Annotated in this window: 46 protein-coding genes and 1 rRNA gene (1 of these 47 running past the window's edge); 11 read left to right on the top strand and 36 right to left on the bottom strand. The window is 75.2% G+C overall.

The window, feature by feature from the left end:
* Positions 1-997, top strand: partial view of an APC family permease gene (locus ACIRS1_RS35870; RefSeq protein WP_360214409.1) — the 3' portion only. 407 nt of this gene lie to the left of the window's left edge; the window shows 997 of its 1,404 coding nt (coding positions 408-1,404); the start codon falls outside the window, past its left edge; it ends in the stop codon at positions 995-997.
* Between the two features lie 69 nt (positions 998-1,066).
* On the opposite strand, the gene ACIRS1_RS35865 is transcribed toward ACIRS1_RS35870, so the two are convergent.
* From ACIRS1_RS35865 to ACIRS1_RS35840, 6 genes are all read right to left on the bottom strand, one after another.
* Positions 1,067-2,359, bottom strand: coding sequence for a hypothetical protein (locus ACIRS1_RS35865; RefSeq protein ID WP_402846658.1), 1,293 nt, complete (start codon positions 2,357-2,359; stop codon positions 1,067-1,069).
* A gap of 96 nt (positions 2,360-2,455) precedes the next feature.
* Positions 2,456-2,998, bottom strand: a complete 543-nt coding sequence (locus ACIRS1_RS35860) for a SigE family RNA polymerase sigma factor (protein ID WP_402846656.1) — start codon at positions 2,996-2,998, stop codon at positions 2,456-2,458.
* Positions 2,999-3,140: 142 nt separating this feature from the next.
* Complete coding sequence (gene mycP, locus ACIRS1_RS35855) at positions 3,141-4,373, bottom strand: type VII secretion-associated serine protease mycosin (RefSeq protein ID WP_402846654.1); 1,233 nt, start codon at positions 4,371-4,373, stop codon at positions 3,141-3,143.
* 99 nt (positions 4,374-4,472) lie between these two features.
* Positions 4,473-4,763, bottom strand: a complete 291-nt coding sequence (locus ACIRS1_RS35850; protein WP_360214417.1) for a WXG100 family type VII secretion target — start codon at positions 4,761-4,763, stop codon at positions 4,473-4,475.
* Positions 4,764-4,864: 101 nt separating this feature from the next.
* Positions 4,865-5,170 carry a WXG100 family type VII secretion target gene (locus tag ACIRS1_RS35845; RefSeq protein ID WP_360214419.1) on the bottom strand — a complete coding sequence of 102 codons (306 nt, stop codon included), beginning with the start codon at positions 5,168-5,170 and terminating at the stop codon, positions 4,865-4,867.
* A 180-nt stretch (positions 5,171-5,350) separates the two neighbouring features.
* Complete coding sequence (locus ACIRS1_RS35840; RefSeq protein ID WP_402846651.1) at positions 5,351-7,057, bottom strand: type VII secretion protein EccB; 1,707 nt, start codon at positions 7,055-7,057, stop codon at positions 5,351-5,353.
* Positions 7,058-7,234: 177 nt separating this feature from the next.
* Between ACIRS1_RS35840 and eccE the strand changes: the two genes are divergently transcribed.
* The 3 genes from eccE to ACIRS1_RS35825 all read left to right on the top strand — a co-directional run bounded on the left by eccE (position 7,235) and on the right by ACIRS1_RS35825 (position 11,816).
* Positions 7,235-8,635 (top strand): type VII secretion protein EccE, encoded by a 1,401-nt coding sequence (gene eccE / locus ACIRS1_RS35835; protein WP_402846650.1) that lies wholly within the window; start codon positions 7,235-7,237, stop codon positions 8,633-8,635.
* Positions 8,635-9,402, top strand: a complete 768-nt coding sequence (locus tag ACIRS1_RS35830) for a hypothetical protein (protein ID WP_360214425.1) — start codon at positions 8,635-8,637, stop codon at positions 9,400-9,402. The genes eccE and ACIRS1_RS35830 overlap by 1 nt, the downstream gene beginning before the upstream one ends.
* Before the next feature lie 128 nt (positions 9,403-9,530).
* On the top strand, positions 9,531-11,816 hold the full coding sequence (locus ACIRS1_RS35825; RefSeq protein ID WP_402846648.1) for a MinD/ParA family protein: 2,286 nt from the start codon (positions 9,531-9,533) through the stop codon (positions 11,814-11,816).
* A 123-nt stretch (positions 11,817-11,939) separates the two neighbouring features.
* On the opposite strand, the gene ACIRS1_RS35820 is transcribed toward ACIRS1_RS35825, so the two are convergent.
* The 10 genes from ACIRS1_RS35820 to rimP form a co-directional block, all read right to left on the bottom strand.
* Positions 11,940-12,884 (bottom strand): bifunctional riboflavin kinase/FAD synthetase, encoded by a 945-nt coding sequence (locus ACIRS1_RS35820; protein WP_402846647.1) that lies wholly within the window; start codon positions 12,882-12,884, stop codon positions 11,940-11,942.
* 65 nt (positions 12,885-12,949) lie between these two features.
* On the bottom strand, positions 12,950-16,606 hold the full coding sequence (locus ACIRS1_RS35815) for a serine protease (RefSeq protein WP_402846645.1): 3,657 nt from the start codon (positions 16,604-16,606) through the stop codon (positions 12,950-12,952).
* Positions 16,607-16,916: 310 nt separating this feature from the next.
* Positions 16,917-17,846: a tRNA pseudouridine(55) synthase TruB gene (truB, locus tag ACIRS1_RS35810; RefSeq protein ID WP_387907383.1), complete on the bottom strand. Its 930-nt coding sequence runs from the start codon at positions 17,844-17,846 to the stop codon at positions 16,917-16,919.
* Positions 17,847-17,880: 34 nt separating this feature from the next.
* Positions 17,881-18,984, bottom strand: coding sequence for a bifunctional oligoribonuclease/PAP phosphatase NrnA (locus ACIRS1_RS35805; protein WP_402846643.1), 1,104 nt, complete (start codon positions 18,982-18,984; stop codon positions 17,881-17,883).
* 2 nt (positions 18,985-18,986) lie between these two features.
* Positions 18,987-19,427, bottom strand: coding sequence for a 30S ribosome-binding factor RbfA (gene rbfA / locus ACIRS1_RS35800; protein ID WP_360214437.1), 441 nt, complete (start codon positions 19,425-19,427; stop codon positions 18,987-18,989).
* A 153-nt stretch (positions 19,428-19,580) separates the two neighbouring features.
* The gene (locus ACIRS1_RS35795; protein ID WP_030289887.1) at positions 19,581-19,877 is read right to left on the bottom strand and encodes a DUF503 domain-containing protein; all 297 of its coding nucleotides are present in this window, start codon (positions 19,875-19,877) and stop codon (positions 19,581-19,583) included.
* A gap of 149 nt (positions 19,878-20,026) precedes the next feature.
* On the bottom strand, positions 20,027-23,158 hold the full coding sequence (infB, locus tag ACIRS1_RS35790) for a translation initiation factor IF-2 (protein ID WP_360214439.1): 3,132 nt from the start codon (positions 23,156-23,158) through the stop codon (positions 20,027-20,029).
* A gap of 241 nt (positions 23,159-23,399) precedes the next feature.
* The gene (locus ACIRS1_RS35785; protein WP_402846641.1) at positions 23,400-23,699 is read right to left on the bottom strand and encodes a YlxR family protein; all 300 of its coding nucleotides are present in this window, start codon (positions 23,697-23,699) and stop codon (positions 23,400-23,402) included.
* Positions 23,700-23,797: 98 nt separating this feature from the next.
* Positions 23,798-24,820: a transcription termination factor NusA gene (nusA, locus tag ACIRS1_RS35780; RefSeq protein ID WP_360214443.1), complete on the bottom strand. Its 1,023-nt coding sequence runs from the start codon at positions 24,818-24,820 to the stop codon at positions 23,798-23,800.
* Positions 24,821-24,874: 54 nt separating this feature from the next.
* Complete coding sequence (gene rimP, locus ACIRS1_RS35775) at positions 24,875-25,429, bottom strand: ribosome maturation factor RimP (protein WP_360214445.1); 555 nt, start codon at positions 25,427-25,429, stop codon at positions 24,875-24,877.
* Positions 25,430-25,734: 305 nt separating this feature from the next.
* Between rimP and ACIRS1_RS35770 the strand changes: the two genes are divergently transcribed.
* Complete coding sequence (locus tag ACIRS1_RS35770; protein WP_402846637.1) at positions 25,735-26,895, top strand: ferritin-like domain-containing protein; 1,161 nt, start codon at positions 25,735-25,737, stop codon at positions 26,893-26,895.
* Positions 26,896-27,013: 118 nt separating this feature from the next.
* Complete coding sequence (locus ACIRS1_RS35765) at positions 27,014-27,937, top strand: aminoglycoside phosphotransferase family protein (RefSeq protein WP_402846635.1); 924 nt, start codon at positions 27,014-27,016, stop codon at positions 27,935-27,937.
* 60 nt (positions 27,938-27,997) lie between these two features.
* Here the strand turns inward: ACIRS1_RS35765 and ACIRS1_RS35760 are convergent, their stop codons facing one another.
* From ACIRS1_RS35760 to dxr, 5 genes are all read right to left on the bottom strand, one after another.
* Positions 27,998-28,558 carry a GNAT family N-acetyltransferase gene (locus tag ACIRS1_RS35760; protein WP_360214449.1) on the bottom strand — a complete coding sequence of 187 codons (561 nt, stop codon included), beginning with the start codon at positions 28,556-28,558 and terminating at the stop codon, positions 27,998-28,000.
* Between the two features lie 95 nt (positions 28,559-28,653).
* Positions 28,654-29,529, bottom strand: a complete 876-nt coding sequence (locus tag ACIRS1_RS35755) for a GNAT family N-acetyltransferase (RefSeq protein WP_360214491.1) — start codon at positions 29,527-29,529, stop codon at positions 28,654-28,656.
* A gap of 159 nt (positions 29,530-29,688) precedes the next feature.
* Positions 29,689-30,849 (bottom strand): flavodoxin-dependent (E)-4-hydroxy-3-methylbut-2-enyl-diphosphate synthase, encoded by a 1,161-nt coding sequence (gene ispG / locus ACIRS1_RS35750; protein WP_360214451.1) that lies wholly within the window; start codon positions 30,847-30,849, stop codon positions 29,689-29,691.
* Between the two features lie 143 nt (positions 30,850-30,992).
* Positions 30,993-32,297: a site-2 protease family protein gene (locus tag ACIRS1_RS35745; RefSeq protein WP_360214453.1), complete on the bottom strand. Its 1,305-nt coding sequence runs from the start codon at positions 32,295-32,297 to the stop codon at positions 30,993-30,995.
* Positions 32,298-32,407: 110 nt separating this feature from the next.
* Positions 32,408-33,637: a 1-deoxy-D-xylulose-5-phosphate reductoisomerase gene (gene dxr / locus ACIRS1_RS35740; protein ID WP_360214455.1), complete on the bottom strand. Its 1,230-nt coding sequence runs from the start codon at positions 33,635-33,637 to the stop codon at positions 32,408-32,410.
* Positions 33,638-33,898: 261 nt separating this feature from the next.
* Here dxr and ACIRS1_RS35735 point away from each other — a divergent pair, with 261 nt between their 5' ends.
* Positions 33,899-34,567, top strand: coding sequence for an NAD(P)H-binding protein (locus tag ACIRS1_RS35735; RefSeq protein ID WP_360214457.1), 669 nt, complete (start codon positions 33,899-33,901; stop codon positions 34,565-34,567).
* A 116-nt stretch (positions 34,568-34,683) separates the two neighbouring features.
* Here ACIRS1_RS35735 and ACIRS1_RS35730 read toward each other — a convergent pair whose 3' ends face one another.
* The 3 genes from ACIRS1_RS35730 to ACIRS1_RS35720 all read right to left on the bottom strand — a co-directional run bounded on the left by ACIRS1_RS35730 (position 34,684) and on the right by ACIRS1_RS35720 (position 40,078).
* Complete coding sequence (locus tag ACIRS1_RS35730; RefSeq protein WP_360214459.1) at positions 34,684-36,126, bottom strand: aldehyde dehydrogenase family protein; 1,443 nt, start codon at positions 36,124-36,126, stop codon at positions 34,684-34,686.
* Between the two features lie 247 nt (positions 36,127-36,373).
* A complete protein-coding gene (locus ACIRS1_RS35725; RefSeq protein ID WP_360214461.1) occupies positions 36,374-37,939 on the bottom strand; it encodes a PucR family transcriptional regulator in 1,566 nt (521 codons plus the stop codon).
* A 153-nt stretch (positions 37,940-38,092) separates the two neighbouring features.
* On the bottom strand, positions 38,093-40,078 hold the full coding sequence (locus ACIRS1_RS35720) for an ATP-binding protein (protein WP_402846631.1): 1,986 nt from the start codon (positions 40,076-40,078) through the stop codon (positions 38,093-38,095).
* A 357-nt stretch (positions 40,079-40,435) separates the two neighbouring features.
* On the opposite strand from ACIRS1_RS35720, the gene gabT reads away from it, so the two are divergent.
* Positions 40,436-41,776 carry a 4-aminobutyrate--2-oxoglutarate transaminase gene (gene gabT / locus ACIRS1_RS35715; RefSeq protein WP_360214465.1) on the top strand — a complete coding sequence of 447 codons (1,341 nt, stop codon included), beginning with the start codon at positions 40,436-40,438 and terminating at the stop codon, positions 41,774-41,776.
* Positions 41,777-42,330: 554 nt separating this feature from the next.
* On the top strand, positions 42,331-43,005 hold the full coding sequence (locus ACIRS1_RS35710) for a phosphatase PAP2 family protein (RefSeq protein WP_360214467.1): 675 nt from the start codon (positions 42,331-42,333) through the stop codon (positions 43,003-43,005).
* Here the strand turns inward: ACIRS1_RS35710 and ACIRS1_RS35705 are convergent.
* Positions 42,975-43,310, bottom strand: coding sequence for a DUF2218 domain-containing protein (locus ACIRS1_RS35705; RefSeq protein WP_402846627.1), 336 nt, complete (start codon positions 43,308-43,310; stop codon positions 42,975-42,977). The two genes, ACIRS1_RS35710 and ACIRS1_RS35705, sit on opposite strands and share 31 nt — an antisense overlap.
* 166 nt (positions 43,311-43,476) lie before the next feature.
* Here ACIRS1_RS35705 and ACIRS1_RS35700 point away from each other — a divergent pair, with 166 nt between their 5' ends.
* Entirely contained in the window at positions 43,477-44,082 is a 606-nt protein-coding gene (locus ACIRS1_RS35700; RefSeq protein ID WP_402846625.1) for a MarR family winged helix-turn-helix transcriptional regulator, read from the top strand.
* Here ACIRS1_RS35700 and ACIRS1_RS35695 read toward each other — a convergent pair.
* Positions 43,973-44,962 carry an EamA family transporter gene (locus ACIRS1_RS35695; protein WP_402846622.1) on the bottom strand — a complete coding sequence of 330 codons (990 nt, stop codon included), beginning with the start codon at positions 44,960-44,962 and terminating at the stop codon, positions 43,973-43,975. The two genes, ACIRS1_RS35700 and ACIRS1_RS35695, sit on opposite strands and share 110 nt — an antisense overlap.
* A 73-nt stretch (positions 44,963-45,035) precedes the next feature.
* Here ACIRS1_RS35695 and ACIRS1_RS35690 point away from each other — a divergent pair, with 73 nt between their 5' ends.
* Entirely contained in the window at positions 45,036-45,956 is a 921-nt protein-coding gene (locus ACIRS1_RS35690) for a LysR family transcriptional regulator (RefSeq protein WP_402846620.1), read from the top strand.
* A 58-nt stretch (positions 45,957-46,014) separates the two neighbouring features.
* On the opposite strand, the gene ACIRS1_RS35685 is transcribed toward ACIRS1_RS35690, so the two are convergent.
* The 10 genes from ACIRS1_RS35685 to rrf form a co-directional block, all read right to left on the bottom strand.
* Positions 46,015-46,743 (bottom strand): ZIP family metal transporter, encoded by a 729-nt coding sequence (locus ACIRS1_RS35685; RefSeq protein ID WP_360214495.1) that lies wholly within the window; start codon positions 46,741-46,743, stop codon positions 46,015-46,017.
* Positions 46,744-47,053: 310 nt separating this feature from the next.
* Complete coding sequence (locus tag ACIRS1_RS35680; protein ID WP_402846618.1) at positions 47,054-48,700, bottom strand: restriction endonuclease; 1,647 nt, start codon at positions 48,698-48,700, stop codon at positions 47,054-47,056.
* A gap of 113 nt (positions 48,701-48,813) precedes the next feature.
* A complete protein-coding gene (locus ACIRS1_RS35675) occupies positions 48,814-50,655 on the bottom strand; it encodes a hypothetical protein (RefSeq protein WP_402846616.1) in 1,842 nt (613 codons plus the stop codon).
* A 155-nt stretch (positions 50,656-50,810) separates the two neighbouring features.
* Positions 50,811-51,206 carry a cupin domain-containing protein gene (locus ACIRS1_RS35670; protein ID WP_402846614.1) on the bottom strand — a complete coding sequence of 132 codons (396 nt, stop codon included), beginning with the start codon at positions 51,204-51,206 and terminating at the stop codon, positions 50,811-50,813.
* 167 nt (positions 51,207-51,373) lie between these two features.
* Positions 51,374-52,030 (bottom strand): YigZ family protein, encoded by a 657-nt coding sequence (locus ACIRS1_RS35665; protein WP_360214481.1) that lies wholly within the window; start codon positions 52,028-52,030, stop codon positions 51,374-51,376.
* 93 nt (positions 52,031-52,123) lie between these two features.
* Entirely contained in the window at positions 52,124-53,413 is a 1,290-nt protein-coding gene (locus ACIRS1_RS35660) for a DUF6986 family protein (RefSeq protein WP_402846612.1), read from the bottom strand.
* Positions 53,414-53,560: 147 nt separating this feature from the next.
* Positions 53,561-55,168 (bottom strand): DUF2637 domain-containing protein, encoded by a 1,608-nt coding sequence (locus ACIRS1_RS35655; protein WP_402846610.1) that lies wholly within the window; start codon positions 55,166-55,168, stop codon positions 53,561-53,563.
* Positions 55,169-55,360: 192 nt separating this feature from the next.
* On the bottom strand, positions 55,361-56,026 hold the full coding sequence (locus tag ACIRS1_RS35650; protein ID WP_360214487.1) for a response regulator transcription factor: 666 nt from the start codon (positions 56,024-56,026) through the stop codon (positions 55,361-55,363).
* The gene (locus tag ACIRS1_RS35645) at positions 55,978-57,387 is read right to left on the bottom strand and encodes a histidine kinase (RefSeq protein WP_360214489.1); all 1,410 of its coding nucleotides are present in this window, start codon (positions 57,385-57,387) and stop codon (positions 55,978-55,980) included. The genes ACIRS1_RS35650 and ACIRS1_RS35645 overlap by 49 nt, the downstream gene beginning before the upstream one ends.
* Before the next feature lie 209 nt (positions 57,388-57,596).
* Positions 57,597-57,671 (bottom strand): 5S ribosomal RNA (gene rrf, locus ACIRS1_RS35640); the annotation flags it as partial.

Raw genomic sequence — 57,671 nt, 5'->3', positions numbered from 1 at the left:
GCACGTCGACAAGGCCATCACCGGCGCCGCCGTGATGCTCGCCGCCACCCTGGCCGGCCTGCTCGACCTGCGCGCCAACGCCTGGATCACCGGCATCTTCCTGGTCCTGGAGGTCATCGCCGCCGGTGTCGTCTCGGTCCTCGGCTTCGCCCACGCCAACAGCGGCGCCCCCAGCCTGCTGCACGGCGTCGTCAGCGGGGACGACGGCACCGCCACCACGGTGAGCATCGGCGCCGTCGTCGGCGCGCTCGGCATCGCCCTGTTCATCACCCAGGGCTTCTCCACCGCCGTCTACCTCTCCGAGGAGCTGGAGAACCCCCGCCGCAACGTCTCGCGCACCGTGCTCTGGACGCTCGGCATCTCCGCCGCGGTCATCCTCGTCCCGGTCGTCGCCATCACCGTCGGCGCCCCCGACCTGCAGACCCTCACCTCCGGCGACATCTCCGGCATGGTCACCGCCTGGAGCAACTCCGCGGTCGGCACCTTCATCAGCCTCTGCGTCGCGCTGGCCATCATCAACGCCGGCATCGTCATGGTCATCCAGAACTCCCGGGTGCTGTTCGCCTCCGCCCGCGACAAGGCCTGGCCCGAGCCGGTCAACAAGGCCTTCGCCACCCTGGGCCGGTTCGGCTCCCCGTGGATCGCCACCCTGGCCGTCGGCCTCCCCGGCGCCGCGCTCTGCTTCGTCAAGGGCGAGCTGCTGAGCAACATCACCGGCGTCGCCGTCACCGGGATGTACCTGCTGGTCGCGATCGCCGCGCTGCTCTCCCGCCGCGCCCACCACAAGCACGCCCCCGCCTGGCGGATGCCGCTGTGGCCGGCCGTCCCGGTGGTGCTGATCGCCGTCCTGGTCTACGTGATGACCCAGCTCGACGCCGAGCCCCTGCTGTGGACCGGCGGCATCACGGCCGTCGCCACCCTCTACTGGCTGTTCTACCTGCGCCCCCGGCAGGACACCCGCTGGGTGATCAGCCTCCCCGAGGACCAGCAGTCCTGACCCCCACCTCCCCCACCCCCCACGGCAGTGCCCCGGGCTCCCCCGCCCGGGGCACTGCCGTGTCCGGCACTACTTCTTGAGCTTCCAGACCGCCGCGGTGGCGATCGCCTTCAGCTGGTCGTCGCTCAGCGCCGCGGTGCTGCGGGTCGCCTTGGTCCGCTGGCTGCCGCTGTTGTACGCGGCGACCACCACCCGCAGGCCGTCCGCGTGCAGGGTGTCGACGATCCAGCCCGCCGGGTTGCCGGCCTGCTTGCGGACGACCACCTTGGTGCCGTCCGGCTGGGGCGCGACGCCGTCGAAGATCTCCCCGGCCGGGCTCTTGCCGCCGCTCCAGTCCTGCACGTTGATCTCCACCAGGGACTCTCCCCTGCCGTCGTCGACCACGAAGTTCGCGTAGCCCGGCTGGCCCCCGGTCTTCGCCTCGGTCAACCCGGCGGGCAGCAGCTTCGCGGCGATCGCGAGGATCTCCTCCTGGCCGTACTCGTGGCTGGTGTCCCGCGGCTTGACCGGCGCGGGCACCGGGATCGCGGCGATCACCCGGTCCCAGGACGCGTCGGTGACGACCGCCTTGAGCTGCTCGGCCGACAGCGGGGGCTGCGGGCGGCTGTCCGGCGAGTCCTTCTCCGCCGGGGAGTTCCACTCGGACAGTTCGATCTGGCGGCCGTCCGCGCCGATCAGCTTGGCGTTCCACCACTTGGTGGTGGCCCGCTTGTCCGGGTACTCGTAGCCCTGCAGCACCGTCAGCGTGCCGCCGCCGGGCAGCGTGGTGGTGGTGCAGGCGTCGTACGGGACGAGCTTCCCGTCCGGGCAGGTGTTCTCCGCCCGGCCCGGGTCGCCCTCCCCCAGGCGGCCCAGCGAGATGCCCATCGCGGACCTGCCCCTGCCGTCGTCGAAGACCAGCGAGGCGCCGGCGGCGACGCCGCCTCCCCACGGCTTGCCGTCGGGGGGCTCGGTGCCGGTGCCCCGCCCGTCGGTGACCTGCCCCTTGGGCAGCAGGGCCTGGAAGGCGGCCAGCACCTCGTCGCCGCCGACCGGCTTGACCGCCGGGGAGGCGGCGGAGGTGGCGGGCGCGGAGGGGGCCGCCGAGGGGGCACCGGTGCCGCTGCCGGCCGCCGGGCTCGGGGCGGCGGCCGCGCGCACCGGCGCCGGGCCGGCGGAGCCGGTGAGGTACAGCGTGCCGGTGCCCACCAGGGCCAGCGCGGCCGCGCCGCCCAGCACCGCGGCGGTGGAGCGCCGGCGCCAGCGGCTCCGGCCGCGCCGGTAGCCCCCCGCGACCAGGTCGGCCGGCTCGGTGCGGAAGCCCTCACCGGTGCGGGTCATGGCGTAGAGAAGATCGTCCTCGAACTCTTCGGGTCGGGACATGCGTGGTCACCGTCTCCTTGCGTCGCGGTCTGCGGGACGTGGTGTGCGGGAAGTGGTCTGCGGGACGTGGTCTGCGGGAGGTGCGTGCGGGAGGTGTCAGCGCGCGGCGAGCTCGGCCAGCGAGTCGCCGAGCAGGGCGCGCAGCCGGGCCAGGGCCCGGGTGGTGCGGGTGCGGACCGCCCCGGAGGAGACGCGCATCGCCTCGGCGGTCTCCTCGACGCTGCGGTCCTCCCAGTAGCGCAGCACCAGGACGGCCCGGTCCTTGGCCGGCAGCCGGCCGAGGGCGTCCAGCAGGGTCAGCCGCAGGGTGCTGTCCGTCTCCCGCCCCTCCGGTTCGGGGAGCTCCCCGGTGGGGCGTTCGGAGCTGGAACGGCGGCGCTGCTGGGCCAGGAAGGTGCGCACCATCACGGTGTGGGTGTAGGCCGCCGGGTTGTCGATCCGGTCCCGGCCGCCCGTCCAGGCGCTGCGCCGCCACAGCACGTACATCCGGCTGAGGGCCTCCTGGACGAGGTCCTCCGCGTAGTGGGTGTCGCCGCTGGTGAGCAGGCAGGCCGAGCGGTACAGGTGGCCGGTGCGGACCGAGACGAGTTCCAGGAACTCGGCGTCCTTGGCCTCCCGGCCCGACCTGGTCCACCCCATGCGTACCGCCCCCGTTGCCCGCGCTCCCCGACACCTCTTGGATGCGCCGAGGGCCCCGCGGTGTTACAGGCGGCCCACGGGACTCCTCCGACCACCGGAGGGGTGCTGCGCACACGGACCGGTCGGCCGCCGTGCGCAGCGGTCAGTCGGCGGACCGGCGGCGGTGGTCCCGCAGCACCACGCCGCCGCCGATCAGCAGGGCGACCAGCAGCGCCCCGGCGGCGACCACGTACGTCGCGGTGCGGCCGTCGCGGTCGGCCTGGGTCTCGCCGAGGCCGACCGGCTGCGGCACGATCGGGGCCGCCGCCAGCTGGACGGGGGCGTCCGGGGCCGGGGTCGCCGGTGCGGCGTCGGGCGCCTTGGTGACGGCCCGGACCGGGTCCACCACGCCCCAGCCGATGAACCGGTTCGGGCCGCGTTCGGTGCGCTGCGCGGTCTGCTCGATCCAGGCCCGCACCTGGGCCGGCTTCCAGTCCGGGTGGGCGCCGACCAGCAGCGCGGCGAGCCCGGACACGTACGGCGCGGCGAAGCTGGTGCCGTTGTCCACGCACTGGCCTCCGCGCGGGACGGTGGAGAGCATGTCGACCCCGGGCGCGGCGACCTTCACGAAGGAGCCGTACTGGGAGAACGGGGCGCGCTCGTTGTTGCGGTCGGAGGCGCCGACGGCGAGCACGGTCGGGAAGGCGCCCGGATAGGTGTCGCCCTCCTTGCCGTCGTTGCCGGTGGAGGCGACCACCACGGCGCCGCCGTCCTCGGCGGCCTGGACCGCGGCCTTCAGCTCGTTGTAGCCGCCGAACGCCGCGGTGCCCGCGCCGCGGACGTCCTGGGAGATGTTGATGACCCTGGCCTTGGCCCGGACCGCCTCGTTGACGGCCTGGACGAGGGTGGAGACGTCCCCGTTGCCGTCGCTGTCGTTCTGCCGGATCGAGAGGATCCGGGCGTCGGGGGCGAGCCCGACGAAGCCCGTCCGGTCGCTGCGCCCGGCCGCGATGATGCCGGCCACCTTGGTGCCGTGGCCGACCGGATCGTCCTTGGAGCCGCCCGGGACCTTCTCCTTGGTCTCCCGGTTGACCAGCAGGCTGGGGCCCTCCAGGACCTTGCCGGCCAGCTGCGGGTTCTGGTCGTCCACGCCGGTGTCGATGACCGCGACCAGCACGTCCCTGCCGGTGGTCCGCCCGCCCTGCCACAGCTCGTCCAGGAGCAGCCGCTGCAGCGACCACGGCACGGTCGGCACGTCGGGCGCGTTCTTGGGGCAGTCGCCCGCGGCGGCCAGCCCGGGGCCGCCGTCCGCCGCCGCCGGGGCCGCGAGCGGGCCGCCCAGCACCGCGAGCGCGGCCAGCACCGCGGCCGCCTTCCGGTACCCGCGTCCGGACACCCTGCCACCCCTCATGTCGTCCACCCCTGCCGCGCACCGGGGGCGGGCACCCGGAACCCGGGTACCCGCCCCCTCACGTCCCCGTCCGGGGACGCGTCGTCACTGCCAGAGCTTGGCGTTGTTGTCCTCGGTGGTCTTGTAGCTGGTCGCCGCGTTGTCCAGCGAGGTGGCGATCTGCGCGCAGACCTTCTGCAGGTCCGCGGCACGGGTGTCCCACTGGGTCTGGTACGTCTGGTAGCCCTGCTGGGCCGCGCCCTGCCAGCTGCCGGAGACCTTCTGGACGTCGCTCTTGAGGTCGTTCAGCAGGTGGTCGATGCGGCCGGCCGAGGCGCGCACCTCCTCCGCCGCGTGGTGGACGGTCTCGAAGTTGACGAGGATGTTGTCGGACACGGTGACTCCTTGACGAGGAATGCGGGGCGCCGCACGATCGGCCGCGGGCGCCCCGCCGAGCGGAAGGTCGGAACAGGCGGGTGGTCAGCGCGGTGCGGTGATCAGCCCTGCGCGGAGGCGAACAGCGCCTTCTGCTCCTCTTCGGTGCTCGCGTAGTGCTTGGTGGTCAGCTCGATCGCGTGCTGGATCGCCGTCAGCGACTCCTTCAGCTTCGCGATGTCGGTGTTCACCTGCTCCTGCAGGGTCTTGTAGGCGGTGGCCGCCTGGCCCTGCCAGCCACCGGTGACGCCGTCGACCGTGCTGATCAGCTTCTGCCGCTCGGCCTCGATCTTGCCGACCGCTTCCTCGATCCGCTTGGCGAACGCCAGCATCTCCTGTGCCGTCATCGTGAACTGACCCTGAGCCATGTTCCACCATCCCCCATGAGACAAGCCGTGTGTACGGAGGGCCTCCCGGCCCGAGCCGCCGCATCACCCTGGTGATGCCCACGTGCACTGTAGTCGGCGGGCGCAACCCGCCCAACACCGAGCACAGAGTAGTTACCAGACCATGACACGGTGGCCGAATCCGTTGTCCGGCCCCGCCCGTCAGGCGTTCTGCGGCTGCACGGCGCCCTTCGCGGTCAGCGGCGGACCGGCCGGCACCAGGTTGGACCACTCGCGCGGCACCGGCAGCGGTTGCAGCCCCTGGTAGCCCAACCGGGCCTGGTTGGCGCCGGGTTCGTCCTGCTGCTGGGGCTGCTGGTCCGGCGTGGTGGCACCCGGCTGCGGGGTCGGCGGCTTCGTCGCACCGCCCCCGCCCGACTGCCCCCCGGGCGGCGCGGTGGCACCCGCGGACGGCGCGGCGGCGGCACCCCGGCCACCGTCGCCGTTCGCCGGAACGGAGTACCGCAGACCGGTCTCGGTGATCAGGAAGTCGGTGCCGGAGCCGCCCGCGGTGTTGTCCATCGCCCGGTAGAAGAGGCCGTGACCGGGGGTCACGTAGGCCGCGCCGGCACCGTTGTTGTACGGCGCCGGGTACGCCGGGCCGGCCCAGACGCTGCGCCTGGGCGTGCGGCCGTCCTCGCCGACGCCGTCGAAGGTGCTGCAGACCACCGGGCGCGGGTCCTGGCGGTCCTGCCAGTTGTTGGCCGGCGCGGCGGCCTTCAGCGGCCAGTCGTCCCCGGCGTTCGGCAGCCGGGTGTCGCCGCCGAACGCGGCGTGGTCGGCCGGGGTCATCTCGTCGCTGCGCGGCTTCCTGTCCGCGTCGTACTTGTAGAGGACCTGGTAGGCCGGGTTCTGCCGGATCAGCTCCGCCTGGAAGGCCGTCACCAGGTACAGCCGGTCCTTGCCGACCACGTAGTTCCGGTCCTGGTAGTGCACCAGCCGGCCGATCCGGCGGTCGGCCTGGTTGCCCAGCGCCACCGAGGAGTTCGGCCCCTGGCTGTCCGCCACCCCGTCGATCTGCGGGAAGACCACCGGGCTGCCCGGCACCAGGGTGTCCAGCCACTCGCGCTTGACCCGCTGCGGCACCGCGTTGGGCCCGAAGACCGCGGTGATCAGCGCCTTGCGCTCCTTGTCGTCCGCCTGCGGGGACCCGATCTCGTGCTTGCGCCCCTGCGCGTCGACCAGGAACACCTTCGCGTCTCCCGGCCGGGCGCCCGGCTGGCCCGGCGCCGGCTGCACCGAGACCTGCTGCTCGTCCGCCTGCTGCACCAGCAGCAGTTGGTCCGGGCCGAGCATCCGGTCCCTGGCCGAGAGGGCCGCCGCGTCCTGGCCCGCCGCCACGAACACGGCCTGGTTGACGGTCTCCTGCTTGTCGTCCGAACCCGGGCGGTCGCAGACCGACCACTTCATCGGTCGGCCCGCGTTGTCCTTGCTCGGCAGCTTGTCCGGCGCGTACGGGATGCCGATCGTCGGCCCGTGGTTGGGGTAGGCGTCGAGCACCCCGTCGTCCACCACGACCACCTTGGCGTCGGCCGGCAGCACCAGCCGCGCCGAGGACATGTTCAGCACCTGGTGCAGCCGCTTGGTCCGGCCGTCCGGATCCGTCAGCACCACGTACCGGGTGGTCGACTTCTTGCCCTGGATGACGCTCTTGCCGTCGTCCCAGTGCAGCGGCGCGCTCGGTTTGAACACCCCCCACAGGCCGAACCCGGCGACCACCAGCGCCCCGACCAGGACGCTCGGCAGCACCGCCTTGACCGGCCGCGGCGCGTCCTCGTCGCTGCCGCCGCCGGCGGGCTGCAGGAAGGCCCCCACCGTGCGCTTGCGCGCGAACGTGTACGCGTTCAGCTCGTCCCGGCGCGATGCCATCCTCGTCGTCCCCCTCGTCGGACATGGTCAGACCGGCCTGCCCCGCCGCCCGCACCCGCCGGGCGGCGACCCGCGCGAACCCTCTACGATGCGGCAGCAGCCGGTGAGTACCGTACGGGTAGGGTCCGCGAACCAGCCAGCCGGGCCGCGACAACCGATCAGAGAGGTCACCGGGGGATGCCAAGCCAGACCGCTCCAGGACGCCGCGACCCGGCAACGGGCGGGAGGTCGCGCCGCTCCGGCCGGGCGCAGCGCGGCACCGCGGCCGCCGGGGCCGCTCCCGAACCGCCGCGGCCCGGTGGCGGCGGGCCCGTCGCGGTCCGGGTCAACCCCCGGCCCGGCCTGCTCGGCGGCCGGCTGAAGCTCCAACAGCTCGTCCTGGTCGAGGTCGCGGCCGCGCTGGTCGCGGTCGGCTGGACGATCAGCCGGCCGGTCGCCGCCGGGTTCGGCGCGGTCGCCCTGGTCCTGGTCGTGTGCGCCGCGGTCCCGCTGCGCGGGCGCACCGTCGCCGAGCTGCTGCGGGTGCGCGCCGCCCTCAAGTCCCGCCGCCGGCAGGCCCGCAGCACGCTCCCCCCGGCCGGCACCGACCCGGCGCTCGCGCCGGCCCTGGAGCTCGAACCGGCGCTGCGCACCTGCACCCACGCCACCGAGGCCGACCTCGGCGGCCGCCCGGTGCGCCGCGAGACCGGCATGGTCGGCGACGGGACGTTCCTCAGCTCCGTCCTGCTCGTCCAGGCCAAGGACCAGCCGCTGCGCCCGGTGCGGACGGCACTGCCGCTGCCGCTGGACGTGGTCTGCTCCGCGCTGACGGTGGACGACATCACCCTGGAGTCGGTGCAGCTCGTCCAGCACACCCAGCCGGCCCCGGCCCCGCACCTGCCCGAGCAGTCCCTCGCCGCCCGCGCCTACCGCGAACTCCCGGACGGCACCGCCACTCCGGGCCTCCGGCTGACCTGGGTCGCCCTCAAGCTCGACCCCGAACGGGCCGCGGCCGCCGTCCGGGCCCGCGGCGGCGGCGAGGAAGGCGCCCGCAAGGCGTTGCAGCGGGTCACCGACCAGCTGGCCGGGCGGCTCAACAGCGCCGGGTTCAACGCCACCGTGCTGGACGAGCGCGAACTGATCGCCGCCCTGGCCATCTCCACCTGCGCCAATCCGATCGCGGTGGCCGGTCGCCAGGGCACCGGCAGCGGCGGCGGCACCACCCGCCGCACCCAGGAGGGCAACCGGTTCTGGCGGATCGACGACCGCTGGCACAGCACCTACTGGATCTCCCGCTGGCCGCAGCTCAGCCGCCCCGGCGGCGCCCCCGGCCGGATCGCCGCCCCCGACCTGGTCAACCTGATCACCGGCACCCCGGCGCTGGCCAGCACCTTCAGCCTGACCGCCGGGCACGGCACCGGCGGCTCGGTCACCGTCAGCGGCCACCTGCGGGTCACCGGGCGCAGCGAGAGCGAGGTGGTCCAGGTCGGCCGCCAGGTGGAGACCCGGGCCCAGGGCGCCGGGCTCGGCCTCGTCCGGCTCGACCTGGAACAGGCCCCCGGGGTGCTCGCCACCCTGCCGCTGGGAGGAGCGTCCTGATGGCGTACCAGACCTATCCGGCCCCCGGCCCGCAGCACGGCGCCGAACGGCCCCGGGTGCGGGCGCGGATACTGCCCGGCTTCGGGCTGCGCGGCCCCCGGCGGGAGAAGCACGTGCTCGACCCCGCGGACCTCGGGGCGCTGGCCTTCCCGGTCGGCGACGACGGCGTGGTGATCGGCGCCGACCCGCAGGGTCAGCCCGCGGTGCTCGGCCTGTTCCGGCCCAGCGCCTACGACCTGGTGCTGGTCGGCGGCGTGTGGACGGCCCAGGTCATCGCGCTGCGCGCGGCCGCGACCGGCGCCCGGGTCGCGGTGGAGACCGCCCGCGGGCAGCTCTGGGGCCCGCTGGCGCAGGCCGCCGGCGGGGGACAGCCGTGCGTGACGGTCCACCAGGTCGGCCGGCTCGGCCCGCAGGGCGCCTCGGTGACCTCGCCGGTCCTCGTCGTCCGCGACCTCGGTGCCCGCCCGCCGCGCAGCCGGCTCTCCGCCGCCCCCTGGCAGACCACCCTGACCCTGCTGCCCTACCTGGGCCCCAACGCGGCCCGGGTGCTCAACGCGGCCGACCTGGTGGGCCTGCAGCGGATCTCCCCGCAGGAGGCGGAACTGACCGGCCGGGTGCTCTCGCTCCCCCCGGAGGACGTCGCCGCCCTGCCCGCCCTCGGCGACGACCTCACCCTGTGGACCACCCGGATGCGCCGTCAGTACGTGCGGGCCGTCGCCGGGCCGGCCGAGCAGCAGGTTCTCGGCGGGCCGCGCCGGATGGACTGAGCCGCCGATCCCGGCCGGGGCCCCGGTCGGGATCGGACGCCGCCTTCAAGGGGGGTTGCCGCACGGCCTAGTCTGTGATGCGGCAACGGCACCGCTGAACAAGCGGCGGCGAACACGAGGGAGCCCTAGTGAGCAGCGATCGGGACGGCGTCTACGTCGGCGACAACGCGGCGGAGGACGACGACGACTGGTCGGACGCGCCTGACTACACTCCCCCGTCCTGGTACGTGCAGACGGACGCCGCGGCGGCCCCGGCGACCCCGGCCCCGAACCCCGCCGGGCCGACCGCCCCGGTGGCTCCGGCCGCTCCGGTGGCCCCCGTCCCCCCGTCGGCACCGACCGCCCCGGCCCCCGCAGGCCAGGCACCCGCCGCTCAGGCACCCGCCGCTCAGGCACCGACCGCCCCGGCCCCCACCGGCCCGGCTCCGGTGGGCCCCGCCGCCGGCCCCTACCCGGCCGCGCCGGCTCCGGTGCCCGCGCAGGCGCAGCCCCAGGCGCCCGTGGCCGTCCCACCCGTCCAGGCCGAGGCGCAGCACGTCCCGTTCCCGGTGGCCACCCCGGCGCCGGACCCGGCCGCCCCCGCCCCGGTCGCCCCGCAGCCGGTCACCCCGCAGCCGGTCCCCGCCCCGGTCGCCCCGCAGCCGCAGCCCGCCGCCGCCGAGTACCCGCAGGCCGTCGCCCCGGGCTGGCCGGCGGCCGAGGCCCCGGCACAGCCGCACCCGCAGCCCGCACCGCTGCAGCAGCCCGGCCCCGTCCCGGCCGCGCAGCAGCCGTACCCGGTCCCGGCCGCCCAGCTGGCCCCGGCCGCCCAACCGGTGGCGCCCGCCCAGCCGGTGGCGCCGCAGGCGTACCAGCAGCCGGTCCCCGCCCACCAGCCGCAGGACCCGCAGGCCGCCGCGTGGGGCGCCGCCCCGCAGGCCCCGTTCCAGCCGGACCCGGCCCAGCCGCAGCCCGCGGCCCCGCAGCCGGCGCCGGTGGACCCGCGCCAGGGAGGCTGGCCGCAGCCCGCCGCCTACCAGCAGCCGGCCCAGCCGCAGCAGCCCGGCCCGGGGCAGCCGTGGCCGCCGCAGGGCGGCCAGCCGCAGGCGCAGCCCGCCGCGTTCCAGCAGGCCGCCGCGCCGCAGCAGGTCGCGCACGGCGCTCCGCTGGGCTACACCGCCGCGGTCGAGCTGTCCTCGGACCGGCTGCTGCGCAGCCAGCCCAAGCAGCAGCGCCAGCAGCCGCGGTTCCAGTTCGGCGGCAAGGCGGCGGCCGCCGAGAAGTCCCGGAAGCTGGAGATCATCCGCACCCCGGTGCTGAGCTGCTACCGGATCGCCGTGATCAGCCTCAAGGGCGGCGTCGGCAAGACCACGACCACCACCGCGCTCGGCGCGACCCTGGCCAGCGAGCGCCAGGACAAGGTGATCGCGATCGACGCCAACCCGGACGCCGGCACCCTGGGCCGCCGGGTGAAGCGGCAGACCGGCGCGACCATCCGCGACCTGGTGACGGCCATCCCGCACCTGCGCAGCTACATGGACATCCGTCAGTTCACCTCGCAGGACCTCAACTCGGGCCTGGAGATCCTGGCGAACGACGTCGACCCGGCGGTCTCGACCACCTTCAACGACTCGGACTACCGCCAGGTCATCGACGTGCTGGGCCGCCAGTACCCGATCATCCTGACCGACTCCGGCACGGGTCTGCTGTACAGCGCGATGCGCGGGGTGCTCGACCTGGCCGACCAGCTGATCATCGTCTCCACCCCCAGCGTGGACGGTGCCTCCAGTGCCTCGACCACCCTGGACTGGCTCTCCGCGCACGGCTACGCGGACCTCGTGCAGCGCAGCATCACGGTGGTCTCCGGAGTGCGCGAGACCAGCAAGATGATCAAGGTCGAGGACATCGTCGCGCACTTCCAGACCCGCTGCCGCGGGGTGGTCGTGGTGCCCTTCGACGAGAGCCTGGCGGCCGGCGCCGAGGTCAACCTCGACATGATGCGGCCCAAGGTCCGCGAGGCCTACTTCGAGCTGGCCACCCTGGTCGGCGAGGACATCGCCCGGGCCCAGCAGGCCGCCGCCCAGCAGGCCGGGTGGCAGCAGCAGGCGCAGGCGGCCCCGTACCCGCCGCAGGGCGGCCAGCCGGCCCCGCAGCCGTACGCGGGACAGCAGGGACTGCCCGGCCAGGCCGCCCAGCCGGCCCCCGGGGCGCCCTGGGCGCCGCAGCCCGGCCAGACCCCGCCGCCGGCCGGGTACGGCTACCCGCCGCCGCAGCCCGCCCCGACGGCCTGGCCGCAGCCCGGCCAGCAGCCCCCCGCCCCGCAGCCGGGCCCGGGCTACGGCTACCCGCCCGCCCAGGGCCAGCCACCGGCCCAGCCGGAGGGCTACCCGCCGCCGCCCGGGTACGGCTACCCGCCGCCGCAGCCCCAGCAGTGACGCCGAAGGGCCCGCCGACCTCGTGGTCGGCGGGCCCTTCCGCGCGGGCGGTGCGGCGCTCGGCGGCCGGCACTCGACGGCCGGCGCTCAGCAGCCGGCGCTCAGCAGCCGGTCAGCGGCCGGTCAGCGGCCGTCGGTCAGCTCGCGGGCCTGCTTGACGTCGTCGGCCATCCGGTCGAGCAGCGCCTCGATGGAGTCGAACTTCTCCATCCCGCGCAGGTACGCCAGGAAGTCCACCGCCACGTGCAGCCCGTAGAGGTCCAGGCCGACCCGGTCGATGGCGTAGGCCTCGACGGTGCGGCTGGTGCCGTCGAAGGTCGGGTTGGTGCCCACCGAGATGGCCGCGGGCATCCGCTCGCCGTCGGCGGTCAGCCAGCCCGCGTACACGCCGTCGGCCGGGATGGCGCTGTGCGCCACCGTCTCCACGTTGGCGGTCGGGAACCCGAGCTCGCGGCCGCGCTGGGCGCCGCGCACCACCGTGCCCTCAACCCGGTGCGGGCGGCCGAGGACCTCTCCGGCGCCCGCCATGTCGCCGGACTCGACCAGGCTGCGGGTCAGCGTGGAGGAGAACGGCCGGCCGTCCCCGGCGCTGCCGCTCACCTGGAGGTCGACCACCTCGACGTCGAAGCCGGCCGCCCGGCCCAGTTCGGCGAGCAGCGCGACGTCCCCGGCGGCCCGGTGCCCGAAGCGGAAGTTGGGGCCCTCGATGACGGTCCGTGCGTGCAGCGCGTCCACCAGGACCTGCTGCACGAAGGTCTCCGGCGACTCCTGGGAGAGCTCCGGGGTGAACGGCAACACCAGCACCGCGTCCACGCCGAGGCCCGCGATCAGCTCGGCGCGGCGCGCCTGCGGGGCGAGCAGCGCCGGGTGGCTGCCCGGGCGGATGACCTCGCGGGGGTGCGGGTCGAAGGTCACCACGACCGCGGGGAGGCCGAGTTCGCGGGCGCGCTCGACGGCCCGGCCGATGATCAGCTGATGCCCGCGGTGCACCCCGTCGAACGAACCGATGGTGACGACGCTGCGTCCCCAGTCACCGGGGATCTCCTCCAGGCCACGCCAGCGCTGCACCCTGACCGCTCCTTGTTCCGTACGGCGCGTACCCTCTGTACGCTCAAACGCTCAAACCCGAACCCCTATAGCGTGCCATGCGCCTGCTCCTGCTCCGGCACCGGAATACGGGTTGACCGCACCTGCGCCCGTACGGCCCGCCCGGCGGCGGTCCGCTCCGCCTCCGCGGCGGCGCTGCGGGGATCCCGGCCGGCCGCCACCAGGCCCCGCATCCGGGCCAGCCGGGGGCCCTCCGGCGGAGCCGGGGCGGCGTCCTGCGGCCACTCGGCGAGCAGCCGGGCGAAGGCCGCCGAGCGTCCTGCGCAGCCCACCAGCACCTCGTCCGCCGCCGCCAGCGCGGGCGCCGCCCGGGCCAGCACCGCGCGGGCCCGGGCCGGCCGCTCGGCCGTGCAGTGCTCGGCCAGCCCCTCCACCGCGGCGGTCAGCACCGCCGGGTCGGCCTCGGTGGCGAGCAGGGTGTCGAGCAGCTCGCAGCGCAACGCGTCCGCCGCCGGGTCGGCCACCGGGGCGGACAGCACCCGGGCGAACGGGCGGCGCACGGCGGGCGACCGGGCCGCCAGGGCTCCGCCGAGCAGCACCCGCAGCTCGAGCCGGGCCGCCGGGCCACCGGTCGCCGCGCGGGCCAGCCGCCGGCCCAGGTAGTCGACGGCCACCGGGCCGGCCAGCTCCGGCCGCTCGCGCAGCAGCCGGGCCGCCAGCTCGGCGCCGCGGCGGGTGGCCACCGGGGCCGTCGCGTCGGCGAGCACCCGCAGGGTCTCGGCGACCGCCGCACCGGGGGCGGCCAGCCGGTCCGCCAGCGCGGCCAGGACGGGCTCCGGGTCGCTCTCCAGCGCCGGTGCGAGCGCCGCGGCGGTGAGGAAGGCGTCGCCGCCCGCCCGGTGCAGCGCCAGCGCGGCCGGGAGGTGCCCGGCACGCGTCGCCGGATCGCCGAGCAGCAGGGCGAGGGCGGCTCCGTGCAGGCCCGGCTCGTCCTCGCGGGCGAGCAGGGTCTGCGCGGTGAACCGCAGCAGCCCGGCGGCGGCGCCGACGGCGTGCGGGGCGACCCGCAGGGCGTGCACGGCGGCCGCCACGTGCCGCTCGGGCCGCCGGTCGTGGCTCCAGCGGTCGACCGCCCGGCAGAGCGCGGAGGGCTCCTCGGCGGCGAGCAGGGTGAGCAGCGCGTCCGCCCGCGGGTGCGCGGCGTCGACCAGCGCGTCCGCCAACTCGTCCAGGGCGAGCCGGCGGTGGGCGTGCAGCAGGTCGTGGGCGAGGTCGGCGACGGTGTGACCGGGGCGCCCCGGCAGCCCGCGTCCGTCCTCGAACCAGCCGCAGAGCAGGGGGAACACCGCGACCGGGTCGGCGCGCAGCCGACCGGCCACCGCGGCCAGGTGGCCCTGCCCGGGGCCGTCCGCGACCACCAGGCGGCGCAGCAGGGCGAGTTCGGCCTCGACCGGCAGGCCGAGGCCGGTCCAGAAGGCCGGACCGAACGCCGCTCCCCCGGCCGCCGCGCCGCCGCCCGCCGGACCGTCCCCGGCCCCCGCCCCCTCCGCGGCCGACGCCCGGTCGACGGCCCGGTCGACGGCCCGATCGGCCAACTGCTCCAGCAGCGCCAGGTGTTCGACCGGGTCCGGGCTGGCGGCCAGCCCGGCGGTCAGCAGGCGTCCGGCCCACCAGGCGGGTTCGCTGCCGGGCGGGCGCAGGTCCAGCGCCCGCCCGATCCGGTGCAGCCACGGGTCGAGCGCCGGCGCGCCCCAGGCCTCCGCCAGCTGGCGCAGCGCGGCGACGACCGGGCCGATCCGGTGCCGGGGGACACCGCACGCCCGGCCCGCCGGGACGCGCCCCCCGGCCGGCCCGGTGGGCGTGTCCTCGGCCTCGCCCAGTAGCAGCCGCAGCGCGGCGTCCAGATCCAGGTGCGAGCCCTGCAGCCAGTCGGCGAACTCCCCGTGCGCGAACCGGAAGCCGGTGCCGGCCGGGACGAACAGGCCCTCCGCGAGCACCGCGGTGGCCCAGCCGCCGGCCGCCGGGAACAGCTCCTCGAAGGCCTCCCGGCCCAGCCCGCCCGGATCGGCGCCGAGCATCCGCCGGGCCGCCTCGTGCACCCGCCCGGCGACCGCCGCCGCCAGCCGCCGCACCCGCCCCTGCGCCGGACCGGCCGGCGCGCCCCGCCGGTGGGCGCCGGGGCGCCGGGGCCGGGGGTCCTCGACGAGCCGCCGGGCCACCCGCAGGCACTGCAGGTCCAGGTGGCCGCCGAACAGCTCCGCCCGCCCACCCGGCTCCCCGCGCAGGCCCTCCGCCCACAGCTCGCCGGCCAGCCGCACGGCCAGCGGGTGCCGGGCGTCGGCGGCGGCCGGCCACCCCGGCGGCAGCCCGTAGCGGCGGCGCACGCGTTCGGCCGCCTCGGCGGGCAGCGGCCCGAGCCGGTGGCCACCCAGGCTGGGGGCGCCCGGGCCGGCGCCGTCCATCCGGACGGTGGGGGCGCTGGCCAGGTCTCCGTACGGGGCCGGCTCCTCGTCGTACCCGGCGCGGGCCGCGCCGCCGCCCCACGTCTCGGCCGCCAGCCGTTCCCAGGTCTCCTCGGCGCAGGCGGTCAGCAGCCGCGCCCCGCAGCCGGTGAGCCAGTCCCCGGCGCCGCGCAGCCAGCGCGGCTCGAGCGGCGCGGGCGCCTCCTCCGGGCCGTCCAGGACCACCAGCAGCGGGCGGCCGGCCGCCGCGCACAGGGCCGCCACCGGCTCCGGCGCGGGCGCGGGGGTGCCCAGCTCGGCCGCGGCGGCGGCCAGGGCCCGCTCCACCGGCTCGGCCAGCGAGCGGTCCCCGGCCCGTAGGTCCGCGCCGCGCAGCCACAGGGTCGGCAGTTGCCGGGCGCCGTCGGCCCGGCGGGCGGCGAGGGCGGCGAGTTCGGTGGTGCGCCCGCTGCCGGGGGCGCCGACCACGGCGGTGACGGTGGCCCGCGGCTCGTCCCCGGTCAGGCCGTCGGGCCGGTCGACCCGGTCGGCGGCGAGCCCGGCCACCCGGCCCGGTCCGGCCCCGGCGGCGGCCAGCTGGACGGCGGCCAGCCGCAGCACCCCGGCCAGGTTGAGGGCGGGCCCGTAGGCGGGCACCGCGGCGGCGTTGCGCGCCAGGAGTTCGGCCAGCGCGGGGGCGGCCGCCGCCGCGCCGCCGCCGGCCGGCACCGCGGCGAGCGCGCCGCCGTGCCGCGGGCCGCCCAGGGCGGGCGCGGCCAGCGCGACCACGGCGCCGCTGCGGGCGTCGAGCACCGGCGAGCCGGCCGGCACCGAGGCCCCGGCGACCACCGGCGGGTCCAGCAGCAGCACGCCGCCCGGCAGGTGGCGGCCGTCCGGCCCGGTGTACCCGAGGCCGGTGACGCCCAGCAGGCCGCAGCGCAGCGCCACGGCCCGGCCGTCCTCCCCGGCCAGCGCGGGCACCACCACCTCGTGTCCGGCCGCGAGCGCGGCGACCGGCAGCGCGGGTACGGGCAGCCCGCCGACCGCGTCGGTGCGCAGCAGGGCGAGTCCGTGCCCGGGCAGCGCGAGGACGGCGTCGGGGCCGAGCACCCGGGTCTGCCCGCCGGGGGTGTGCAGCACGAGGCGGTCCAGGCCGGCGACGGCCTCGTGCGCGGTGAGGACGGTGCCCCTCGGGTCGGCGACGAACCCTAAGCCGTGCAGCCGCCCGTTGAGGTCCCGGATCCGCAGCAGGTACCGCCCCGGGTCCCCCGCCACCCCGTCGCCGTCCGGCATGCCCGCCATGTGCTCCGCCCCCTCGACTGGCGCCGGCCGCCTCGGGGGCGCGCCGGGTGCCCGCGGCCGTCGCTGCGGGGCCCGTCCCACCGGCGGCCCCGCTCCGTCCGCGGCGGCACCGGCGCGCCTCCTCGGCCTGCTCGCGCGAGGCCCTCGGGCCCGGTTCCGGACCCGCCGGGGAGCCTGCCCGGAGCGGCGGCGGCCCGACCGCGCCCGCGCCGCTCACCACCGGCGTTCACCTCGCGCGCTCCCCCGCACGAGTGAAACCCCCGCCGGGACGGATCCCGACGGGGGTGACAGCAGGGGCGTGCGGGGCGCGTCAGCCGACGAAGACCGCGACCGGCTTCGCCTGGCCGTCCTTCTCCTCGACCAGCGCGAGGAAGCGCCCGTCCGGCCCGTACACCGCGATCGGCCCGTCCACGCCGAGCCCGGGCGCCTTCAGCCGGGCGCCGTGCGACAGCTTCTGCGCGGACGCCTCGTCCAGGTCCCAGCGCGGGAACGCGGCCGCGGCGGCCTCGCCGATCGGCAGCACCTCCAGGCCGGTGGCGGCCTCGCCGGTGACGGCGGCCTCCAGCTCCTCCAGCGTGCGCGCCGACTCCACCGCGTAGGGCCCGACCCTGGTGCGCCGCAGCGCGGTCAGGTGCCCGCCGACGCCGAGCCCGGCGCCCAGGTCGCGGGCCAGCGCCCGGATGTACGTGCCGGAGGAGCACTCCACGGTCACGTCCAGGTCGATCACCGGCGTGCCGTCCTCGGCCACCGCCGCGCGCTGCCCGTGCACGGTGAAGGAGTGGATCGTGGTGGGCCGGGCGGCGAGCTCGAACTCCTCGCCCTCGCGCACCCGCGCGTACGAGCGCTTGCCGTCGATCTTGATGGCGCTGACCTTGGACGGGACCTGCATGATCTCGCCGGTCAGCGCCGCGATCCCGGCGTCGATCGCCTCCCGGGTCACCCCGTCGGCCGGGGTGGCGGAGGTGACCTCGCCCTCCCGGTCGTCGGTGACGGTGGTCTGGCCGAGCCGGACGGTCGCCTCGTAGGTCTTGGCGGTCAGCATCAGGTGGCCGAGCAGCCGGGTGGCGCGCTCGACGCCGATCACCAGCACGCCGGTGGCCATCGGGTCCAGCGTGCCGGCGTGCCCGACCTTCCGCGTCCCGGCCAGCCACCGCATCTTGGCGACGACCCCGTGCGAGGTGATGCCCTCGGGCTTGTCGACGATCACCAGGCCGTCCGGGCCGGTGCCTTTGCGCTTCATCGGGTTCTTTCTCTCAGGAGCGGTCAAGAGGTGATCAAGGTACCGGCCGCAGCGCGGCCCGGAACCGTTCGACCACCGCGGGCACGTCCTCCCGCGCGCTGAACCCGGCGGCGAAGACGTGCCCCCCGCCGCCCAGCTCGGCACAGGCCGCGGCGACGTCCACCGCGCCCTTGGAACGCGAGGAGCCCCGCAGGGTCCCGTCCGGGTCCTGCTTGAGCACCAGCGCCACCTCCGCCTCGGCGGGGCGGCGCAGGATGTCGATCAGCCCCTCGATCTCCTCGACCGTGACGCTGAACAGCACCAGGTCCTGGTACGGCACCCAGGTCCACACCAGCCCCAGCCCTCCGGCCGCGTCCGGTTCGTAGACGGCCCGGTCGAGCGCGCCCGCGAGCACCTTGAGGTAGCCGAAGGAGGAGGTGTCCCACAGCTGCCGGGAGATCAGGTCGTGCCGGATGCCGGTGGCCAGCAGCCGCCCGGCGAGTTCGTGGGTCGCGGGCGTGGTGGCCCGGTACTTGAACGAGCCGGTGTCGGTGGCGACGCCGGTGTAGAGGCAGGTGGCCAGGTCCTGGTCGAGCTCGACGCCGAGCCGGCGCAGCAGTTCGTCGACCAGCACGGCGGTGGCCGGGGCGGTCGGGTCGATCAGCTGATGGGTGCCGAAGCCCGGGTTGGAGGCGTGGTGGTCGATCACCACCAGGGCGGGCGCGGCGAACGCCTTGTCGTGCAGCAGCCCGAGGCGGCTCTCCGCGGCGACGTCGAAGCAGAGCACCAGCTCGGGGACGTCCGGGACGTCGGCCGCCGGCACGATCAGTTCCTGGCCGGGCAGGAAGGCCAGCGACTCGGGCACGATCTGCGGGTCGTCGCCGAAGGAGACCCGCACCTGCTTGCCGAGCCCGCGCAGCGCCAGCCCCGCCGCCAGCGAGGAGCCCAGCGCGTCGCCGTCCGGGCAGATGTGGCAGATCAGGTCGATCGAGCGCGCCCGCCCGATCTCCGCCACCACCTGCTGCCAGAGCAGCTCGAAGCCGCTCTCCTCGGCGCGCGGCCCCGGAAGCGCCGCGAGGGCACCCTCCACCGTGCTGGTGGAGGACGCCCCCGTGGTCGAACCGGCTCGCGAGGCGGCCTGCGCCGGCTCACCCGCCATGTCTACTCGTCCTCGTCGTCACGCTCGGACGCCGGAACCTTGTACGGGTCCGCGTCGCCGGCGTAGGCCGCCCCCGCGGCGGTGGTGCGCACCGCCGCGTCGATGGCCTTGGCCCGGTCGAGCAGGTCGTCGATGTTCCGGGCGTTGTCCGGCAGCGCGTCCGCGACGAAGGTCAGCGTCGGGGTGAAGCGCACCCCGATCTTGCCGACCTCGGAGCGGATCACGCCCTTGGCGCTCTCCAGCGCGGCGGCCGTGGCCTCGCGCTCGGTCTCGTCACCGAAGACGGTGTAGAAGACGGTGGCCTCGCGCAGGTCGCCGGTCACCCTGGTGTCGGTGATGGTCACGAACCCCAGTCGCGGGTCCTTGATCCGTCGTTCCAGGGTCTGGGCGACGACCACCTGGATGCGGTCGGCGAGCTTGCGCGCCCTTGCGGTGTCGGTCACGTTGCCTCCTCGTGCAGTGGGCCCGGTACCCGGGTGAGCTGCGCACCCGTCGGGGCCCACGCCCCAAAGTACCGGCCCGCGCCCGGCCTTGCGGGCGCTCCGGGTCCTGATCTGTGTGAGAACGGCGACTTCCGCCGACCGCCTCCACAGCTCTCATTCGTCGTCGTCGTTGTGGTAGCGCCTCCTCGCGGAGAGGAGCTGCACCTCGGGGCGGCCGGCGACCAACCGCTCACAGCTGTCCAGGACCTCGGTGACGTACCCGGCTTCGCCGGACACCACCGCCAGGCCGATCTCGGCCCTGCGGTGCAGGTCCTGGTTCCCGGTCTCGGCAGCGCACACGCTGTACTTGCGCTGCAGTTCGGCCACGATGGGCCGCACGATCGAACGCTTCTCCTTGAGCGAGTGGACGTCGCCCAGCAGCAGGTCGAAGGTGAGTGTTCCCACGAACATGTGTGACAGGTCTAGCCGACCTGAAGGCCTCGGGGGCACCGCCCGGAACCGGGCCGGTGCTTCGTCGTTCGACTACCGGGACCCTACACAGCGAGACCGGGGCCGGTCGACGGAAAAACCACCCGTCGACCGGCCCCGGATTCCACCGACTACGAGCGCGGCTTCTCGCGCATCTCGTAGGTCTCGATGACGTCGTCGACCTTGATGTCGTTGAACGACCCCAGGGTGACACCGGCCTCGAAGCCCTCGCGGACCTCGGTCGCGTCGTCCTTGAAGCGGCGCAGACCCTCGATGGTGAGGCTCTCCGCCACGACCTTGCCGTCGCGGATGAGGCGGGCCTTGGCGTTGCGGCGCAGCAGGCCCTCGCGGACCAGCACACCGGCGATGTTGCCGAACTTGGAGGAGCGGAACACCTCGCGGATCTCCGCGGAGCCGAGGCGGACCTCCTCGTACTCCGGCTTGAGCATGCCCTTGAGGGCGTTCTCGATCTCCTCGATCGCCTGGTAGATGACCGAGTAGTACCGGACGTCCACGCCTTCCTTGTCGGCCGCGGTGCGCGCACGGCCTTCGGCGCGCACGTTGAAGCCGATGATGATGGCGTCCGAGCCCATCGCCAGGTCCACGTCGGACTCGGTGATGGCACCCACACCGCGGTGCAGGACCCGGAGCTCGACCTCCTCGCCCACGTCCAGCTTGACGAGGGCGTCCTCGAGGGCCTCGACCGAACCGGAGACGTCACCCTTGATGATGAGGTTGAGCTGCTCGATGGAGCCGGCGGCGATGGCCTTGTCCAGGTCCTCCAGGGACACCCGGACCCGACGCTGCGCGAAGGCGGCGTTGCGGTCGCGGGCCGAGCGCTTCTCGGCGATCTGGCGGGCGGTGCGGTCCTCGTCGACGACGATGAAGCTGTCGCCGGCGCGGGGCACCGAGGTCAGACCGAGCAGCAGCACCGGGCGGGACGGGCCGGCCTCGGAGAGGCTGTTGCCGTTCTCGTCCAGCATCGCGCGGACGCGGCCGTAGGCGTCGCCCACGACGATCGAGTCGCCGACGCGGAGGGTACCGCGCTGCACGAGCACGGTCGCCATGGCGCCGCGGCCCTTGTCGAGGTGGGCCTCGATGGCGATGCCCTGCGCGTCCTGGTCGGGGTTGGCCCGCAGGTCGAGCGAGGCGTCCGCGGTGAGGACCACGGCCTCCAGCAGCTGGTCGATGTGCAGACCCTGGCGCGCGGAGATGTCGACGAACATGGTGTCGCCGCCGTACTCCTCGGCCACCAGACCGAACTCGGTCAGCTGACCGCGGACCTTGGTCGGGTCGGCGCCCTCGACGTCGATCTTGTTGACGGCGACCACGATCGGCACGCCGGCGGCCTTGGCGTGGTTCAGCGCCTCGACCGTCTGCGGCATGACGCCGTCGTTGGCCGCGACCACCAGGATCGCGATGTCGGTGGACTTGGCACCACGGGCACGCATGGCGGAGAACGCCTCGTGACCCGGGGTGTCGAGGAAGGTGATCGGGCGCTGCTCGCCGTTCACCTCGGTGACGACCTGGTAGGCACCGATGTGCTGGGTGATGCCGCCGGCCTCGCCGGCCACCACGTTGGACTTGCGGATCGCGTCCAGCAGTCGGGTCTTACCGTGGTCGACGTGACCCATGACGGTGACGACCGGCGGGCGCGGGGCCAGCTGGTCCTCGTCGCCCTCGTTGGCACCGAAGTCGATGTCGAACGACTCCAGCAGCTCGCGGTCCTCGTCGTCCCGGCTGACGATCTCCAGGACGAAGCCCATCTCGCCGGCCAGCAGCTCGAGGGTCGCGTCGGAGACCGACTGGGTCGCGGTGACCATCTCACCGAGGTTGAACATCACCGAGACGAGCGCGGCCGGGTTGGCGTTGATCTTCTCGGCGAAGTCCGTCAGGGACGCACCGCGCGACAGACGGACCGTCTGGCCGTTGCCGCGGGGCAGCATCACACCGCCGACGGACGGGGCCTGCATGGCCTCGTACTCCTGGCGCTTCGCCCGCTTCGACTTGCGACCGCGCGCCGGGCGACCGCCCGGGCCACGACCGAAGGCACCCTGCGTGCCACCACGGGCACCCGGGCCGCCCGGACGGCCGCTGAAGCCACCGGGACGCGGACCGAAACCGCCGCCGCCACCCGGGGCACCGCCACCGGGACGCGGGCCGCCGAAGCCGCCGCCACCGGCCGGACGCGAGCCCGGACCGGCCGGACGGCCCTGGAAGCCGGGACGCGCGCCGCCCGGAGCACCCGGACGACCGCCGGGGCCACCGGGGCCACGACCGCCGGGGCCCGGACGCGGGCCGGGAGCCGGACGCTGCGGCATCATGCCCGGGTTCGGGCGCGGCATGCCGGACGGGGTCGGGCCGCCGGGACGCGGCGCGGCCGGACGCGGCATGCCGTCGGGACGCGGAGCACCACCCGGACGGGGGGCACCGGCACCCGGAGCACCCTGGCCACCCGGACGCGGACGGTCGCCGCCCGGACGCGGGGCACCACCGGGACGCGGCGCACCGGCACCCGGCGCACCGGCCGGACGCGGGGCACCGGCACCCTGGGCACCGGCCGGACGCGGGCGGTCGCCGCCCGGACGCGGACGGTCGCCGCCCTGGGCGCCCTGACCGGCCGGACGCGCACCCGGCGCGCCGGGACGGCGGTCGCCGGGGCGGGCCATGCCGGTGGCGCTGCCCGAGGTGAACGGGTTGTTGCCCGGACGCGGGCCGGCCGGACGCGGGCCCGGACGGGCGCCGCCGCCGGCGGCGGGACCGGCCGGACGCGCGGCCGGGGCGGCCGGACGCTGCGCCTGGGTCTCACCGGCGGGAGCCGGCGAGGAGAACTCGGCCGCGGGCGCGGCCGGGGCCGCCGGGGCGGCGGGACGCGCCGCCGGGCGCGGGCCCGGGGTCGGTCCGGCCGGCTTCGCGGCGGGGGCGGCCGGAGCGGCGGGAGCCGCGGCGGCCGGGGTCGGACGGGGACCGGGGGTCGCGCTGGGGCGCGGACCCGGGGTCGGAGCACCCGGCTTGGGTGCACCCGCGGCGGCAGAGCCGCCGGCGGGCTGGGGCGCCGCGGTCTTCCGCGGGCCCGGCTTGGCAGCGGAGCCACCACCGGTGGGGGCAACGCCAAGCGCGTCAGTCAGCTTGCGCACGACCGGCGCCTCGATCGTCGAGGACGCCGAACGGACGAACTCACCGAGCTCGGTCAGCTTGGCCATGACGGCCTTGCTCTCCAAGCCAAGCTCCTTGGCGAGTTCGTAAACCCGGACCTTAGCCACTTCACTCCTGTCTATGAGTCCGGGGTGTCTCGTCCGCCGGACCGTCGCTACTTCATGGGCGTACCCATCGCGTACTCATCGCGTACTCATCGAGTGCTCATCGCAATCTCGACCTACTTCCACATCGCGAGGTACCTGACTGGTGGCACGGCGCGCGGCTGCCCGCGCACTGTGCTTGTTGCGGTGGTTCTTCCGCCGCCTGAGCTGAGCGGCGGCCGTTGCGGGCGGCCGCACCGGGCGCTCAGGGCGCCGGGGTGTCGCCGGTCCGCTCCTCGATGAACTCGCGGAGCCGCTCCGTGTCGAGCGCGCCCTGGAGCCGGAAGGCCCGGGGGAACGCCCTACGGCGGACCGCGAGGTCGAGGCAGGCCGGATCGGGGTGCAGGTGCGCGCCCCGGCCCGGCAGTGCGCCACGGGGATCGGGGACGCAGACGCCCTCGACCGCCGTGACACGCAACAGCTGGTGCTTGGCCGCTCGCTTGCGGCAGCCCACGCAGGTGCGTTCCGGGCGTGCTCGGACGTGCGTCCGGCCAGACGAAGGCAAGTCTACCCCTCCGAAGGGACATGGCGCCGCCCCGCCGATCCCGCCCGGACCGGCGGAGCGTCTAGGACAACACTGACGACCGGGTGGATGCCACCCGATTACGACCGGCCGTGACCGCCCTCGGGGCGGTCGCCGTCCTCCGGCTGCCCCTCGGTGTCCGGCCGGATGTCGATCCGCCAGCCGGTGAGACGGGCGGCGAGGCGGGCGTTCTGCCCCTCCTTGCCGATCGCCAGCGACAGCTGGTAGTCGGGCACGATCACCCGTGCGGAGCGCTGGGCGGCGTCGACGATCTCCACGCTGGTCACCCGCGCGGGGGACAGCGCCGCGGCGACCATCTCGCGGGGGTCCTCGGACCAGTCCACGATGTCGATCTTCTCGCCGTGCAGCTCGCCCATCACCGCGCGCACCCGGCTGCCCATCGGGCCGATGCAGGCGCCCTTGGCGTTCAGCCCGGCCCGGCGCGACCAGACCGCGATCTTGGTGCGGTGGCCGGCCTCGCGGGCGATGGCGGCGATCTCCACGCTGCCGTCCGCGATCTCCGGGACCTCCAGCGCGAACAGCTTCTTCACCAGGCTCGGGTGCGTGCGCGACAGCGTGACCGAGGCCCCGCGGACACCGCGGCGCACCGCGACCACGTAGCACTTCAGACGGGTGCCGTGCCGGTAGTCCTCGCCCGGGACCTGTTCCTGCGGCGGCAGGATGGCCTCCAGCTTGCCGATGTCGACCAGCACGTTCTTCGGGTCGTTGCCCTGCTGGACGACACCGGTGACGATGTCGCCCTCCTTGCCCGCGTACTCGCCGAAGGTCTGGTCGTCCGCGGCGTCGCGCAGCCGCTGCATCATGACCTGGATGCCGATGCTGGACGCGATCCGGCCGAAGCCGTTCGGGGTGTCGTCGAACTCCTTCGGCTCGACGCCCTCGTCCAGCTCCGCCGGGTCCTCCGTCGCCCACACGGTGACGTGGCCGGACTTGCGGTCCAGGTGCACCCGGGCGCGGCGGCGCGAGCCCTCGGTGCGGTGGTACGCGGTGAGGAGGGCGGACTCGATGGACTCGACCAGCAGGTCGAAGGGGATGTTCTTCTCGTTGACCAGCGTGCGCAGGGCACTCATGTCGATGTCCACGGCTACGCCTCCTCGTCTTTCGTCACGTTCGTCATGGTCCAGGCGGTGCGCAGGTCACTCCGCACCGTCGTCCCCCTCCTCGGAGGCGTCGCCGTCCGCGAAGTCCGCGGTCTCGTCGAGGAGCTGCTCGTCCTTGCGGTTGAACTCGACCTGCACGCGCGCCCGGTCCACCTCGGCGTACTCCAGCCGACGCTCCTTCGGGCGGCCGCGGCCCTTCACCGGCTGCACCTCGACCAGCGCGCCGTCCTCGTCGGCCTCCAGCACCCGGGCGACGATCTCCCCGCCGTCGACCAGGTGGATCGCGGCCAGCCGGCCCTGGGCCCGCTGCCAGTGCCGGGGCAGGAGCAGCGGACGCTCGGCGCCCGGCGAACCCACCTCCAGCAGGTAGGCCTCGTCACCCATCAGGTCCGACTCGTCCAGGGCCTCGCCGACCACCCGGCTGAACTCGGCGATGGTGTCCATGTCCACGCCGCCGTCGGTGTCGACGTCGATCTGCACCTGCCGGCGGTTGCCCGCCCGGGTGACCTTGACGTCCTCCAGGTCCAGACCGGCCTGCGCGGCCAGCGGCTCCAGCAACGCGCGCAGCCGGTCGGTGTGGGTGGTGCTCATCCGGGTGGACTCCTCGGCCGCGTCTGCTGTTGTCAGAAGGTCGCGCCGCGACCCCGGCGCCGGGGTACGGCGCGCACCGGGTCACGGCAGCTCGGCCCAAAGCCTAGCCGGTGAAGCCGCCAACCACCGATTCCGGACCACCCCCGACCGGTCGCACGCCACCCACTGCGAGCAAGCTCACACCGGTCCGGACAGGCCTTCGTGATCCGAATCAGTGCCCGGAAACATGGGGATTCTGTAATCATTCACGCCTACGAGGGCAGGCGGGGAGTCCGTCCTCCCGTACACGCCCCGGAGTGACACCGATGCAGCCGCCCAGCCGACGGACCCTCCTGGCCCTCGGACTGCTCCTCCTCGCCACCGCCTGCACGGGCGGACACGGCGGCAACGGCGCGGCGCCCGGCGACCGCGGCACCGCCCCCAACCCCGACGAGCCGGTCATCCTGCGCGCCGTCGCCGCCACGGACACCCTGCTCACCGGCTACGACACCCTGCTCGCCACCCCGGCCGGGGCCGTGGACAAGGACCTGGCGGCGCTGCGCGCCGAGGTCGTCCGGCACCGGGCCGCCCTCGCCCACGACCTGCCCGCCGCCTCCGTCCCGCCCGCGCCGGGCGCCGCCCCGGCCACCTCCGGCAGCGCGAGCACGGCCCCCGGCCCGACCGCGACCCCGACGGCCACCGCCGTCGGCACCCCCGCCGCGCTGGCCGCCCTGGAACGCCAGACCGCCCGGACCCGGCTCGCCGACCTGGCCGCCGCCCGCCCGCCGCTGGCCCGGATCCTGGCCTCGATCGCCACCTCCGACGTGCTGCACGCCGTCGCGCTCGGCGACAACACCCCGCTGGTCACCCCGCCGCCCGCCCCGACCGCCGCGCCCACCGGCACCCCGTCCGGCCCGGCCGCCCCCGGCGACGCCGAACCGTCCGGCTCCCCCTCTCCGGCCGCCCCGGCCGCCACCGCCACCACTCCGGCCGCCACCGCCCCGCCCGGCGCCGTCGCCGCCCTCCAGGGCGCCCTCGGCGCCGAGCACGCCGCCGTCTACGGCTACGGCGTGGTCGGCGCCCGGCTCCCCGACGACCAGCAGCGCGCCGACGCCCGCACCGCCTACGCCGCGCACGAGGCCCGCCGGGACGCCTGGCAGCGGCTGGTCGGTTCGCTCGGCGCCACCCCCTCCGCCGCCGCGGCCGGCTACCAGCTCCCGTTCGCCGTCACCGACGCGGCCGCCGCCGGCCGGCTCGCCGCCCACCTGGAGACCCGGCTCACCACGGTGTACGCCGACCTGGTCTCCGCCGTCCCCGGGCCGGAGCGCACCGCCGCCGCCGACGCGCTGCGCGAGTGCGCCCTCCGGGCCCACCGCTGGGGCGCCCCCGACCAGGCCTTCCCCGGCATCCCCGACACGCCCCCCGGCCCGTCCCCGTCAGCCCCGGCGAGCGCCTCCGCCCCGGCCACCGCAGGCAGCACGGGCTGAGCGCCCCGCCCGCCCTGACCTGTGCCACCGACCCCGCGGCACTGACCTGCGAGTTCACCCCCATGACCGACAATGGACGGAGCAGTACCCACGGGGGAGCGTCAACCGGAAGGCCGGCATGTCGGGAGCAGCAGCACAGATCACCGTCCCCACCTGGCTGGCCCGCGGCGTCACCGCGGGCGAGGGCGACCGGGGCCGGCAGTGGCTGGCGGGCCTCCCCACCGCGGTGGCCGCCCACCTGGCCCGCTGGGACCTCACCCTGGAACGGGTGCTCGACCCGGGCGGCAGCCTGAGCCTGGTCGCCTACGTCCACCGCGACGACCTCTCCCCCGCCGTCCTCAAGGCCGGCCTGCGCACCCACGAGACCGCCCACGAACACGCCGCCCTGTCCCACTGGGCCGGCCGCGGCGCGGTGCTGCTGCTGGACGCGGACCCGGCCGAGGGCGTCCTGCTCCTGGAACGGCTGCACGGCGACATCCCGCTGCGCTCGCTGGCGGAGGCGAAGGCCATGCTGGAGGCGACCAGCCTGCTGCACCGGCTCTGGACCGCCCTGCCCGAGGGGCACCCCTTCGCCACCCTCGCCGAGCGGGCCGCCGACACCACGCAGCGGCTGGAGCGGCACCGCGCGCTGCCCGGCGCGGCCGAGGCGCAGCCCCTCGTCACGGAGGCCCTGGAGACGGCCCGCGCGCTCACCGGGTCCGCGGCCGAGACCTTCCTCCTGCACGGGGACTTCCACCACGGCAACGTGCTCGCCGCCGACCGGGCGCCCTGGCTGGCGATCGACCCGCGCCCGCTGGCCGGGGAACGCGCCTACGACCTGGCCCGGCTCGCCCTGGAACGCGCGGACACCCTGATCGGCTCCCCCGGCGCGCCCGCGGCCGTCCGCCGCCGGCTGCACCAGCTCGCCGACGCCCTGGACGTGGACCGGGAGCGGCTGCGCGGGTGGACCCTGTTCCGCTCCGTCGACCTCGGCCTGCGCGCCCTGGCCGCCGGCCGCCACGAGGACGCCGAACTGCACCTGGAGTTCGCCGGGCAGCTCTGAAGCCGCTCCGCCGGCACCGGGACCCGCCGGCCCCGGAATCCGCCCGGTCGCCGGGCGCGGTCAGAACCGGCCGGACGGCCCGGGCCCCCGCAGCGGCAGCCGCGCCCCCATCACCGCGTACAGCCGGTCGGTGGCCGGGAACCGCACCGCGCGGGCGAGGTCCTGGTAGCCCAGCGCGCGGTAGAGCCGCCGGGCCGGGGTCTCCGCGTCGATCGCGGAGAGGATGCTGCGGTCCAGGCCGGAACGGTCGCAGAGGGCCCGGATCAGCCGCGAGCCCACGCCCTGCCCCTGGAAGTCGGGGAGCACGTGCAGCTCGGTGACGGCGAACACGCCGTCCAGCCAGTCCCCGTGGCCGCGCGCGGTCAGGTACGGCTCGATCACCGTGCTCCACCAGTGCTCGCGCTGGTTGGGCATGCCGTAGCCGAACCCGACCAGTCGGCCGCCGCTCATCGCCCCGAAGGCGACCACCCCGGGCTGGCGGGCGTGCCGGCCCACGATGTGCAGCCGTACCGCGACCTCCTCGGGGGTGAGCCCGAAGGCCACGGCCTGGACCTCCAGCGCCGTCGGCGCCCAGGCCGCAAGGTCGATGGCCTCGATCGTCACCCCGGTCAGCTGATCCATGCTCCGGACGTTACTACCCGCGCGGCCGTGGCGCGGGCGAAGATCGGAACCGGACCGCGCGGGACCGGACCGGACCGCCGGCCCCGCGGAAGGGCTCAGAACAGCACGCTCATGAACGCCCCGACCTCGCGGAACCCCACCCGCCGGTAGGCGGCCCGGGCGCGCAGGTTGAAGTCGTTGACGTACAGCGAGACCACCGGCGCGACCTCGCGCAACGCGATGCCGAGGACGGCGGCCATGCCGGTCTCGGAGAGCCCCTGGCCGCGGTGCTCGGGCGCCACCCAGACCCCCTGGATCTGGCAGGCGCCCTCGGTGACGGCCCCGATCTCGGCCTTGAAGACGACCCGGCCGTCCTCCCCGAAGCGTGCGAACGACCGCCCGGTGGAGACCAGTTCGGCGACCCTGGCCTGGTAGAGCAGGCCCCCGTCGCCGGCCAGCGGGGAGACCCCGACCTCCTCCGTGAACATCGCGACGCAGGCCGGCATCAGCGCCTCGACCTCGTTGCGCCGCACCCGCCGCACCAGCGGGTCCGGGGCGATCTCGGCCGAGGGCGCGGTGGTGGCCAGCAGCGGCTGGTGGGCGCGGACGTCCCGGGCCGGGCCCCAGCTGCGCTCCAGCAGCGCCCAGAAGGCCGCGGTGGACTCCGCCGGCCCGACGATCGAGGAACAGCGCCGGCCCTGTCGGCGGGCCCGCTCGGCGAAGGAGGCCACGGCCTCGGGCCCGGCGTTGACCAGAACGAGGTTGGCCCCGGCGTAGCAGAGCGCGGCCAGCGCACCGTCCCCGTCGTACCAGCCCCACATCTCGCCACCGAGCCGCCAGGGGTCGAGACCCACGGCCTCGACCCGGGTGGCGACGAACGCGTTGGCGACCGGGTCGCGGTGGAGGATCTCCAGGGCGTCCGCCAGGTCCGGGGGCTCCAGCACGCGGGTGGTGGCCAGGGCGCGCGCGGCCTGGAACGAGCTGGGGAGCATCACACCTCGATCGAGCATCGAGACAGCACCTCACTGAGACGACTCTGGCCGCACCCTACTCCGTGGCCCCACCCGGCTACGGCCGCGGGGCCGTCCGCGCACGGACGGCCCCGCTTCCGGAAGAACAGCACGCGGCAGACCCGCGCGGACCCCACCTGGTCAGTCGGCGGCGACGACGGTCGGCGCACCGGCCTCGACGCCCTCCTCCTGCATCTGCTCGGCGAGCTTGAGGGCCTCCTCGATCAGGGTCTCGACGATCTTCGACTCGGGGACGGTCTTGATGACCTCGCCCTTGACGAAGATCTGGCCCTTGCCGTTGCCGGAGGCGACACCGAGGTCGGCCTCGCGGGCCTCGCCGGGGCCGTTGACGACGCAGCCCATGACCGCGACGCGCAGCGGCACCTCCATGCCCTCCAGGCCGGCGGTGACCTCCTCGGCGAGCTTGTAGACGTCGACCTGGGCGCGGCCGCAGGACGGGCAGGAGACGATCTCCAGGCCGCGCTGGCGCAGGTTCAGCGACTCCAGGATCTGGATGCCGACCTTGATCTCCTCGGCCGGCGGCGCGGAGAGCGAGACCCGGATGGTGTCGCCGATGCCCTCGGCGAGCAGCGCGCCGAAGGCGACGGCGGACTTGATGGTGCCCTGGAAGGCGGGGCCGGCCTCGGTGACGCCCAGGTGCAGCGGGTAGTCGCAGGCGGCGGCGAGCTGGCGGTAGGCCTGGATCATCACGACCGGGTCGTTGTGCTTGACCGAGATCTTGATGTCGCGGAAGTCGTGCTCCTCGAACAGCGAGCACTCCCAGAGCGCCGACTCGACCAGCGCCTCGGGGGTGGCCTTGCCGTACTTCTCCAGCAGGCGCTTGTCGAGCGAGCCGGCGTTGACGCCGATCCGGATCGGGACGCCGGCGTCCTTGGCCGCCTTGGCGATCTCGCCGACCTTGTCGTCGAAGGCCTTGATGTTGCCGGGGTTGACGCGGACCGCGGCGCAACCGGCGTCGATCGCGGCGAACACGTACTTCGGCTGGAAGTGGATGTCCGCGATCACCGGGATCTGGGACTTCCTGGCGATGATCGGCAGCGCGTCGGCGTCGTCCTGGGAGGGGACGGCGACCCGGACGATCTGGCAGCCGGACGCGGTGAGCTGGGCGATCTGCTGCAGCGTGGCGTTGATGTCCGAGGTGACGGTGGTGGTCATCGACTGCACCGAGACCGGGGCGTCGCCGCCGACCGGGACGTTGCCGACCATGATCTGCCGGGATACGCGGCGCTTGGCCAGCGGCTTGAGCGGCAGGGACGGAATACCGAGCGAGATCGCGGTCATGTGCGCAGGGTTCCCCGGGGTTGAGGTGTGGTCGTCCGCCCCGCCGTCGGGACGGCGGAGGCCGGGCGCGCCTCGATCGCGCACCCGGCCTCCACGGTACGGCACGGCGCAGGGGCCCAGCACACCCGCCGTACCCGAACGCCCTAGCCGATCTTCACCGGGTTCACCAGGTCGGCGACCATCACGAGCAGGGTGAAGCCGATGAAGATGCTGGCCACGACGTAGGCGACCGGCATCAGCTTGGCGACGTCGAACGGTCCCGGATCGGGCCGGCGGAACATCCGTGCGAGCCGTCGGCGGACCGCCTCCCAGGCCGCACCGGCGATGTGACCGCCGTCCAGCGGCAGCAGCGGCAGCATGTTGAACAGGAACAGCGACAGGTTGATGCCTGCCAGCAGGTTGACGAACATCGCCACCCGCTGTTCGGCGGGGAGGTCCAGGTTGGCCAGTTCGCCGCTGACCCGGGCCGCGCCGACCATGCCGATCGGGGAGTCCGGATCGCGCGGGGCGTCACCGACGACCGCGTTCCACAGACCGGGGATCTTCCCGGGCAGGGCGGCCAGCGACTTCACGCCGCCCTCGGCCATGTCGTACATCCGGTCGACGGACTGCCCGAAGCCCAGCCGGACGACCCCCTGGCCGGGCGTGAACCCGAGGAAGCCCGCCTGGACGGTCTGCCCCTTGAGGGGGAGGCCCCGGTCGTCGTACTTCTGCACGTCGTTGACGGCGATGACGGGCGACAGGGTGAGCTGCTGCCCGTCCCGCTGGACGACGATGTCCACCTTCTGCCCGGCCGACCTGCGGATGTCCGCCTGGAGCTGGTCGTAGTCGTGGATCCGGTCGCCGCCGAAGGAGAGGACCTTGTCCCCCTGCCGCAGGCCGACCTCGTTGGCCGGGGTCTTGGGCGCGTCGGCGGGGCACACGTCGGTGGGCTGGCCGGCCTTGACGACGCACTGCGCGACCGAACCGATGGTCGGGATCGCGGTCTTGACGCCGAAGCCCATCATGACCGTCAGGAACAGGCCGAAGGCCAGCACCAGGTTCATGAACGGCCCGGCGAACATGACGATGATCCGCTTCCACGGCTTGCGGGTGTAGAACAGCCGCTGCTCGTCGCCCTCCTGGAGCTCCTCGTAGGAGGCCTCCCGGGCGTCCTCGATCATCGTGCGCCAGGGCGAGCTGCTGCGCTTGGTGATCCGGCCGTCCTCGCCGGGCGGGAACATCCCGATCATCCGGATGTAGCCGCCCAGCGGGATCGCCTTGAAGCCGTACTCGGTCTCGCCCTTCCTCCGCGACCAGACCGTCGGACCGAAGCCGACCATGTACTGCGGCACCCGGATGCCGAACAGCTTGGCCGTGGACAGGTGGCCCAGCTCGTGCCAGGCGATCGAGATCAGCAACCCGACCACGAAGACCAGGATGCCGACCACCCACATCACCGTTGCCACCGCTGCTCCTCCGTCATGCCGCTCCGCTCTTCGTCTTGTCTTACCGCAGTCGCGCCCGTGCCGGTACCGGCACGGGCCCACCCGGGCGGGCGCGACCCGGACCGCCGCCGTCAGCCCGCCGCGAGCTCGCGGGCCCGGGCGCGGGCCCAGTCCTCCGCGTGCAGGACGTCCTCGACCGTCAGGGAAGTTCCCGACCCGGGCGTCCCGTGCTCCGCGACGACCTTGGCAACAGTGTCCACGATCCCCGTGAAGGCCAGGCGGCCCTTCAGGAAGGCCTCCACGCACTCCTCGTTGGCCGCGTTGAACACCGCGGGTGCCGTCCCGCCCAGCGTGCCGACCTCGCGGGCCAGCTCCACCGCCGGGAAGGCCTCGTCGTCCAGCGGGAAGAACTCCCAGGTCGCGGCCTTGGTCCAGTCGCAGCCGGGGGCCGCGTCCGGCACCCGGTCCGGCCAGCCCATGCCCAGCGCGATCGGCATCCGCATGTCCGGCGGGCTGGCCTGCGCCAGCGTCGAACCGTCGGTGAACTCCACCATCGAGTGCACCACCGACTGCGGATGGACCACGACCTCGATCCGGTCGAAGGGCACGTCGTACAGCAGGTGCGCCTCGATCACCTCCAGGCCCTTGTTGACCAGGGTGGCCGAGTTGATCGTCACCACCGGGCCCATCGCCCAGGTCGGGTGCGCCAGCGCCTCCTGCGGGGTCACCCCGGCCAGCTGCTCGCGGCTGCGGGTGCGGAACGGGCCGCCGCTGGCCGTCACCACCAGCTTGCGGACCTCGGCGCGGGTGCCGCCGGCCAGCGCCTGGAACAGCGCGGCGTGCTCGGAGTCCACCGGGACGATCTGCCCCGGCCTCGCCACCGCCTTCACCAGCGGGCCGCCCACGATCAGCGACTCCTTGTTGGCCAGCACCAGCACCCGGCCCGCCGCCAGCGCGGCCAGCGTCGGGCGCAGACCGATCGAGCCGGTGATGCCGTTCAGCACCGAGTGGCACTCCACGGCGGCCAGCTCGGTCGCCGCGTCCGGGCCCGCCAGCACGGTCGGCAGCGGCGCACCCGCCGCCTTCGCGGTCAGCGCCGCGCGCAGCGCCGGCTCCGCGGCCGGGTCAGCGACCGCCACCGTGTGCACGCCCAGCCGCAGCGCCTGCTCGGCCAGCAGCTCCACCCGGCCGCCGGCCGCCGACAGGGCGACCACCCGGAAGCGGTCCGGGTTGCGGAGCACCACGTCGATGGCCTGGGTGCCGATCGACCCGGTGGAACCGAGGATCACCAGCTCCCGGGGGCCGGAGGGGTCCTGCACGGTGGGCGTGAAGCGCAGCTGCGGGTGGGCGAGCGAAGTCATGCGCCCATTGTGTCCTGCCCCGGGCCCTGCCCAGGCCGCGTCCGGCGGATCCGCGCCCCCGGGGCGCTCCCCGACCGGACCTCACTCCCCCGCACGCCCGCGCACTCCGACGGGACGGCGCCTCCGCGCGGGCCGCCGGCCGGCCCACGGGCTCCGTTCGAGCAGCGTGCTCGGGACCTGCGTCCGGTGCCGCGTCCGGCACCGCGCTCGGTACCGCGCTCCGCAGGACGGGGACACCCGCCCCGGGCTACCGTCGGAGCCATGCGTACCGTCATCGCCGGGGGACACGGACAGATCGCGCTGAAGCTCGAACGGCTGCTCGCCGCCCGCGGCGACCGGCCCGCCGGGATCATCCGCCGCCCCGAACAGGCCCAGGACCTCACCGCGGCCGGCGCCGAGCCGCTGCTGCTCGACCTGGAGTCCACCACCGCCCCCCGGCTCGCCGAACTGCTCACCGGCGCCGACGCGGTGGTCTTCGCCGCCGGCGCCGGACCGGGCAGCGGGACCGCCCGCAAGAACACCGTCGACCGCGACGCCGCCGTCCTGCTCGCCGACGCCGCCGAACTGGCCGGCGTCCGGCGCTACCTGATGGTCTCCTCGATGGGCGCCGACGCCAACGCCCACCACCCCGCCGACGAGGTCTTCGAGACCTATCTGCGGGCCAAGGGCGCCGCCGACGACGCCGTCCGGGCCCGGACCACCCTGGACTGGACGGTGCTGCGGCCCGGCCGGCTCACCGACGGCCCCGGCACCGGCCTGGTCCGGCTGGCCCCCTCCGTCGCCCGCGGCGCCGTCGACCGGGCCGACGTGGCCGCCGTCCTCGCGGCGCTGCTGCACGAACCGGGCACGGCCGGACGGACGCTGGAACTGGTCGCCGGGAACGCCACCGTCGAGGAGGCCGTCGCCGCCGCCGGCGGACACGACGGCTGAGGCCCCCCGGGGCCCCGAGGCCTGCACGGACGCCGGGGCCCGCGGAGACCCGGGCGCGGACACGCGAAGGGCCCGGTCGGTCGACCGGGCCCTTCGTCGACGGGGAATCCGTCCGGTCAGAGGTCGAGGCCGGTGAGGACCAGGACCTTCTCCACCGTGTAGTCGTCCATCGCGTAGCGGACGCCCTCGCGGCCGACACCGGAGTCCTTGACGCCGCCGTACGGCATCTGGTCGGCGCGGTAGGACGGCGCGTCGCCGATGATCACACCGCCGACCTCCAGCTCCCGGTGGGCGCGGAAGGCGGTCTGCAGGTCGTGCGTGAACACGCCCGCCTGCAGGCCGAACGGCGAGTCGTTGACGGCCGCGAAGGCCTCCTCGACGCCGTCCACCCGGTGCAGCGACATGACCGGGCCGAACACCTCGGCCTTGGCCAGGATCGCGTCCTCCGGCAGCTCGGCCAGCACGGTCGGCGCGTAGGTGGCACCCTCGCGCGTCCCGCCGGTCAGCACCTTGGCGCCCTTGGCAACGGCGTCGTCCACCCAGGACTCCACCCGCTTCGCGGCGTTCTCGTCGACCAGCGGGCCGACGTCCGTCGCGTCCTCGTTCGGGTCACCGGTGACCTGCGCCCCGACCTTGGCCACGACCTTCTCCACCAGCGCGTCGTACACCGACGCGTCGGCGATCACCCGCTGCACCGAGATGCAGGACTGGCCGCCCTGGTAGTTGGCGAACATCGCGATCCGGGTCGCCGCCCAGTCGAGGTCGGCCTCCGAGGACCAGTCGGCGAGCACCACGGCCGCGGCGTTGCCGCCCAGCTCCAGGGTGGTGTGCTTGCGCGGCACCGAGTCCATGATCTGGTAGCCGACCTTGTCCGAACCGGTGAACGAGATCACCGGCAGGCGCTTGTCCTGCACCAGCGCCGGCATCCGGTCGTTCGGCACCGTCAGGACGCTCCACGAACCGGCCGGGAGGTCGGTCTCGGCCAGGATCTCGCCCAGCACCAGCGCCGACAGCGGGGTCGACGGAGCCGGCTTCAGGATGATCGGGGCACCCACCGCGATCGCCGGCGCGACCTTGTGCGCGACCAGGTTCAGCGGGAAGTTGAACGGGGCGATCCCCAGCACCACACCGCGCGGGAAGCGGCGCACCACCGCGAAACGGCCCACGCCGCCCGGGTCGGTGTCCAGCCGCATCGTCTCGCCGTTGGTCCGGCGGGCCTCCTCGGCCGCCCAGCGGAAGACCGACACCGCGCGGCCGACCTCGCCGCGCGCCCACTTGATCGGCTTGCCGTTCTCGGCGGTGATCAGCCGGGCGATCTCCTCGGTCCGCTCGGCCAGGCGCTTCGCCACGTGGTCCAGCGCGGCCGCACGCTGGTGCGCCGGGGTCGCCGCGAACACCGGCAGCGCGGCGACGGCGGCGTCCAGCGCCTCCTCGACCTGGGCCTCGGTCGGGATGCTCACCTTGCCGACCAGACGGCCGTCCCAGCTGTTGTGCACCTCGAAGTCGGCGTCACCGCTCGCCCGGCGGCCGGCGAGCCAGAAATCGTACGTGGTGGTCACCGTGGTACCGGCCCTCTCCTCGTCGTCGTCGGACCCACGGACGTGGGGCCTGAACCCGAGGGTAGGGGCGGCGACGCGCCGACCGGATTGGACGACTAGGAGCGTTCCGCCCCGAGGCCACTCCATCCCGTCCAGCCGAACGGCCCGGGATCCGCTACCCCGGGCCGACCCGCGGCCACCGGCCCCGCCGCGGCCCTCCCGCCGGCCCGCCGGCCCGCCGGCCGCCTGCCCGCCGGCTCGCTCCCGCCTACTCCTCGCCGGAGCGCAGCGCCAGCCACAACTCCATCCGGACGTCCGTGTCGTCCAGCGAACGGCCGAGCAGCTCCTCCACCCGGCGCATCCGGTAACGCAGCGTGTGCCGGTGCACCCCGAGGTCCGCCGCCGCGGCGTCCCACTGCCCGTGTCTGGACAGCCACGCCCGCAGCGAGGCCACCAGATCGCCGCGCGCCGTCCGGTCGTGCTCGCGCAGCGGCCGCAACAGCCCCTCCGCGAACGCCGTCACCGCCTCCTCCCCGAGCAGCGGCAGCAGCGAACCCGCACCGACCTCCTCGTGGTCCACCGACCGGCGGCCACCGCGCAGCGCCACCGCCAGCGCCCGCTCGGCCTGCGCGTGCGCCGTCCCCGCCTCCTCCAGCGAAGCCGGCGCCGACACGCCCAGCGACAGGCCCTCGTGCTCCTCCACCGCGCCCAGACAGGCCCGGTGCACCGAGCCGTTGTCCAGCGCCAGCACCATCAACCGCGGCCCGTGCGCGCCGTCCTCCCGCGCCACCAGCAGCTTCTCGCCCACCCGGGCACCCGCCTGCTCGGCACGGTCCCCCAGCTCACCGAGCGCCTCGGCCGCCTCCGCGTTCGGCCCCGCACCGGCCACCAGAACCCGTATCGTCCCCTCCGGCAGACCGCCGAACAGCCCCACCGCCACCTGGCGGGCCGTCGCCACCTCCCCCGCCAGCACCATCCGCAGCAGCGCCGCGCCCATCCGCTCCTCCGCCTGCCGCAGCTCGCGCGACCGCTCCAGCGTCAGGGTCAGCAGCGCCACCGCCGCGTTCAGCACGTACCGCTCGGTCGGGGTGATCCGGTCCTCGGTCCCCACCGCCAGGAACCCGCGCGCCCGCCGGTCCGCCCCCAGCGACTGGACCACCACGTAGTCCTCGTCCGCCGTGTCTATCCCCGGCGCCCGCCCCTGCAACGCCGCACTCGACGGCGCCGGCCGCCGACGCAGCCGGTCCACCTCCGCGGCCAGCCGCCCCGCCCGGCGCGCCGCCCAGTCCGGAGCCACCACCGACAGCGCCCCCGAACCGTCGTACAGCGCCGCCCAACCGCCCAGCCGCGCCGCCAACCGGCGCACCACGGCCGTCGTGCCGTCCTTGCCCAGCGCAGCCCGGGTCAGCTCCTCCTGCGCCTCGAAGGACGTCGTCACCGCCTCGTACTGCTCCGCGGCCAGCGCCGCCGACACCACCTTGCTGATCGCGATGAACGGCGTCGGCTCCGGCACCCGCAGCAACGGCAGCCCCCGCTGCGCCGCCGCGTCCACCAGCGGCTGCGGCACCTCCGTGTGCGACAGCCCCACCCCCAGGCCCAGACCCACCACCCCGGCATCGGCCAACCGGTGCACGTACGCCTGCAACTGCGCCGCCGTACGACCCAGCTTGATCCCGGTGGTGAGCAGCAGCTCGCCACCCTCCAGGAACGGCGTCGGGTCGTCCAGCTCACTGGTGTGCACCCAGCGGACCGGCCGCTCCAGATGGTCCGCACCGGCGAGGACCGTCAGATGGAGCGAACTGTTGCGGACGACGGAGGCGAGTGTGGGGGGCATGGCACCTTCGGGGGATCGACCTGACCGCGCCGTTGCGGCCGGGCGAGGAGAGGGCAATGGGACAAGTGAGAAACTCTCCCCTTCATTATGGACGCTCCGGACAACCCGCACTGCCGAATCCACCTCGAAGGCGAGCTTCCTCCCCCGCGCCCCTCACCCCCGCAGGTCCACCAGCAACGGCGGCACCTGCTCCCCCGACACCGCCGTCAACGACACCACCGCGTGCCCCGCCGGCAACGCGTGCGCCAGATCCGACGGCGACCACCGCAACCGTTCCACGTCCCGCGTCGTCACCGACTCCGTCTGCGCCGCCGTCCCCGACAACGCCTTCCGCCCCACCCGCCCGGCCCGCCGCATCACCCCACCGGAGGTGTCGGGGGTGTGGGTCACGACGGTTTCGTGAACCACGTGCGTACCCCAAGCCTCCGAGAAGAACTTTCCGTCCCACGGAGCAATGCCGGGAAAGACCATCCGGCAGCCCACCGCACCGAACAGCGGTGCGCGCAGGGACTCGGGCAGGTCCATGAGGGTGCGCAGCATCAGTACGGCCCCCGCGTTGGCCCCGCGCATCCGTTGAAGGCCCCGGACCGTATTCGCATCCAACGCCGCCGAAGCGTCATCCACCACCAGCCCGGCGAAGAGCGATCGGTCCTCCCGCGCGACGGCAGCGACCACGAATTGGCCGACCACCAGGCGCGACAGGATCCGCGCCGCCTCCGGATGGCTGCGTTCGGGCAGCTTCACCCGAACACGGAGAGGGTGGTCGAGCGCCCGCATCGCGAAGGGCAGGCGGCCCGTGCCGTCCGTGGCGAAGGCCCCTTCGAACGCGGGGCGATCGAGAAGCGCCAGGCGGTCTGCGAGCAGCACCCCGGGGTCGTCGGCACGGCCCTGCTGCCGCTTCCGGTGTTCGAGGTCACGCTCATAGACCGACAGCTGGCCGACGGAGCGGAGGGCCTTCACCAACGGTTCGACCGTGTCTGGCTCCCCGGCGAGCAGAGCGCGCAGTTCACGGACTCCGGGATAACGCCCGTAGGCGGTGTTGAACGGTCCGATCACCTGTTGCAGAGTCGTCCGGGCGCTCTCCGCACGAGCGGTCAGCTCATCCGGCAGCAGCGCCTCGGCAAGCCTGGCGGCTGCTTCGTCTGGGTCCTGGGTCGCTCCGTAGAGGTCCAGGCCGTACACCGAACCCGGCTCGCCCGGTGAGATCACCACGTCGTACCAGGAGTCCGGCCCGAGATCCGCGTCCGCTGCTCCGATCACCACCGCGCAGGCCGTCCCGGCCAGCGTCTGGAGACACAGCGCCTCGGTGACGGGCCGGGCGAGCCTGGCCGTCTTGCCGGTTCCCGCCGGACCGACGGCCAGCAGTGACGTCCCGAGCACAGTGGGGTCCAGTGCGAACCCGGTGAGCCGGTGGGAGTGCGGATTCTTCACCACGTCCTGCGTGGTGCCGAGCCGGACCTGCTGCAGCAGGAGGTCGTGATGCGCCACCCGGGCGGGCAGATCCCGGACCTCGGACGGATGCGAGAACGCCGCACCACCCCGCGCCAACACCTGATCGACGAACGCGGGCACGAACGCGACGTCGGCCTGCGCGGATTCCCACGCGCGCTGGATCCGGATGTAGTCGACGTCCCCGACGTTCGTCTGGTCCAGCTTCGCGGCCGCCGCCATGGCCCCTCCGGACCGCTGGGCGGACCAGGGATCGGCAGCGGTGACCGGAGCGGCGTCGACGACCACCCCGACCGGAGCCGGCCCCTCGTGTGTGATGGCGCGGGCAAGTACCGGGGCGACGTTCTTCTGCCATCCGGCGCGGGTGAAGAACCTGCGCCACACCTCTCGCCACCGCCCGGTGCGCCAAAAGACCGCGGCCGCGCAGCTGATGGTCACGACGTTGATGAGGAGCTGCGCCGTGTTGAACTGTTCCGGCGAGGTTCCGGCGAACCCCCCCATAAGCCCCACGGCCCACACGAGCACGAGTGTCCCGATGTAGTAGGTGGCGATGGTGGCGACGAGGTTCAGGCCCGCGCGCCACAGCAGTGGCCCGGTTGGGACCTTCGCTTCCTCCGCCTGCGTGGGGTCGACCCGTTCGTACCCCTGCCGGAAGATTCCCGGCAACGCCTCGGGCCGCGGAATCGCCACCCATACGGGGAGGTCGAAGCCCCCGCGGCTCGGGCCGCCGGGGCGTTGGTGGGGCATGGGGGTCGGGGGTCTGGTGGTGGTGCGATCCGTGTGGTGGTGTGCCCCGTCCTGCGCCATGTACGGCCCCGCTCCCTCGCCCGCCCGGCCCGACCGCCGTCGGTGCCGCCATACCCATGCCGCCGTACCGGCGACACGCCCGCGCTCAATGTAGTGGAGCGGGGCCTGCGGGTAGTCGTGCCGCCCGGGCTGGCCGCGTCGGACAAGTCGGACGGCCCAGTGCTACCGAGTGGCGCATGCCCGGCCGGTCGGGGCGGCCGTAGCCTGCGAAGCACCGAGCCGAGAAGTCTGGAGAACCCCATGAGCGCCGCAACGCCGCTCCCGCAGGAGCGCCGCCTGGTCACCGCGATCCCCGGTCCGAAGTCGCAGGAGCTGCAGGCCCGCAAGCTGGGTGCGGTGGCGGCCGGCGTCGGCACCACCCTGCCGGTGTACGTGTCCCGTGCCAACGGCGGCGTGCTGGAGGACGTGGACGGCAACTCGCTGATCGACTTCGGTTCCGGCATCGCCGTGACGAACGTCGGCAACAGCGCCGAGGCCGTGGTGGCCAAGGCGAGCGAGCAGCTGGCCGCGTTCACGCACACCTGTTTCATGGTGACCCCGTACGAGGGTTACGTGGCCGTCGCCGAGCAGCTCAACGAGCTGACCCCGGGTGACCACGACAAGCGCACCGCGCTGTTCAACTCGGGTGCCGAGGCGGTCGAGAACGCGGTGAAGATCGCGCGCGCCTACACCAAGCGCACCGCCGTCGTGGTGTTCGACCACGGCTACCACGGCCGCACGAACCTCACCATGGGCCTGACGGCGAAGAACATGCCGTACAAGCAGGGCTTCGGTCCGTTCGCGCCGGAGATCTACCGGGTGCCGGTGGCCTACCCGTACCGCTGGCTGACGGGTGCGGAGAACTGCGCCGCCGAGGCCGCCGCGCAGGCGATCGACATCATCAACAAGCAGATCGGCGCGGAGAACGTCGCGGCGATCATCATCGAGCCGATCCAGGGCGAGGGCGGCTTCATCGAGCCGGCCAAGGGCTTCCTGCCGGCGATCGTGGAGTACGCGAAGGCCAACGGCATCGTGTTCGTCGCGGACGAGATCCAGACCGGCTTCTGCCGCACCGGCCAGTGGTTCGCCTGTGACGACGAGGGCGTCGTCCCGGACCTGATCACCACCGCGAAGGGCATCGCCGGCGGTCTGCCGCTGGCCGCGGTGACCGGTCGCGCCGAGATCATGGACGCCGCGCACGCGGGCGGCCTGGGCGGCACCTACGGTGGCAACCCGGTGGCCTGCGCGGCCGCGCTGGGCGCCATCGAGACGATGAAGGAGCAGGACCTCAACGGCAAGGCGCAGCGGATCGGGGAGATCATGCTGGGCCGCCTGCGGGCGATGCAGGAGAAGTTCGAGATCATCGGCGAGGTCCGCGGCCGCGGCGCGATGATCGCCGTCGAGCTGGTGAAGGCGGGCGGCAAGGAGCCGAACGCGGAGGCCGCCGGGGCGATCGCGAAGGCCTGCCACGCCGAGGGCCTGGTGGTGCTGACCGCCGGCACCTACGGCAACGTGCTGCGCTTCCTGCCGCCGCTGGTCATGCCGGAGCACCTCCTGAACGAGGGCCTGGACATCCTGGAGGGCGCTTTCACCGCCGCCTGAGCGGTGTCGCCCGTCAGGTCGTGAACCCCGCCGGAGGGATGTCCGGACAGCGCTGAACGGCCCGTGCGGACCTCTGGTCCGCACGGGCCGTTCGGTTGTCCGCGGGTGGGACAGCCGGGTACTTCACGGGCGGGACGGGCCGGTTCGCCCGGGGCGGGGCCGGCCGGCGATCCGCAGGTGGGGGCGGCCGGGTGCACGTTCTCGGGACGACCTGGAAGGTTGCCCGGGGCAGGGTGAAGATGATGTGCGGAATCGCTGAAGGCGCTCGGCGCGGAAGGGCTGTTGACGTAGTGTCATCGCAGATGGACAGCGAGCCTCCGCCACTGGCGGAGCCGTCCGCGGAGCCGCCCAGGGCGGTGGGTCCGCGCGTGCGGCGTGAGGACAACCAGGCCTCCCCGGGAGGGGCGGCGCATACCGAAGGCCGATCGACCGACCGTCCGACCCACACCCCCCGGGGCGCACGGAACGGCGATCCTCGAGGCCGCCCCGGAGCTCTCCCCCCTGCTCCGGGGCGGCTGTTCGGCGTCCTGGGCCGGGCGGCCCGGTCGACGGTCGTGCCCGCGGCGGCCGCGGTCGTGCTGCTGACGGTGTCGTGGCAGGTGGCGGTGGACGGCCCGCTGCTCGGGCTGGACCGCTGGGTGCGGGGGGCCGTGCGGTCCGCCCACCGGGAACTGCCGGGCCGGCCGCTCGACGGCGCGGGCCACGTCCTCTCGGATCTGGGCAGCGGGGTGCCCGCGGTCCCGGTGCTGCTGGCGGCCGGTGTGCTCGCCGCGTGGCGCTGGCGCCGGGCGGTCGGCGGCCCGGGGCGGGGCGGTTGGTGGCTGCCGCTGCCGGTGGCGGCAGCGACGGCCGTGCTGATCCCGTCGCTGGTGGTGCCGGCGAAGGCGGCGTTCGCCCGGCCGGGCCCGCTGGGCGATCCGCTGACGCCCGAGCAGTGGGGCTGGTACCCGTCCGGGCACACCGCCACGGCCGCCTTCTCGTACGGGGTGGCGGCGCTGTTGCTGGCCCGGGCGGCGGGGCCGCGGGCGGCCCGGCTGGTGACGGCCGGGGCGGTGTTGCTGGCCGTGGGGGTCGGCGCGGGCCTGGTGTGGAGCGACTTCCACTGGCTGCTGGACGTGGTGGCCAGCTGGTGCCTGGCCGTTCCGGCGCTGTGGGCGCTGGACCGGTGGCTGCCGCGGCCGGGCGGCGGGGGCCGGTCTCAGGCCTCGTCGGGCTCCTCGTTGCGGTGAACGAGGCCGGGCTCGCCGTTGTCGCGGTGCCATTCGACGACGAGTTCGTCGCGGGCGCCGAAGCGGACGAGGTGGCGGCCGACGACGTCCTCCAGGCCGGGCAGGTTCTCCCGCTCGCCCTCGACGGTGAGCAGCAGCGCGTCGGGGCCGGCCTCCAGGGTGGCGGTGCCGGCGCCGAAGACGAGGGTGCCGCGGCCGGTCTCCTCGGAGAAGGTGGCCTCGATCTTGCGGCCCATGTGGGCGGCGAGCTGCTTGGCGTAGCGGGCGGGGCGGTCGGTGGTGACGCGGGCTTCGGAGCGGGGCACGGGCCCTCCAGGGTGCGGGAGGGAACTTAGGGTCCCCTCAGTAAGGGCTACGCTAACCCAGATACTGAGCTTGGCTCAACATTTTTTCCGGGCTGCCGTCCGCCGCCGGTCACCCGCCGCGGACCGGCCGATACGCTTGGGCGGACACCTGCCGAGGAGACCGCCCATGACCACCGCGCCGACCGACGACCCGGCGGGCTCCTCCCCCACCCCGGCCGCGCCGACGCCCGGGGCCGAGGCGGCCGCCCCCGACGACCGGGGCCCCGCGACCGGCCGGACCACCTCCCCCGACACCGCCGCCGAGCTGGCGGACACCATGACCCGGGCGATCAAGCGGATCCGCCGGCGCACCAGCGAGCGGCTGGAGCCGTACGGCATCACCCCCGGCCAGGGCCGGGCGCTGCGCACGCTGGCCCACGCGCCCGGGTGCGAACTGCCGGACCGCGCGATGCGGCTGAGCGACCTCGCCGAGCGACTGCACATCGCACCCCGCTCGGCGACCACCGTGGTCGACGCGCTGGAGGAGGTCGGGCTGGTCGAGCGCAGCCCCGACCCGGCCGACCGGCGGGCGGTGCGGATCCTGCTGACCGAGGCCGGCCGCGCCGCGGTGGAGCGGATCGGGCAGGTCCGGCACGAGGTGGCGCAGGAGTACTTCGGCCCGGTCAGCCCCGCCGACCAGGAGGTGCTGCTGCGGGTGCTGCGCTCCGCCGAGGCCCACTACGCCGCCGGCGCGCCGCCGCGGCGGCCGGCGCCCCCGGGTGCAGCGCGGTGATCGCGATCCCGCTGATCACCAGCAGTGCGGCGCCCACCGCCGTCGGGCTGACCCGCTCGCCGAGCAGCAGCCAGGCCGAGGACATCCCGAACACCGGCACCAGCAGCGAGTAGGGCGCGACGGCGGTGGCGTCGTAGGTGCGCAGCAGGAAGCTCCAGGCCACGAAGCCGAAGAGGGTGGAGACCAGCCCGACGTAGGCGATCGCGCCGAGCCCGGCGGCGGTGATCCCGCGCAGGGCGCGCAGGTCCGCGTCCGGGCCCTCGACCAGCAAGGAGAGGACGAGCAGCGGCAGCGGCGGGACGGCGCTGACCCAGACCATCCAGCGCAGCGCGTCCGGCGGCGCGGCCCGGCGGGTCAGCACGTTGGACAGGCCCCAGGCGCCGGCGGCCAGCACGACCAGGACGAAGGCGCCGACCGGGCCGCCCGTCCCGTGGTCGAGGGCGCTCAGGCCGATCCCCGCGAAGGCGATCGCCAGGCCGGTCAGCCGCCGTCCGCCCGGCCGCTCGCCCAGCAGGGCGGCGGCGAACAGGGCGGTGAACCCGGCCTGTCCCTGGAGCACCAGGGAGGAGAGGCCGGCCGGCATCCCGGCGTGCATGCCGAGGAAGAGCAGCCCGAACTTGACCACTCCGAGGACGAGGCCGACGGCCAGCACCCAGCGCCGGGCGACCCTGGGCGGGCCGACCAGGAGGACCGCCGGCACGGCGACGACGGCGAATCGCAGGGCGCAGAAGAGCAGCGGCGGGAAGTTCTCCAGGCCGACGTGGATGAGGACGAAGTTGAGCCCCCACACGGCGGCCACCAGGACGGCCAGGGCGATGTGCCGGGGGCTCATGCTCCGCCCGTTCGGGCTGCCGCCCGGGGCGGCGGGTGTCGCGGTCATGGGTCGAGCTTGGCGGCGGCCCGTCGTGTAGCACCAGCGATGAGTTCTGAAGGAAACGCTTTAGCATCGCTGCATGATGGATCTGGGGCGCCTGCGGGCGCTGCACGCGGTGGCGGTGCACGGCTCGGTCGGCGGGGCGGCGGCCGCGCTCGGCTTCACCCCCTCGGCGGTCTCGCAGCAGATCGCCAAGCTGGAGCGGGAGACCCGGACGGTGCTGCTGGAACGGCAGGGCCGGGGCGTGGTGCTGACCGACGCGGCGCAGGAGCTGGCCGCCACCGCGCGGGCGGTGCTGGGGCTGGTGGAACGGGCCGAGGTGCGGCTGGAGGAGCAGCGCGGCCGGGCGGTCGGCCGGCTGCTGGTGGCCGCGTTCGCCACCGGTGCCCGCGGTCTCATGCCCGGGGTGCTGGCGGACCTGCGGCGGAGCTGCCCGGAGCTGGACGTGCGGCTGCTGGAGTGCGACCCGTACCCGGCGGCCGAGCTGGTGGCGCGCGGCGAGGTGGACCTGGCGCTGGTGCAGGACTGGCCGACCGTCCCGCTGCCGGTGCAGGAGGGCCTGTCCCGACTGGACCTCGGGACGGACCCGGTGGACCTGCTGCTGCCCGCCGACGACGAGCTGGCCGGCCTCGACGAGGTGCCGGTGCGGCGGCTGCCCGGGCGGCGCTGGATCAGCGTGCCGCCGGGCAACATCTGCCACGACTGGCTGCTGCGCACCCTGCGCGAGGTCGGAGAGGAGCCGGACGTGCGCCACCGGGCCGGCGAGTTCGAGACGCAGATCGCGCTGGTCGCGGCCGGTCTGGGGACGGCCCTGGTGCCGCGGCTGGGGCGGGGCGCGCTACCGCCCGGGGTGGTGGCCCGCCCGGTGGTGCCGGGGCCGGCCCGCCGGGTGTACGCGCTGTGGCGGGCCCAGGCCTCCCGGCGGCCGGCGATCACGGCGGCGCTCGCGGCCATGCGGGAGCGCTCGTCGGTGCTGGACCCCCCGGCGGACGCGGGCTGACCGCGTCCGGGCCGCACAGGGCCGGGGCCGTTCCCGGGGCCGGGCCCGGACGGCGGACCTACTTGGCGAGCCCGATCACCAGCCACATGAACCCCACCCCGGCGACGGTGCACAGCAGGGTGCTGCGCGAGGGGTGCGGGCTGTGGGCCTCCGGGAGGATGTCGGAGGTGGCCAGGTAGAGCAGGAAGCCGGAGAAGAACCCGAGGTAGAGGCCGAGCAGGTGCTCCGGGATGGTGAAGGCGAGGGTGATCGCGGCGCCGGTCACCGGGGCCAGGGCGTCGGCGGCGAGCAGGGTCAGCGCCCGCCGCCGGTTGTTCCCGTAGAGCCGGGTGATCGTGTACGTGTTGAAGCCGTCGGCGAAGTCGTGCGCGACGACGGCGATGGCGACGACCGTGCCGACCGTGGTGCCGGCCTGGAACGCGGCGCCGATCGCGAAGCCGTCCATCACGCTGTGGCCGACCAGGGCCAGGGCCGCGGTCAGTCCGACGCCCTGGTGCCCGGCGGTGTGGGTGTGCACGTGCTGGTGGCCGTGGGTGTGCTCGGCGTACTCGCCCTCGTGGCCCCGGTGGATCGCGACGGCGCGTTCGACCACGTGGATGGTGAGGAAGCCGGCCGCGAACATCAGCAGCGCCTGCGGCACCCCGTGCACCTCGGCCGGCGCCTGGTGGATCGCCTCGGGCAGCAGGTCGAAGGCGACCACGCCGAGCATGAGGCCGGCGGCGAAGCCGAGCACGAGGTGGCGGCGGTCGCCGGTGCGCTGGGCGACGAAACCGCCGATCAGGGTCATCAGGAACGCCCCGGCGGCGACCAGGACGGCGGTCACCGCACCGCCTCCGGGCGGGTCTGCCCGTGGTGCGGGCGGCGGCGGGTGCCGCCCTGTGGTCTGCCGAGCGCTCTGCCCATTCCTCTCCCCCCGGGGTCCGCCCGTGGCCGGGCCGACCGCCGACCGTACCCGACGGCCGTTCGACGGTGATCGCCCGGGGTGCCGCTGCCCGGGCGGGGCCCGTCCCCCAGCCTCGGTCCGGGGGTGGGCGCGCGCCCGCCGGGCGGTCCGTCGGGGTGAGCCGGCGAGGCGCCGGGAGACGCCGCGGGTGCGGTCAGCGGCCGACGGCCAGCGGCAGGCCGAGGTGGGTGCGGGCGAGCTCGCGGACGCCGTCGCCGTCGACCAGGTGGATGTGCCGGTGGCCCTCCTCGGCGGTGAGGTCCAGGGCCTCGTCGGTGAAGCCGCCGGTGGTCAGCCGCAGGCCGCGCTCGGCGGACTCCTCCCGGACGGCGTCGGCGAGGGTGGCGACCTCCGCGGCGGTGACCGGCTCGGTGCCCCGGGAGGCCCAGACCACCCAGCGGCCGGGCAGCGCGCTGCCGGGCGCGCCCTCACCGGTGGCGACCAGTCCGGCCGGGCCGCGCAGCCGCACGCTCCACTCGGCGATCCCGCCGCGGGTGAGCAGGTCCCGGACCAGCTGGGCGAACTCGTTGGCGGACAGGTCGGGCGCGGCCGGCACGGTGGCCCCGGCCTGCGCGGCCGGCTGGACGCCGACCCGCCCGTACGGGTCGGGGGTGACGGCGGCGCCGAGCTGGCGCAGCCGGACCAGGGCCTCGTCCTGTTCGGAGTCGGCGTACACGCCCTCGTCGTCGCGCTCCTCGTACGGGGTGGCCGGCGGCAGCAGCCGGGTGCGGGCCAGCGCGTCGCGGTCGGCGTCCACGCTGACCAGGCAGAACGGCTCGGCCTCCGCGGGCTCGCGCAGCCAGCCGTTGAGGACCACGCCCGCGAGTATCTCGTCGGTGTCGACGGCGTCGGCGGCCTGCAGGGCGCGCAGCGCGAGCCGGGCGACCAGCCGCAGGTAGTCGGTGGCCCGGTCCGCGGGCGGGCGCGGGACGGGCAGGACGTCGCCGTCCGGGGCGAGCCGGTAGCCGGTGAGCGAGGGCACCAGGTCGAGCAGCGGCAGGTCGAGGTCGAGCACGGCGGTGCGGGTGAGCGGGCGGAACACCGCCCGGCAGGGGGCCGGTAGGTCCTGGGTGGCGGTCTCGGCGGCGGCGAGCGCCCGTTCCAGCAGCGACTCCACGGCGGCCGGTTCGGCCAGCCGGTAGGCCCGGCGGCACTCCTCCAGGCTCTCGTTGTACTCGCGGACGGCGCGGGCGCGGGCCTCCTCGGCGGCCTCGTGGACGCGCCGGGGCTCGTCGGCGGCGGGGTTGCCGGCCTCGGCCCGGCGGGTGCGCCACTCGCGCAGGGCGCGCTGGTGGGCCAGCCGGGCCCCGGCCAGTTCGCGCTGGTAGCCGGAGTCGAGCAGCCGGCGGGTCGGAGGGGCGTCCGGGTCGGCGGCGGGCGGTTCCGCGGGGGCGAAGTCCGCCCAGCGGGGTTCGGCGTCACCGCCGGGCTCGGGCCCGTCGGCCGCGTAGGGGCGGGGTTCGTAGTGGCGCAGCTGGCTCTCGAAGTCCATCGCGGAGACGGGCAGCGCGGCGCGGCGGAGCAGGTCCGCCAGCCGGTCGTGCTCCGCCTGGACGGTGACGGTGCGGTGGTGGGTCAGGGCCGCGGCCCGGGCGTGGGCCGCGACGGAGTCGGGATCGGAGGCGCCGTCACCGGAGGGGTCGTCACCGGGCCCACCGGGCCCGGCCGGACCGGGCGCGGCGCCCGCCCGGTCCGGTTCCTGGTCGGCGTTGAGGTCGCGGAAGACCGAGGCGAGGAAGCCCGGTCGGGGGAACTGGACGGTGGCGGTGCCGTCGGGCTGGCCGTCTGCTGAGTACTGCATCGGTCGTCGTTCCCCCATGCTCGTCCGGCGCTGCCCGGGGCGGCCGGCGGCCCTGAGGCCCCGCCCCTGCCGGACATTGTCCACCGAACGGGCGCGGTGGTCAGCCAAGCCTCTCAGTTGGTCCGGGTGTTGGTCAGGTGCAGGCCGATGTAGCCGACATAGATCCGGCCACTGCCGGAGCAGTCGTCGAGGTAGTGCAGCCGGGGCGCGGTGCGGCCGCCGCCGATCCGCAGGTGGGCGCCCATGAACGCGCGGCGGGAGGCGTCCACGCACTCCGGCACCGGCAGCATCCGTTCGCGCTTCCACTTGGTGTGGCTGAACACCGTCCGGGACTCCCCGCGCACCGCCTTGCGGGGCGGGAAGTGGTGGCAGCCCTCGGGGGTGTGCTCGCACCACTGCTTGAAGTCGCCGCCGGCTGCACCGCGCACCGCCGCCTCGGCGTACTCCTGGAGGGCGGTCAGGCCGTCCCAGGCGAGCCGGGCCCAGCCCGCGCCGGCGCACTGGAGGCCGTCCAGGGCGAGCGCGTTCTTCTGGTCCCCGGTGAAGCTGAGCAACGGGAACTCGCCGAGCCTGGCCATGAGTTCGGTGAAGGTCTCGGGCTTGCCAGGCCGACCGGACGGCCGCTTCGCGGGGCGCCCTGAGGCGTTGTGCCCGGCGGCGCCCTGGGCGGTGCAGTGGCGCCCGGTCAAGGCCCGGGAGCCGACCCGCGGCCGGGCGTCGCGCCCGACCGGGGTGAGCGGGCCGTCGTGGCGTTCGCGGAGCTCGGGGCGGTCCCGGCCCGTGTCCCGGCCCTCCCGCCTCTCCTGGCTCAGCGTGTGCCGGACCCGCTCCAGCTCGTCGGCCCTGGCCTGCTGCTCGGCACGGTCCTGCTGTTCCTCCCGGGCCAGCGCGGCCAGCTCGGCGACGGCGGCGGCCCGGTCCGCGGCCCGCTGCTCGGCCCGGTCGGCGGCCGGACGCGCCGGGGGCACGCGCAGCACCGGGACGGCCGCCAGCTCCGGCGGCAGCGGCAGGTCGGCGGCGAGCCGGCGCGGCTCGCGGGCCAGCAGCCCGGCCGCGCGGCGGACGTCCTGCTCTATTCGGCCGCGGGCCAGCACCGGGTGCCGGGCGCCGTCGTGGCGGGAGGCCGGGTCGACCTCGGGCAGGTAGGTGCGCACGGCACCGCCGTACACGGTGTGGTACTCCAGCGCGACGTTGAAGGCGGTGCGGGCGCCCGGGTCCAGCACGTAGGCGGTGGCGAGGCCGGGGATCTGGTGGCAGAGCGGACGGACGACGTCCTCGACCCAACGGTCGAGCGGAAGGTTCACCGGGACGCTGGCGAGCACGACGGGCAGTCGGCGCTCAGGGTCGCACAGCTCGTCGATCAGGCCGTCGACCTCGCCGGCGGTGAGCACCCGGGGGCCGGCCTGGACGGCGGCCGGGCCGTCGGTGGCGTCGAGCAGCGGCAGCAGGGTGCGGGCGAGCTCGGGCACCGGCACCCGGCACGGCGTCCGCACGCCGCTGCCGGTGCTGTGCGTCTCGGCGTCCAGCCGGACCCAGGTCGGCCCGCCGGTGCGGGTGGCGACGGTCAGGGTGAGCTGGCGGGTGCCGTGCGGGGCCGGGGTGCGCAGCCGGCGGCGGTCGTAGCGGCCGGTGGCCGGGCCGCCGCGCAGCGGGCCGTGGTCGCGGTCGAGCAGGACGCGGTTCCCCAGCCGGAGGCGCTCGGCGACGGGGGCCGGGGCGGGCGGCGGCGTTCCGGCGGAGCCCTGCGGGGCGGGTGCGGCGGGGACGGGGGCGGGGAGGAGGGGGACGGCCGGGGGCTCGTCGCAGCCCTCGCGTTTCAACCAGGCCGCGAGCTGCTCGTCGGCCAGGGCGACGGCCTCGGTGTGCGGGAGGGTGGTGGTGACGGTCATCCGGTAGGGCGTCGCGGGGCCGGGTAGGTCGGCGCCGGCGGGCGACGGGAAGCGGTCTGAGGTCATGCGCATACCTCCGTGGTGCGGGGTGGGGTCTGGTGTCCTCCATCGATGGGGTTATTCGTCCGGTTCGGCCGGATCCTTGCCCAGGAAACGCCACGGCCCGGAGCGGAAGTTCCAACTCCGGGCCACGTCAATCCGTTCGAGTGAATCTGCTCAAGTCACGTGCCGCGTGGCGCGCTGTCCCGGCCGGCCCGTGGACGGCGGTCGACGGCGCCCGGGACCGCCCCGGCCCCCGCGGCTCCGGCCTCGCCGGAGCGGGCCCCGCCGCGGCACCAGGCGGGTTCCTCGACCGGCACGGCCAGCGGGAGGCCGTCCGGTGCGGCGTATTCGGCGATCAGTACCACGGGTTCGGCCCCGAGGTTGCGCCCCTCGTGGACGTGGACCGGCCCGGCCTCCTCGACCAGGGAGTCCCCGGCCCGGCTGACCTCGACCCGGCCGTCGTGCAGGGTCCGGGTGAGCGTCCCGGACAGCACCACCACGACCACCCGGCCCGGGTGGTAGTGCCAGCCGGTGCCGGCCCCCGGCTGCAGCGTGATGGTCTGGACGAGGGGCATCTCGGGCCGGCTTCCTGGTCGACGACCGGATCAGGCTAGGCAGGCCCGTCCGGGCGCAGGAACGGCCGGCCCCGATCCGGCCGGATCTGTGTCCGAAAAGCGGCGGCCGCCCCGGGCACGACGGTGCTCCGTCGGACGGCGCTCCACCCGACGGCGCCGGCCAGGGCCTAGACCGGCACCTCGACGTACGTCCGGCCGGCCGGGACGGCGAGCGCGGTCCCGCCGGTCGCCCCGGCCAGCCAGGTGTGGAAGGCCTGGACCTCCGGCTCCGGGACGCCGACCTCGATCCGCACCCCGGCCGACTCGTAGGCGAGGTCGTTCACCGCGTACCCGGCCGCCCGCAGGTCGTTCTCGACCCGCCCGGCCCGCACGTGGTCGACCGTCACCGCGAGCAGGGCGACCGGCCGCCGCTCCAGCAGCCCCACCTCGTCCACGGCCGCCGACACCGCGTTCCCGTAGGCCCGCACCAGGCCGCCCGCGCCGAGCTTGACGCCGCCGAAGTACCTGGTCACCACCGCGACCGTGTCGGTCAGGCCTCGCCGGCGCAGCACTTCCAGCATCGGCACGCCCGCGGTGCCGCCGGGCTCGCCGTCGTCGCTGGAGCGCTCGCGGCGCTGCTCGTCGCCGACCACGAAGGCGGTGCAGTTGTGCCGCGCGTCCCAGTACTGCTTCCGCACCCCGGCGATGAAGGCCTGCGCCTCCTCCTCGTCCGTGACCCGGGCGAGGTGGCAGATGAAGCGGGACTTCTTGATCTCGGTCTCGTGGCTGCCGGCCCGCCGGATGGTGAGGTACGTCCTGGCGGCCGGTTCCGGCGTGGCGGACATGGTGCGGTGCTTCTCCCGGGAACGACGACGGCTGGCGGCCCGCACCCCTGGTCCCCGGGGGGCGGCACCGCCAGCCTATGGCCTGTCCTGCGGTCAGCGGCCGGCCAGGGCGTCCAGCTGCGCGCGGTCCAGGCCGGTCAGGGCGGTGACCTCGGCGGGGTCGACGGCGCCGCAGTCCAGGCCGCGCAGCACGTAGCCGCTGAGCGCCCGGGCGGTGGCCGGCTCGTCCATGACGTCGCCGCCCGCCTTGGCGACGTAGGCGGCCAGCCGGGCGGCGGCGGCCGCCAGGCCCTCGCGGTAGAAGGAGTACACGGCGACGTAGCGGGTGGGCAGGTGCGCCGGGTGCATGTCCCAGCCCTGGTAGTAGGCGCGGGCCAGCGAGCGGCGGACCAGGTCGTGGTGGAGCTTCCAGGCGGCGTGCACCTGTGCGGTGGAGCCGGTCGGGATGACGTTGGTCGAGCCGTCGGAGAGCCGGACCCCGGTGCCGGCCGCGGCCACCTGCATGACGGCCTTGGCGTGGTCGGCGACCGGGTGGTCCATGCTCTGGTGGGCCGCGCTGACGCCGCAGGAGGCGCTGTAGTCGAAGGTGCCGTAGTGCAGGCCGGTGGCCCGGCCCTCGGCGGCCTCGATCATCCGGGCCACGGTGGCCCGGCCGTCCGGGCCCAGGATGGCCTGGGTGGTCTCGATCTGGATCTCGAAGCCGATCCGGCCCGCGGGGAGCCCGGCGCGGTGCTCGAAGTCCTCCAGCAGCCGGACCAGCGCGGTGACCTGCTCGGCGTAGGTCACCTTGGGCAGGGTGAGGACCAGGCCGTCCGGCAGGCCGCCGTCGGCCAGCAGGGTGGCCAGGAACAGCTCCAGGGTGCGGATGCCGCGGGCGCGGACGGCCGCCTCCATGCACTTGATCCGGATCCCGATGTACGGCGGCGCGGTGCCCTCGGCCACGGCGGCGGAGACCAGTTCGGCGGCGCGGACGGCGGCGGCGTCCTCCTCGGCGTCCGGGCGGGGCCCGTAGCCGTCCTCGAAGTCGATCCGCAGGTCCTCGATCGGCTCGCGCTCGAGCTTGGCGCGGACCCGGGCGTGGACGTCGGCGAGTAGCTCGTCGTCGGCCACGCCGAGGGCGCGGGCCAGCTCGGCCGGGGTGCCGGCGTGGGTGTCGAAGGCCTCCAGGGCCTGGCGGCCCCACTCCCGGACGGTGTCGGCGGCGAAGGCGTCGGCGGGGACGTAGACCGTGTGCACGGGCTGCCTGGTCCCGGAGTCGCCGGGGTAGCGGCGGGCCAGGTCGACGTCGACCGGGGCGAGCAGCGCCTCCACGGCGGCGCGGGCGGTGTCGGAGAAGGAGGCCCCGCCCGCTGGTCCGCCACCGTCGACCTCGAGCTGCGACATCCGTACTCCTCCACGCCGAACCAGCACTTCAACAATTTGTTGAGGTGAAGGTAGCTCCGGCCGGGACGGGCGTCAATGGCCGACCGAGCGGTGGACGCGCCGGGCGCACCGGCCGCGGGAGGGGCGGCCCCGCCGGTCGGGCCCCGGTCAGTCCCTCCCGGCGGCGGCGTAGCGGGTGCGCAGCTGCGGGTAGAGCTCGGCGACGTCCTTGGGGTGGACCGAACCGTCCGGGCGGTTGCCGCTGACGCCGTACTCCTTGGTCAGCCACTCGGCGAGGCGCTGCGGGTCGGGCTGGTCCCCGTACGTGTCCAGGTAGCTGACCAGGGCCTCGTAGGCCAGCTCCGGGTCCAGCCGGGAGGGCGCCGACCGCGGAGCCGGCTCCTCCTCGGCGGCGGACCGCTCGGGCCTCCCGGACTCCTCCGCCGCCGAGCGTGCGACCGGCGCGGACGGCCGGGGCTGCGGCTCGACGGCCGGCGCCGCGTCCTGCACGCCGGCCTGCGGGGTGCCCTCCTGCCCCGGGGCCTGCTCCTCGGCGACCGGGCGCGGTGGCTTGAACCACGGCGAGGCCTGGCCGGGCACCCGGCCGCCGGGGGCGGCGTCGGCCGGGTGGCCCGTGGTGCGCACCGGGCGCTCGGTCCAGACGTTCAGCTCCTCGCGGGGCGGCTGCGGGGCCTCCGCGACGGCCTCCTCCGGCTCGTGCGCGGCGCGCAGCCGGACCGCGGCCAGCTTGGCCAGCATCGGCGCGGCCACCTCGGCGGACAGCGGCGCGGCGGCGGCCGGGACCGGCTCGGGCTGCGGCGCCTGCGGGGCCTGCGGGGCCTGCTGGGACTGCTGGGACTGCTGGGACTGCTGCTGCGCTTGCTGCTGGGCCTGCTGGCTCTGCTCCGGCTGCCGGACCTGCTGCGGACGGGCGGCGGCGACCGCCACGACGGGCACCGCGCCGGCCTCGACCGGCGTGCCGGCTGCCGCGGGGGCGGCCCCGGCCGGGGCGATGGCCGCCGCGGCACGGCTCTCCTGCTGCCGGACCTCCAGGGCCTCCTGCTCCGCCCGGGCCTCCTGCGCCTCGCGCTCGCGCGTCTCCTCGTCCAGCCGGTCGAACAGACCCGGGTCCAGCGGCACGCCGTACTTGGCGAGCTTGAGCGGCAGCAGGGCCTGGATCGGCGCCGCGCGCCGCCAGCCGCGCCCGTACCGGAAGCGCAGCTGGGCCCGGTAGACGAGGCGGTTCTGCTCCAGCCGGACGACCTCGTCGTAGGAGCGCAGCTCCCAGAGCTTCATCCGCCGCCAGAGCCGGAAGGTCGGCACCGGGGAGAGCACCCAGCGCATCACCCGGACCGAGTCCATGTGCCGGTCGGCCGTGATCGCGGCGATCCGGCCCACCGCGTGCCGGGACGCCTCGACGACGACCACGAAGAGCACCGGGATGACGGCGTGCATGCCCATGCCCAGCGGGTCGCCCCAGGAGGCGGCCGCGTTGAACGCGATGGTGGCGACGGTCAGCAGCCAGGCGGTCTGCCGCAGCATCGGGAAGGGGATCCGCAGCCAGGTCAGCACCAGGTCGAGCGCGAGGAGCACCACGATGCCCGCGTCGACGCCTATCGGGAAGGCGTAGGAGAAGGCGCCGAAGCCCTTCTCCACGGCCAGCTCGCGCACCGCGTTGTACGACCCCGCGAAACCGATGCCCGAGATGATGCAGGCCCCGGCCGCGACCAGGCCGAGCAGGCCGCGGTGGGCCTTGGTGAGCGTTGGGCGTGCCATTACGTCTATCAACCCCTGGATGTCGGCTGCTGCCGTACGCTGCCTCGGCTGCCGATTCCCGCGTGTCGGGGCGCCGGACGGCTGAGCGACCTCCGGGCTCGGCCCACCGGAGTTTACTCGTACACCTGTTTCAGCGTTTCCGCTGGCCGGAGTGTCACCGTCGCGGCCCGCCCGCAGGGGCCGGGCGGGCCGTCAGCCCTGGGGCGCCGCCGTACCGTTGAGGTAGGTCAGCACCGCCAGCACCCGGCGGTTGGCGTCCTCGGCCGGGGCGAGTTCGAGCTTGGTGAAGATGTTGGCGATGTGCTTGGCCACCGCGCCGTCACTCACCGCCAGCCGGGCGGCGATCGCCGAGTTCGAACAGCCCTCGGCCATCAGCTCCAGCACCTCGCGCTCGCGCGGCGACAACCGCAGCAGCGGGCCGGGCCGGCGCGAGGTGGTCTGCATCAACTTCGCGATCACGTCCGGGTCCATCGCCGTTCCGCCCGCGGCCACCCGGCGGACCGCGTCGATGAACTGCTCGGCGTTGAACACCCGGTCCTTCAGCAGGTAGCCGATGCCGCCCGTGCCGTCGGCCAGCAACTCCCGTGCGTACAGCTGCTGGACGTGCTGCGACAGCACCAGCACCGGCAGGCCCTGGATCTCCTTGCGCGCCCTGAGCGCGGCCTGCAGGCCCTCGTCGGTGAGCGTCGGGGGCAGCCGGACGTCGACCACGGCCACGTCCGGCCGGTGGGTCAGCAACGCGTCCAACAGCTCGGGACCGGTTTCCACCGCGGCGGCGATGGTGAAGCCGTGTGCTTCCAGCAGCCGGATCAGGCCTTCGCGAAGGAGGTAGAGGTCCTCGGCGAGGACAACTCGCACGGCAGCTCCAAGGTGATGGTGGTCGGACCGCCCGACGTGCTGTCGATGGCGAGGACACCGTCGAAGGTACCCAATCGCCGCTCGATCCCGCGCAGCCCCGTCCCCCTCGACGGATCCGCCACGCCCACCCCGTCGTCCGTCACCGTGACCCGCAGCGAGCCGGCCCGGTAGAGGATGTCCACCCACACCTGCTCGGCCCCCGAGTGCTTGGCCGCGTTCGCCATCAACTCGCAGATGCTGAAGTAGACGGCCGCCTCCACGGGCGCGGGCGGACGGTCCGGCAGGCTCACGCACACCTCGGTCGGCAGGGCGCTGTCCAGTGCCAGCGCCCGCACCGCGTCGCCGAGACCGCGCTCGGCCAGCACCGGCGGGTGGATGCCGCGGACGAGGTCCCGCAGCTCCTGCAGCGCCCGCGCCGACGACTGCCGCGCCTCGGAGAGCAGCTCCCGGGCCGACGCCGGGTCGGTGTCCATCAGGTGCTCGATGGTGCCCAGGGTCATCCCGATCGCCACCAGCCGGGCCTGCGCCCCGTCGTGCAGGTCCCGCTCGATCCGCCGCAGCTCGGCCGCCTGGCTGCCCACCGCGTCCGCCCGGGTCTCGGTCAGCTCGGCCACCCGCCTGGTCAGCTGTGCGTTCGTCGCCCGGCCGTCCTGGTCCAGCACGCGGCGCGCCACCTCGGCGTACCCGCGGACCGCGAACGGCGCCGCGGCCACGCCCAGCGCGGCCAGCCCGAGCCCCAGCGCGGTGCTGAGCACGACCGACACCAGCCGCCCCGGCACCGGCCCGAACGAGTCCGCGGACAGCGGGGACGCCAGGGCGTAGACCGCACCCCCCAGTACCAGCGCCGCCACCGGGCCGGCCAGCGCGACCACCAGGACCGGGCTCACGACCAGCCAGGCCACCTCCCCGCGGGTCGTCCGGTCCCGGGCGCCCCAGTGCAGCAGCTGGGCGTACTTCGCGACCATCCGCGAACGGTGGTACGAGTAGCCCGTCCACCAGTGGCCGCGCTCGTCCGGCTCCAGCACCGGCATCGGCTCGTACCCGACCGGGATCCGGACGCCGTACCAGCGCTCCAGCTGACGGCGCGTACGGCCGGCGGTGCGACGGATGAACTGTCCCGCCACCACGGAGCCGGCGATCGCCGCCGCCACGAGCCCCACGAGGACCCCCGGGTAGTAGTTCCGCAGCGCCGAAGCCACCACGGCGCCCGACACCACGGCGGACGCGATCGGCAGCAGCACGCCCGGTACCGCGGCCACCACCAGGAGGGCCAGCCGAGCCAGGCCCTGGCCACCCGCCGCGAGGGCGTCCTCGATCTGGGCGCGCACCGTCGTGCCGCTCGTTCGACTCGCTGTTGCCACGGAAAGCTCCTGATGCCGGTCTCGATCGTCCTCCTTCAGTGTTCACGAACCGGCCGTGCGGGGCACTGGCCGTGCCACCCCGAATCCGGGGTGGTCCTAGCACCACCCGGCCGGGGCGTCACCCGGACGTCGCGCCTTGCCCGGGAAACGTCCGGGAAATGCAAAGAACCCCTGATCCGGAACGGATCAGGGGTTCTTCGTGAATGATTGTTCGGCGGCGTCCTACTCTCCCACAGGGTCCCCCCTGCAGTACCATCGGCGCTGTGAGGCTTAGCTTCCGGGTT

The sequence above is a fragment of the Kitasatospora sp. NPDC101176 genome (assembly GCF_044768035.1).
In the GTDB taxonomy this organism is placed as follows: Bacteria; Actinomycetota; Actinomycetes; order Streptomycetales; family Streptomycetaceae; genus Kitasatospora.
The sequence above is the reverse complement of the archived record's forward strand: the minus strand, read 5'-3'. Positions and strand labels throughout refer to the sequence as shown.

Bases quoted from the DNA above. Each gene is read 5' to 3' on its own strand.
- ACIRS1_RS35735 (WP_360214457.1), top strand. From the start codon at position 33,899: ATGCGTACCGTCATCGCCGGGGGACACGGACAGATCGCGCTGAAGCTC.
- ACIRS1_RS35690 (WP_402846620.1), top strand. From the start codon at position 45,036: ATGATGGATCTGGGGCGCCTGCGGGCGCTGCACGCGGTGGCGGTGCAC.
- ACIRS1_RS35845 (WP_360214419.1), bottom strand. From the start codon at position 5,170: ATGGCTCAGGGTCAGTTCACGATGACGGCACAGGAGATGCTGGCGTTC.
- ACIRS1_RS35680 (WP_402846618.1), bottom strand. From the start codon at position 48,700: ATGCAGTACTCAGCAGACGGCCAGCCCGACGGCACCGCCACCGTCCAG.
- ACIRS1_RS35765 (WP_402846635.1), top strand. From the start codon at position 27,014: ATGTCGGGAGCAGCAGCACAGATCACCGTCCCCACCTGGCTGGCCCGC.
- ACIRS1_RS35770 (WP_402846637.1), top strand. From the start codon at position 25,735: ATGCAGCCGCCCAGCCGACGGACCCTCCTGGCCCTCGGACTGCTCCTC.
- truB (WP_387907383.1), bottom strand. From the start codon at position 17,846: ATGAAGCGCAAAGGCACCGGCCCGGACGGCCTGGTGATCGTCGACAAG.
- ACIRS1_RS35860 (WP_402846656.1), bottom strand. From the start codon at position 2,998: ATGGGGTGGACCAGGTCGGGCCGGGAGGCCAAGGACGCCGAGTTCCTG.
- ACIRS1_RS35840 (WP_402846651.1), bottom strand. From the start codon at position 7,057: ATGGCATCGCGCCGGGACGAGCTGAACGCGTACACGTTCGCGCGCAAG.
- ACIRS1_RS35755 (WP_360214491.1), bottom strand. From the start codon at position 29,529: ATGCTCCCCAGCTCGTTCCAGGCCGCGCGCGCCCTGGCCACCACCCGC.
- ACIRS1_RS35795 (WP_030289887.1), bottom strand. From the start codon at position 19,877: ATGTTCGTGGGAACACTCACCTTCGACCTGCTGCTGGGCGACGTCCAC.
- ACIRS1_RS35670 (WP_402846614.1), bottom strand. From the start codon at position 51,206: ATGCCCCTCGTCCAGACCATCACGCTGCAGCCGGGGGCCGGCACCGGC.
- ACIRS1_RS35830 (WP_360214425.1), top strand. From the start codon at position 8,635: ATGGCGTACCAGACCTATCCGGCCCCCGGCCCGCAGCACGGCGCCGAA.
- rimP (WP_360214445.1), bottom strand. From the start codon at position 25,429: ATGAGCACCACCCACACCGACCGGCTGCGCGCGTTGCTGGAGCCGCTG.
- ACIRS1_RS35675 (WP_402846616.1), bottom strand. From the start codon at position 50,655: ATGACCTCAGACCGCTTCCCGTCGCCCGCCGGCGCCGACCTACCCGGC.
- ACIRS1_RS35865 (WP_402846658.1), bottom strand. From the start codon at position 2,359: ATGTCCCGACCCGAAGAGTTCGAGGACGATCTTCTCTACGCCATGACC.
- eccE (WP_402846650.1), top strand. From the start codon at position 7,235: ATGCCAAGCCAGACCGCTCCAGGACGCCGCGACCCGGCAACGGGCGGG.
- dxr (WP_360214455.1), bottom strand. From the start codon at position 33,637: ATGACTTCGCTCGCCCACCCGCAGCTGCGCTTCACGCCCACCGTGCAG.
- ACIRS1_RS35700 (WP_402846625.1), top strand. From the start codon at position 43,477: ATGACCACCGCGCCGACCGACGACCCGGCGGGCTCCTCCCCCACCCCG.
- ACIRS1_RS35655 (WP_402846610.1), bottom strand. From the start codon at position 55,168: ATGGCACGCCCAACGCTCACCAAGGCCCACCGCGGCCTGCTCGGCCTG.
- ACIRS1_RS35725 (WP_360214461.1), bottom strand. From the start codon at position 37,939: ATGCCCCCCACACTCGCCTCCGTCGTCCGCAACAGTTCGCTCCATCTG.
- ACIRS1_RS35695 (WP_402846622.1), bottom strand. From the start codon at position 44,962: ATGACCGCGACACCCGCCGCCCCGGGCGGCAGCCCGAACGGGCGGAGC.
- ACIRS1_RS35685 (WP_360214495.1), bottom strand. From the start codon at position 46,743: ATGACCCTGATCGGCGGTTTCGTCGCCCAGCGCACCGGCGACCGCCGC.
- ACIRS1_RS35805 (WP_402846643.1), bottom strand. From the start codon at position 18,984: ATGGCGGGTGAGCCGGCGCAGGCCGCCTCGCGAGCCGGTTCGACCACG.
- ispG (WP_360214451.1), bottom strand. From the start codon at position 30,849: ATGACCGCGATCTCGCTCGGTATTCCGTCCCTGCCGCTCAAGCCGCTG.
- ACIRS1_RS35815 (WP_402846645.1), bottom strand. From the start codon at position 16,606: ATGGCGGGCATGCCGGACGGCGACGGGGTGGCGGGGGACCCGGGGCGG.
- ACIRS1_RS35660 (WP_402846612.1), bottom strand. From the start codon at position 53,413: ATGTCGCAGCTCGAGGTCGACGGTGGCGGACCAGCGGGCGGGGCCTCC.
- gabT (WP_360214465.1), top strand. From the start codon at position 40,436: ATGAGCGCCGCAACGCCGCTCCCGCAGGAGCGCCGCCTGGTCACCGCG.
- ACIRS1_RS35665 (WP_360214481.1), bottom strand. From the start codon at position 52,030: ATGTCCGCCACGCCGGAACCGGCCGCCAGGACGTACCTCACCATCCGG.
- ACIRS1_RS35760 (WP_360214449.1), bottom strand. From the start codon at position 28,558: ATGGATCAGCTGACCGGGGTGACGATCGAGGCCATCGACCTTGCGGCC.